Genomic DNA, 55,005 nt, shown 5'->3' with positions numbered 1-55,005 from the left:
TCCCTATTTCAACACGTCGGGCATGACCGCGCCGCGGCATGATCCCCATGCGCGCGGCTCGATCTTCGGCCTCGACGTCAACGCCTCGCCCGCAACGTTGGTCCGCGCGGTGATGGAAGGCGTCGCCTTTTCGATGGTCGATTGCTACGGCGCGCTCGATGCGCCGGTCGACGAAATTCTGATCACAGGCGGCGGGGCGCGCTCCCGTCTCTGGCGGGAAATCTGCGCCGCGGCCATGAACAGGCCGCTGGCGTCGCCCGAGGCGGAGGAGACCGGCGCCCTGGGCGTCGCTCTTCTGGCGGCCTGCGCTTCGGGCGCCTATCCGAGCCTCGAAGACGCCGCCCGCGCCATGGTGCGCATCGCCGAAACCGTGCAGCCCGATCCCTGCCTCGCCGAGCGCTACCGCGCCGCCTATCCGCTGTTCCGCGACCTCGGCGCGGATCTCACCCCTCTCTACAAGCGGCGCGCGGCCTTGCTCGATCGCGCCCGCAAAGCATGAAAGCCTCGTCATGACAGCGTCCTCAAAGACCCACATCCTCTTCGATCTCGACGGGACCCTCGTTGACACCCGCGCGGCGGTGACGGAGTGCTATTCGATCGTGTTCCGCGAGGAACTGGGCTCGCCGTTTCCGCCGCCCGGTTTTCCAGTCGGCGAGCTTTTCGCCATGCGGCCGCCGGAAGTCTTCGCAAGCGTCGCGCCCGACAAGGTCGAAGTCCTGCATGCCGCCTATCGCGCCGCCTATCCCCGCTGCGCCTCGCTGGTGAAGGTCTTTGCCGGCGTTCGAGACCTGATCCTCGGCCTGCGCCAGTCCGGCCGCAAGCCTTCGATCGTTACAAACAAGGGGCTGGAGCGCACGCTGATCGATCTCAAGGTCGCCGATATTCCCGCCGACGCTTTCGAGGTCATCGTCACAGCGGAAGATACGATCGACCGCAAGCCGCATCCGGCGCCCATCCTGTTCGGCCTCGACAAGGCTGGGGCGGACGCGTCCGACGCCATCTATGTGGGCGACGGCCCGCAGGATGTGCTGGCCGCCCGCGCCGCCGGTCTCGACGCCGTCGCCGTCACTTACGGATTTTACGCGAGCGAGACGCTCGCTCAGCTCGAGCCAGACCATCTCGTCGACGACGTCGCGAGCCTCGCCCAGGCGCTCGGCGTCACCACGCCTGCGGAGGTCGCAGGATGACGGATCTTACGCTTCTCACCGACGGTCTAGCCTTTCCGGAAGGCCCGGTGCTGATGCCGGACGGCGCGATCGTATTGACGGAAATCGCCTCCGGCCGCCTCACGCATGTGGCCGCGAACGGCGACAAGAGCACGCTCGCCGAAACCGGCGGCGGGCCGAACGGCCTCGCGCTCGGGCCCGACGGCTTTCTCTATGTCTGCAACAATGGCGGCTTCGAATGGAGCCGCGGTCCCGATGGCCTGAGGCCGGTCGGCAAGGCGGCGGATTATTCCGGTGGTCGCATCGAGCGGGTCGATCCCTCAACCGGCCGCGTCGAACGTCTTTACGACCGCTGCGGCGATGTTGCGCTATCGGCGCCGAACGACATCGTCTTCGATCGACATGGCGGTTTCTATTTCACCGATCACGGCCACCGGAAGGGACGCAGCCTCGAATTCGGCGCGGTCTATTACGCCAAGACCGATGGCAGCTTCATCCGTGAAATCGCTTTCCCGCTGGTCGGCCCGAATGGCGTCGGACTGTCGCCGGATGGCGAGAGGCTCTATGTCGCCGAGACGTCGTCTGGACGGCTATGGTCCTGGCGGATCACCGCGCCCGGCGAAGTGGCAAAGCCGGAGTGGCCATCGCCCACAGGCGGGGATCTGACCGCCGGGCTGCCCGGCTTCCAGCGCTACGACTCGCTGGCGGTCGAGGCGAACGGCAATATCGCCATCGCCACTTTGCGCTTGGGCGGCGTCGTCGTCGTCTCGCCCGAGGGCGCTGAGGTCGAGCGGGTTTCGATGCCCGACCCCTACACCACCAATCTCTGTTTCGGCGGGCCTGATATGCTCACCGCCTTCATCACCCTTTCCAGCAGCGGCCGTCTGGTCGCCAAGCCTTGGGCTCGACCCGGGCTCGCCCTTTAGCATTCAGAGGAGTTTCCTTCATGGCAGTCCTGAACCATCCCCCCGCCGCGCCCGACATCGCGGCGCTGAAAGGCCGCGCGCTGAATTTGAGGCGCAAGATGATGGCCATGGCCAGCGGCAAGGGCGAAGGCTATATCGCCCAGGGCCTCGGCATGGCCGATTGCCTGGCGTCGCTCTACTTCCATGAAATGCGCTACGATCCGGAAAATCCGCAGTGGAAGGAGCGCGATCGCTTCGTTCTCTCCACCGGCCACTATTCGATCGCCATGTATGCGGTGCTGGCCGAAGCCGGCATCCTCTCCGCCGACGAACTGACGACCTACGGCCTCAACGGCTCGCGGCTGCCGATGAGCACCTTCGACGATATTCCGGGTGTGGAGATGGTCGGCGGTTCGCTGGGCCATGGCCTCGGCCAGGCGGTCGGCATGGCGCTGGGGCTCAAGCTCGACGGTTCCTCGGCCCGCGTCTTCTGCGAGTTCTCCGACGGCGAATTGCAGGAAGGTTCGACCTGGGAGGCCGCGATGGGCGGCGCCACCTTCAAATGCGACAACCTCGTCGCGATCATCGATTGCAACGGCATCCAGGCCGATGGCCCCGTGACGGTGCGGATCGAGCCCGTAGCCGACAAGATGACGGCCTTCGGCTGGGAGACGCTGGAGATCGACGGCAACGACATCGAGGCGCTGGTCGACGCGCTCGCCAGATTGAGAACTCCCAACGGCAAGCCGAAATGCATCGTGCAACGCACCACGCCGGGCGCGGGCGTGCCCACCATCATGGCCCGCGACCGGGCGCATTTCGTGCGCATCGACAATTCCGAATGGACCGCGCTGATCGACGAACTGGAGAGAGAACATGGCTGAGACACAGACCGTGAGCGGCCGCACGCGCGGCATGGGCGAAATCGTCGACGTCGCCGGCAAGGTCACCGAACTCGCCCCGTTCGGCAATACGCTGGCGGACCTGGCGCGCGAGCGGCCGGAGATCGTCGGGCTGACCGCCGACATGGGCCGCTATAGCGATATCCTGCCGTTTCGCGACGCTCATCCCATGAGGTTCTTCAATGTCGGCATGGCCGAGCAGAACCTAATCATGATGGCTGCCGGGCTCGCGAAGACCGGCAAGATCGCCTATTGCACCACCTATTCGGTGTTCATCACCCGCCGCGCCTATGATTTCGTGGCGATCGCCTGCGCCCATTCCATGGCCAATGTAAAGATCTTCGCCGGCATGCCGGGGCTGGTCAACGGCTATGGCGCAACGCATCAGGCGACCGAAGACCTCAACATGATGCGCGGGATCGCCGATCTCACCATCATCGACCCCTGCGACGCCACCGAACTCAAGCAGGTGGTGCGCGCCGTCGCCGACATTCCCGGCACGGTCTATGTCCGCAATCTGCGCGGCAAGGTGCCCGTCGAACTCGACGCCGACTATCGCTTCGAACTCGGCAAGGCCAAGGTGCTCAGGCCGGGCCGCGATGTCGGGATCATCTCTACCGGCTATATGTCGGCGCGGGGATTGGACGCCGCCAAAGCCGCGCAGGCGCAGGGCGTCGACGCCGGCGTCTTGCATGTCTCCACCATCAAGCCCTTCGACAAGGCGGGCGTTCTTGACTTTGCGCGCCGCTTCGACCGCCTGATCGTCGCCGAAAACCACAAGACCTCGGGCGGATTGACGTCGCTGGTCGTCGAGGCGCTTTACGAGGCCGGCATGGTCAAGCCGCTCGTCAAGATCGGCCTCGAAGACAGTTTCTTCGAATGCGGATCACAGGAATATCTCGAGGCGAAATACGGCGTCGACACGCCGCGTTTCATCCGCGCCATCGTCGACGGCAAGTGAGGAGGCGGTCATGCAACTCGAAAACCGGATCGCTCTGGTCACCGGCGCCGCGAGCGGCCTCGGCCTCGCCACCGCCGCCGCGTTTGCGCGCGAGGGCGCGACCGTCGTCATCAACGACCTGCGCCTTGAGGCCGCCGAAGCGGCCGCCTCGGCGCTGGGCGAGAAGCATTTCGCCGTGAGCGGCGACGTCTCCAGCGAAGAGGCGGTCAAGGCGATGGTGGAGACGGTGCTCGCCCGCTTCGGACGCATCGATATTCTCGTCAACAATGCAGGCATGCCCGACAGTTTCACGCCCACGGTGGATCAGACGCTCAGTCACTGGCAGCGTCTGATAGACGTGCATCTGACCGGCACCTACCTCGTCTCCAAGACCGTGGCGCCGTCGATGATCGCGCGACGCTCCGGCGTGATCCTCAATCTCAATTCCATCGCCGGGCTGATGGGCCTTCCGGTCCGCACCGCCTATTCCGCCGCCAAGGCCGGCATCGGCATGTTGACCCAGGTGCTGGGTTGCGAATGGGGTCCTCACAATGTTCGCGTCAACGCGGTGGCGCCCGGCTACATGATGACGCCGCTCACCGAAAAGCTCATCGCCGAAGGCAAGATCGACGAGAAGCGCATTCGTCGCCGTACGCCGATGGGCAAGATGGGCACGGCCGAAGACATCGCCGAGGCCATGGTGTTCCTGGCCTCCGACAAGGCCAAGTTCATCACCGCGATCACGCTGCCGGTCGACGGCGGCTATTGTTCCTGGGGGGCTCCATCCGACGCCTTCCCGCTCGATTGAGGAGCGACGCCATGACCGCGAACCTCGACACGCCCCGCCCTGAAGCCCGCATGGATGCGAGCAAGATCGCCTATCGCCAGCCGCAACCCTTCGGAATGATGTCGGACATATTCCTGGGCGACGGCCTCGACCTCGACGCTGACGAGCGCCTCTGGATCCCGCAGGCCGAGGGCGTCTCGTTCCGGCCGCTCGTGCTGTCTGTGAGCCAGGGCTATTACGTCAATTTGCTCCGGGTTCGAAAAGCGGGCGTGCTGTCGCGGCATCGTCACAGCGGCCCGGTTCACGCCTTCACGCTGCGGGGGCGCTGGCGCTATCTCGAACATGACTGGGAGGCGACGCCGATGAGCTACGCCTTCGAGCCGCCGGGCGAAACGCATACGCTGGTCGTGCCGGAGGATGTCGGCGAGATGATCACGCTGTTTCATGTCACCGGCGGTTATGTCTATGTCGACCCCGACGGCGTGGCGCTCGGCTATGAAGACGTGTTCACCAAACTCGCCGCCGCCCGCCGGCATTATGGCCAGAACGGGCTCGGAGTCGATCGGCTGATGGAGTTGGTCAAGTGAGCCTCAGGATCTTCGGCGGACCGCATCGTTATCTTCAGGGTCCGGGCGCGCTGGACGAGCTCGGCCGCCTTGCCAGGCCGTTCGGGACCAATCCGGCGATCATCGCCGACGCCTTCGTGCTCGATCTTCTCAAGGATCGACTCGAGACGCTTCTGGCGGCGGAAGGGCTGACGCCGATCGTCCTGCCGTTTTCCGGCGAGATCACCTATCCCGCCATCGACGCGCTGGAAGCGGCGCTGTCAGGTCAACGTCCTTCACTTGCGATCGGCATCGGCGGCGGAAAATCGCTCGACGCCGCCAAGGGACTGGCGCGCAAGCTCGGCCTTGACGTGATCACCGTGCCGACCATCGCCTCCAACGACAGCCCGACCAGCAGCGCCATCGCCATGTATGACGATCATCACGTGATGATCTCGGTCGATCGTCTCGCCCGTTCTCCGGAAGCCGTGATCGTCGATACGACCCTCATCGCGCGGGCGCCGCGGCACTTCCTGCTGGCCGGAATCGGCGACGCCGTCGCCAAGAAATTCGAGGCTGAAGGCTGCCTGAACGGCTCGGGCGTCACACCCTTCGGCACGAGACCGCTCGTCTCGGCCGCGGTTATCGCCGACGCCTGCTATCAGACGCTGCGCCGCTCTGCGCAGACCGCGATGGTGGATCTCGACGCGGGCAGAATGACCCAAGCCCTCGAAGACACGATCGAGGCGACGATCCTGATGAGCGGCCTCGGCTTCGAAAACGGGGGGCTGTCGCTGGCCCACAGCCTCACCCGCGGCCTGGTGAAAGCCAGGGGCGCCAAGGACGCGATCCACGGCCAGCATGTCGCCTGGGGCGCGCTGGTGCAACTCGCGGCCGAAGGCCGCCGGGGCGAACTCCAATCGCTCGTCGCATTCAACGGTTCGATCGGTCTCGCCACCTCGCTCGGCGATCTCGGCATGAGCGAGCCGACCAAGGCGGAGATCGAGGACCTCGCTCGCTGGACCATGACGGCTCCTCATCTCGGCAATATGCCCAATCCGGTGAGTGTCGAGACGATCATGCTGGCCATCGAACACGTCGAAGAGCTTGCGCACCATATGGACCGGCGGGGCCCGTCGCGTGATCGAGCCGTCGCCGGCTAGACGCGCCGTTGCCCCGACGCAGTTCACTCGTGTTACCGCCCGCTTTCGGGAAGCGGTGTGGAATGTCGCGCGTTTCCAGACGGCTCGCGCAGGCCCGCATTCATTCTGCTGACGTTTAGATATTGTGTTTTCGACGAGTCGAGCATAGTGATTTCCGGGATGGTTCCGCCTGACTTGAAGAAGGGTGGATCAAAAGGGAACACGGTGAGGACTACCCATCAGGGGCCGAGACCGTGGCTGCCCCCGCAACTGTGAGCGGTGAGCGACATCCATTATGCCATTGGCTGCTTGTCGGCTGATAAGGCGGATCGAGCCATGACCCGCGAGCCAGGATACCTGCCATCGCTGGGCCACGACATTCCGTGGCGACTTTATCAAGCTGCGCGGTGGGCGTGGTTGAGGGCGTGTTATGCATATTATGGAAGGATATTTGCCGGCCGCGCATGCGGTTGGCTGGGGCGTGGTGTCCGCGCCATTCGTGATCTATGGGGCGAGGCGCATTGTAAAGCTCGTCCGGGAAAAGCCCGAGATCAAACTGTTGATGGCGGCTTCGGGCGCTTATGTGTTCATCCTGTCGGCTTTGAAAATCCCGTCTGTGACGGGCAGTTGCTCCCATCCGACAGGCACCGGGCTTGCGGCGTCGCTGTTCGGGCCAACGGTGACGACGGTTCTTGGGACGATCGTCCTGTTGTTCCAGGCGCTTCTTCTCGCCCATGGCGGCCTGACCACGCTGGGCGCCAACATATTCTCCATGGCCATTGTCGGTCCCTTCGTCGCCTATGGCATCTTCAAAGGGGTGTCCGGAGCAGGATTCAGCGGCGCGATCGCGATTTTTCTGGCCGCGACGCTCGGCGATCTCGCCACCTATGTGACGACGTCGCTGCAGCTTGCGCTGGCGTTTCCCGATCCGGTCTCCGGCATGGCGGGCGCCGCGGCGAAGTTTCTCGGCATTTTCGCGCTGACCCAGGTGCCGCTCGCCATCAGCGAGGGTCTGCTGACCGTGATCGTGTACAATCTCCTGCAGCGCTACAGCCGCGGCGAGATGAATGCACTCAATATCCTGAACGCGAAGGCCTGATCATGCTGAAACGTAATCTCTGGCTCCTGCTGGCCGTCATCGTCCTGGCAATTCTGCCGCTCGTCATCCATCACGGCGGAGACGCCGAATTCGGCGGCTCCGATGGCGAGGCCGAAGCGGTCATCACGCAAATCCGACCCGATTATCAGCCATGGGCTACGCCGCTTTGGGAACCGCCGAGCGGCGAAATCGAAAGCCTGTTGTTTGCCTTGCAGGCTGCGATCGGCGCCGGGTTGATCGGGTTCTATTTCGGACGCCGCACATCGCCGGCCAAGCGTTCCGATTCGCACTGAGTCATGCGCGCGATCGATCGCTGTGCGCAGACCAATCGCTGGCGGCGTCACGCCGCTGGCGAGAAGCTCTTTCTCTCATTGGGCGTCATGGCTCTTTCGCTCTTGTCGGCGGGATGGTCCACACAGGCCGCCGTGCTCCTGGCGATGCTGGCGCTGACGCATTTCGGCGCCGGTATAGCTTGGCGCGACATAGCCGCCGCGGCGCGGATCCCGCTGCTCTTCATCGCAACCGGCGGCGTGGCGCAGCTTTTTTCCGTGACGGTGGTCGGATACGTCCCTCACATCGCGCTGGTTTCCGACGAGGGAATTGGCCAAGCCTGTTTCGTCGCTCTCAGAAGCAGCGCCTGTGTTTGCTGTTTGCTGTTTCTCGCGCTCACCACGCCGCTTCCGAGCATTCTTCAACTCTTGCAGCGGAAGGGCTTGAACGCGGAAATATCCGATATCGCCATGGTGATGTTCCGGATCATCTGGGTCTTGCTGGATTGTCTGAACGCCGGTCGGCAATCGCTCGATGCTCGACTGGGTTACACAGGAAAACGGCGCATGCTGAAATCGAACGGGCTGTTGCTCGCGTCTCTGCTGCCGCGCGTCTTCGCGCGCGCTCGGCGCATGGAGACGGGCTTGGCCGCCAGGGGCTATACGGGCCGGCTGGATTTTATCTCCGTGGAGAAACCCGCGTCGCGCATCAGACTGCTGGTGATCGGCATGATTCTTCTGGTTTTCTACGCCTTGTCACGGTGGATAGGATGATACTCGAAGCTCGGAAAATCGGGTTCAGGTACGAGGATGGCACGCGCGCGCTGGATGACGTCTCGCTCCGCATCGTGCGGCGGCAGAAGCTCGTCATCCTGGGAGCCAACGGCGCTGGAAAATCGAGTCTCATGTCGCTCCTCAATGGCTCGTTCAAACCCTCCGCAGGCGAGGTCCTGTTGAATGGCGAGCCCGTCGCCTATGACCGCAAAGGCCTGACGCTGCTCAGATCACAGGTCGGGCTGGTCCTGCAGGATCCCGATGATCAATTGTTCGCCGCCACGGTCTTCGAGGACGTCTCCTTCGGGCCCCTTAATCTCGGCCTGTCGGTCGACGAGGCCCGGCTCCGGGTCTCAAATGCTCTGGACGCGATGGAAATTTCGGACCTGTCGCATCGTCCGACGCACATGTTGAGTTTTGGCCAGCGGAAGCGAGTGGCGATCGCGGGGATTCTCGCCATGTCGCCGTCGGTTCTGCTTCTCGACGAACCCACCGCCGGGCTCGATCCGAGGGGGGTGGAAGATCTGACGAGAACGCTCGATATGTTGGCGGCAAAGGGTATCGCCGTCGTTCTCGCCACGCATGACATGGATGTCGCCTACGCCCTTGCCGACCGTGTCGCGGTCTTCGCCGCGGGCAGGGTGCTGATGGAGGGCGCGCCCGACGCCGTGTTCGGCCAGGCCGATTTCTGCGAGCGCAGTGGTTTGCGGCTGCCCAACATATTCCAGGTCGCCAGCGGTTTGAAAGACCTGGGGCTGCTGCCGAGCGATGGCGACTTGCCCCGCTCCGTGGATGAATTGCTCAGGCTCGTGTCTGCTCCGCGCTGATTGCAGAGTCGTCGTTCATTCGGAACGATCGATCTCGACCTGCGGGCGTTACCATTCGCATCGGCCCCGCGATGGCGGCTTAGGCTTTGGGGTTCGCGCATGTCGGGACCGAAACCGCCGGGCGGACTCGCGCATGCGTCCGCCGTCGCATCGATCAGTTCTGGCCGCAAGCAGCCGCGTAGATCCGCAACATGCGCGTGACGGCGGCGCGCGCCAGCGATCGGGCCGTGGGCGCGGTGAGGCCCGTCCGCACCTCCGGCCATGCCGCCGCGAGGTGCTGGCTGATCAGCGTTTCCGGCAAAGCCTTGTCTCCGAGCCTCTTCATCAGCGCGTTGACAGCGGCTTTCGCTTCCGGCAAGGCCCAGTAGTAACGGATGCGGTCGGAATAGCTGAAATGGCGATGCAATGCCTGCTCCTCAGCGGTCCCGGGATAGTATTTCGCCCAATGGCCGGGCTGGCGGAGCATCAGCGCTTCCATGGCCGGCTTGAGCGATAGTGCGCCGCCGTCCAGTTCCGCCGCGATGGCGTCGAGACCATAAAGCGCCTCGCGCAACGCGAAAGTGAGGCCCGGCCCGACCTTGAGGATGCAAAAGCCGTCGACGACCAGCGCTCGAAGATCGGCTCCTGTCTGATAATCGGTGGAGTGGGCTTCGAAAACGAGACCCGGGAGATCCGCCAGGCGCCGCGACAGCGCCTGGGCGGCTTCGGGAACATAGGACACGACGTTCTGATTGCCGAATTCGACGCCGGGCTGGACGACAAGGCCGATGACGCGTTCGAAGGCCTCGTCCAGGCCGGCGCCCGCAAAGGCCCGGCGATGAATGTCGACGGTCGCCTCGGCGGCGTCCGGCGACGTCACGTCGAGATGCTCGACCTCTTCGAGCGCGCCGCCCGGAACGGGCACTTCCGTGCCGATGACATAGACCGGTTTGCCGGTAGAATGTTTTTCGGCGACGGCGGCGAGGCGGGCGGCGCGAGCGGCGGTGTGTTCGTCGTCCAGCGCCGGCGGCTCGCCGGCGCAGCCCATCGAGCAATCGAGATGGATCTTTTCAAAGCCCGCCGCCGCATAAGCCGCCACCATCGCCTCGGCCTTTTCCATCGCCGCCTCGGGGCTCAGATGCTTCCAGGGATTTGGTCCGAGATGATCTCCGCCGAGAATCAGTCTGTCGAGATCAAAGCCGGTTTCGCCGGCGATACATTCGACGAAGCGGCGAAAATCGCCGGGGGTCATGCCGGTGTAGCCGCCATCCTGATTGACCTGGTTGCACGTGGCTTCAATGAGCACGGACTGGCCCGTGTCCCGGCCCAGCCTCAGCGCAGCGCCGATCACCTCGGGATGCGCGGAGCACACCGACGTGATGCCGACAGCCCGTCCCTCGCGGTGAAGACGGGGCAGAGACGTAAGGGCGGTCGTGGACATCGGCAGGCTCCATCGCTCGGTGGCATCAGGCTAGAAATGCGATGAACGATCAATAACGCTCAAAAATGTGATTGACAATGATTCATTTTCAAGAAATCTTGTGACGAGATTGAACGCCCAGCCTCCCATACAGGGGTAGTGAACCGCATGAAGCCAGACCGCGCCCAAGCCATCCGCCAATTCCTGTTTTCCAACGGCTCTTCCTCGATCGCCGCCATTGCGCAGGCTGTCGGCGCGTCCCTGCCGACGCTGCGCCGCGATCTGGCGGAACTCGAAGAAGCGGGTGTAGTGGTGCGCACGCATGGCGGCGCGCGGTTGGCGGATCAGTTCGAGGTCGAAGTGGCGTTCGAACAGCGTGAGGCGCAGGCTCTGCTCGCCAAGCGCGCCATCGGCGACCTCGCCTATGACATGCTGCAGCCGGGAACCTCGATTTTCCTGGATTCCGGCACGACGGTGCTGCAACTGGCCCGCCGCATCCGCGTCAATCCGCTGCCGCTCAATGTCTTCACCAATTGTTTGCCGGCGGCGCAGATGCTCATCGACGTGGTCGGCGTCAAGGTCACGCTTCTCGGCGGCCAGTTGCGCAAGGAAAACTCGTCGGTCGTGGGTCCTCTGGCGGAGGAGATGCTGGAGCGCCTTTGGTTCGGTCAGTTGTTTCTCGGCGCCGGCGCAATCGCCGAGGACGGGGCGATGAGCTCGGTGGACGAAAACGAGGCGCGGCTGAATTCCGTGATGATCGCACGGTCGGAGCAGCGCATTCTCCTATCCGATTCCAGCAAGTTCGGCCAGCGGCTGACTTATCGTGTCGCCCCGATGACCGATCTGCAGACGGTGGTGACCGATACCGGTCTGTCACCCGAGTGGTTCGACCGCCTGGGCGCCTTCGGTCTCGACGTGCGTCAGGCGGACCTGCCGCAGGCGGTTGCGGCATGACCTTGATTTTCGGGCTCGATTCCGGCGGCAGCAAGACGATCGCCGCGGTGGCGACGGCGGATGGCGCGGTTATCGACGTCTGGCGCGGACCTGGCCTCGATCCGATGGCCGGCGAGGGCTGGACAGCCGTGCTGGCGACGGCGGTCGACGCTCTTTGCGGAAATCGCAGTTTCGCCTCGAGCGTGCTCGGTCTCTCCTGTCATGGCGAGATCGACGCGGTTTCTGCCCATCAGCGGGCCGTGGTCGCAGCGCATTTTCCCGGCCCTCATCTCGTGCTCAACGATGTCGAGGTCGCCTGCGACGCCGCCTTTGCCGGGCGTGACGGCGTGCTCTTGCTGGCCGGCACCGGCAGCATGGCCTGGGCGAAGGTTGCCGGCCGGAGTGTGCGCTTCGGCGGCTGGGGCGAGGCTTTCGGCGATGAAGGCTCGGCCTTCTGGATCGGTCGTGAAGCCCTGTCGCTGGCGAGCCGTGTCCTGGACGGGCGGCTCGACGATCCCTCGGGCGAGGGGCGGCGCTTCGCCGATGGCGTTTTGGCCGCCTGCGGCGTGTCCGCGGACGACCTGATCGAATGGGCTTTCAATCGGGGCAATCGTCGAGCGGATTATGCGGCTCTCGCGCAAACGGTGTCGGCGATGGGCGAACAAGGCAACGACGTCGCCGCGGCGTTGCTCGACGCCTCAGCGGACAGGCTGGCCGAACATGTGTTCGCCGCCCGACGCGCTCTGGGAGCGCCCGATCTCGACTGGTCCTATGCCGGCGGCGTCTTTCGGTCCGCCGGGCTTCTCGCCGCGACCGCCAACCGGGCCGGAGAACCCGTCAGGCCCAGACTACCCCCCATTGGCGGCGCGCTCTGGCGTGCTGCCGAACATGCCGGACTGCCCATCACGAACAGCTTTCTGGAGACGCTTGCCGCATCGCTTGAAGACCACTAACCACAACAGGAGATAAATGAACATGAAACGTCGTACGCTGTTGTCTGCCGCCGCTGCACTGGGATTGGGCGCGGCCTTTCTTCCTCTTTCCGCCTTCGCCGCAGAACCTTTGTCGGTCCTGCTGCCGCCATGGGTCACGCTCCCCAAGGAGATGACCGACAAATACACCGCCAAGACCCAAGGCGCGCTCGACGTGCAGACGCTGGGCTGGGACGAGATCCGCACCAAGATCGTCACCTCGATGATGGCCAATACCGCGCCCGCATCGGCCACCGAAATGGATTGGTCCTGGGTCGGTCAGTTCGGCAGCGCCAACTGGTACGACGATCTCTCGGGCATCCTCAGCGAGGATCTGAAGAAGGATCTGCCGACCACCTCGATCTTCACCGTCGACGGCAAGCTGATCGGCGTTCCCTACAACAACGATTTCCGCGTGCTGATCTACAACAAGGCGCATCTCGCCAAGGCCGGCGTCACCGATGCGCCGAAGACGCCGGACGAGCTTCTCGCCGCCGCCAAGGCGGTCAAGGAAAAGGCCGGCGTGCAATATCCGATCGGCCTGCCGCTTTCGGCCACCGAAGGGGCGGCAACCGCCTGGTACCTGCTGACGAAGGCGTTCGGCGGCGATCTGTTCGACAAGGACATGAATCCGCTGTTCACCGACAAGGACAGCGGCGGCTACAAAGCCATGGCCTTCGAGGTGCAGGCGCTCAAGGACGGCCTGATCGATCCGGCCTCGACCTCGCTCAAGGATGTCGAAATCCAGGAACTGTTCAAATCCGGCAAGGTCACCTTCGACGTGGCCGGTTGGGCCGGCAATCTGGCGGTCTATTCCGACGCGTCCAAGTCGCAGGTCGCGGCCGACGCCGCCGCCGCGCTGGTGCCGAATGTCGACGGCAAATCCCGCACCATCGGGCTGCCGGGCGCCTTGGGCGTCCCGGTGTCGGCCAAGGACAAGGAGGCTGCGCACGCCTTCATCAACTGGATGCTCGATCCGGAAACGATGGAGGACAACTACCTCAAGCTCGGCAATCTTCCCACTCGCATCTCGGTGCTGGAAAAGCTCAACAAGGACGGTAAGCTTCAGCAGGGCGATACGCTGATCGCCCAGGCGGCGCTCGTCGAGCCGCTGTTCGCCCAGGGCACGCCCGGCTGGTATCCCGAGTTTTCCGCAGCCGTGGCGACAAATCTGAACGCCGCCGCCAAGGGTCAGCTCTCGGTCGACGACGCGCTGAAGGCGATCGCCGACGCCGCCAAGGAGGCGCAGCAGTAATGACGACAAGCTTCTTCAAGAAGCGCGTCTTCCTGGATAGGGAGGCGCGGCTCGGCCTCGGCCTCTCTCTTCCCATCATCCTGATCATGGGCGGGCTGGTGATCCTGCCCCTGATCGTTACGATCATCGACAGCTTCTATCGGGTCGAACCGATGAAGCCCGGCACGCCCTTTGTCGGCCTGCGCAATTACATCAATCTGATGTTCGATGAAAACGTGCTGGCGAGCTGGAACAACACGTTTCTCTATGTCGTCATGGCCGTCACCATCGAAACCCTGGGTGGGCTGGGCGCCGCGCTCGTGCTACACAAGGCGCGCATCGGCCGCCGCTGGCTGCTGGCCGCCGTGATCCTGCCCTGGTGCCTGCCGCCGGTGGTCAACGCGATCATCTGGCTGTGGATCTATAATCCGAGCTACGGCCTGTTGAATGGCGTTCTGAAAAGCTTGGGCGTCATTTCGGAGAACCAGGTCTGGTTCAATGATCGGCTGACCGGCTTGTTTCTGGTCGCGGTTGTGCATGCCTGGCGCATGCTGCCGCTCACCGCCATCATCCTTCTCGCTGCGCTGCAATCCATTCCGGCCAATCTTTACGAAGCGGCCCGCCTGGACGGAGCTTCGCCCTGGAAGCAGTTCAAGCTCATCACGCTGCCGTTGATCTCGAGCGGTCTTGCGATTGCGCTCAGCCAATCCACGGTGTTCGCCTTCAATCTGTTCGACGAGGCCTGGATCCTCAACGGCAGCTCGATCGGCACGCGCAGCCTGATGGTGCAGGTTTATATGTCCGCTTTCCAGAACATGAAGTTTTCGCTCGGCATGGCGCTGTCGATCCTCGCAATGATCGCCTCGCTGATGGTCTCCGCCGTCTATGTCCTTCGCGTTTATAAAGAAACGAGGTTCGACTGATGCGCCGCCTCGGTTTCTATGTCGCCGTCGCCCTGCTGCTGGTCTGGTCGCTCGGGCCGGTCTATTGGGCGCTCGCCACCTCGCTGACCCCGCCCAATGCGCTGATCAGCGATCACCTGCGGCTCTGGCCGGAGAACGCGACGCTTCAGCATTACGCCAAGCTGTTCGGCGCCACGTCCGTCAGCCAGGGCAATGAGGTGCAGTCGGTCTGGCCGCAGTTCTCGCGCGCCTTCATCAACAGTCTCGTCACCTCGCTGGCGGCGACGCTCGCGACCGTCGCGATCGCCGCATTCGGCGCATGGGCCTTCGTGCGGCTCAAATTTCCGGGGCGGGATTTCGTCTTTGTCATCATCGTCGCAACGCTGGGCGTGCCGGCTTATACCGTGATGATCCCGCTCTATCGCATCATGATCGGCGCGGGCCTCGTCGACACCTATCTCGGCGTGACGCTGATCTATGTCTCCGCCTTTCTGCCCCTGGCGCTCTGGCTGATGCGCAGCGTCTACCAGTCCATGCCGTTGTCGCTCGAAGAGGCCGCCTGGCTCGACGGCGCTTCGAAACTCTATACGCTGGTGCGCATCGTGCTGCCGCTGGCCGGTCCCGGCCTCGTCGCCACCGCCATTCTGACCTTTCTCTCCGCCTGGGGCCAGTTCATGGTGCCCCTGGTCTTCTCGCCGACGCTCAGCACCAAGCCGCTGACCGTCCTCATTCCGGAATTCGTCACCCGCAACTATGTCGATTACGGCCTGATGAACGCCGCCGGCGTCATCGCCATCGTTCCCCCCGTCTTGCTGGTGATTTTCCTCAACCGTTTCCTCGTGCAGGGCCTGATGGCCGGCGCAAGCAAGTAAAGGACGCCCTCATGAACCTCACCGAAAAAGTCATCCGCGAACAGTTTCCATTCTGGGAAATGGCGCTTGCGCAGCCGCTGCCTTCAGTGCCTGGCAAGACCGTGGTGATCACCGGCTGCGGCACTTCCTATTATCTCGCCCAGACGATCGCTGCCGCCTTCAACCACAATGGCCGCAACGCCATCGCCGTGCCGGGCGCCGAATGGGCGCGGCGAATGGGCGACTATCTCGCCGATCGCGGCGATGTCTGCGTGATCGGTCTGTCACGCTCCGGCACGACGACGGAAACCGTCCAGGCCATCGAGGCGTCGCGGAATGCGGGTCTCGCGACCATCGCCATATCCTGCGAACCGGACAGCACGATCCTCAAGGCCGCCGACACGCCGATCTTTCTGCCGACCCATCAGGAAGAAGGCATCGTCATGACCGTGTCCGCGTCCCTGATGCTGCTGGCCGGCCTGCGAATGGCGGGGGCGTCGCTGGGCGCGATCGCGGAAGCCGAGGCGGCGCTTGCGGCGGCGGACGCCTGCGTTCCTCTGATCCGCGGACGCAGCCATTACGTCTATCTCGGCGCCGGCCCGCTCTATGGCATGGCGACGGAGGGCTGCCTGAAATTGCAGGAAATGTCGATCACCTTCAGCCAGGCCTTTCATCCGCTCGAATATCGCCACGGCCCGATCAGCCTGATCGACGAAAACTCCGTCGTCGTCATCCTCTATTCGGTCGATACGCTGGAGGAGGAAGCGCGCGTCGCCGAAGACGTTCGCGCCAAAGGCGCGAAGGTGATAGGCTTGGGCGGTCCGGGCGATCTGGAAATTCCGCTGTCGCAGACCGGTCTCGGTCGGGCGCTGGAAGTGCTGCCCGCGCTGCAGATCATCGGTGAACGCGTGGCCAACCAGAAGAATGTCGACACGGCGGCCCCGCGCCATCTGAGCAAGGTCGTCGTTCTCGGCTGATCCGGCCCCACTCATCTCGCTGTCGGTCGGCTCTGCGGTTCGCCACACTGCCGACCGGTGCGACGGCTTTATTTTCCCGGCGCTTTCGAGCGGCCGGCTGCACTTCTTCGAAGAGGACGTCATGGCGCAACTCTCCATCAACACCGTGGAAAAGGCCTATGCGAAGGTCAAGGTCATGCACGGCGTGAGCTTCGACGTGGCCGATGGCGAATTCGTCGCGCTGGTCGGACCCTCGGGCTGCGGAAAATCGACGCTGCTGCGCATGGTGGCGGGTCTGGAGACCATCACCGGCGGCACGATTTCCATCGGCGGCAAGGTCGTCAATGACGTCGAGCCGAAGGACCGTGATCTGGCCATGGTTTTCCAGAACTATGCGCTCTACCCGCATATGACGGTGCGAGACAATATGGGCTTCTCCATGAAGCTTCGAAACGCCCCCAAGGCGGATATCGATGCGCGCGTGGCGGAAGCAGCGGCCATTCTCGGCCTGTCCGACTATCTCGACCGCTTGCCTAAAGAACTGTCCGGCGGCCAGCGGCAACGGGTCGCCATGGGCCGGGCGATCGTGCGTCAGCCCGCTCTGTTTCTGTTCGACGAGCCGCTGTCGAACCTCGACGCGGCCCTGCGCGTACAGATGCGGGCGGAGATCCGCGCGCTGCATGACCGCCTCGGCTCCACCTCGATCTTCGTGACCCATGATCAGGTCGAGGCCATGACCATGGCCGATCGCATCGTTGTGCTGAGGGCAGGGCGGCTGGAACAGGCGGGCGCGCCGCTGGAACTCTATGATCGGCCCGCTAACTCTTTCGTCGCGGGCTTCATCGGTTCGCCGGCCATGAATCTCCTGGCCGGAACCGCCGCCGAGGGCAAGGTGCGGATCGTCGGCCAGATCGACATCGACGCCCGAACGACGGCATCCGGCCCGGTGCTGTGGGGCATCAGGCCGGAGCATCTCGACCTCGTCGCGCAGGGAACGCCCGGCGCGCTGAGCGTGTCCGTCACCGCCGTTGAAAACACCGGCCACGCGACTTTCGTGATGGGAGACATGGCGGGCGTTCAGATGACTGCGCTGTTCACCGATCGACCTTCGATCCAGCGTGGAGAGACCATTCATCTCATGCCACGCGTCGGAAAGGACCATCTGTTCGACGCGGCCACCGGCAGACGGCTTGACTGAGGAAGGCTCGACGCCCTGCAGACTTACTCTCGGTTCACTTCGACTTGAGGAAGATGTCGAGCCCGACAAGGCGGTCGAGCAATGCGATCGCTGCGCCCGCGCAGGCGATGAACACCACGGAGATGGCGGCCAGATCCGGGGTGATGATCGAGCGGATCGAATTGTAGATCTGCACCGGCAGCGTCACGCTTCGCGCATCGACGAGGAGCAGGCTGACCAAGAACTCGTTGAGCGCCAGGATGAACATCAGCAACGAGCCTGTGATCACGCCCGGAAGCACAGCGGGAAGCGTGATGTAGAAGAAGGTTTGAAGCGGCGGGGCGCCGCAATTGGCCGCCGCCAGATCCAGATCCGGCGACAGATTGCTGGCGCTCGCCGTGACCGCCCAGATCATGAAAGGCAGGTTGATCACAGCGCAGGCAATGCCGACGGGCCAGACTTGGCCCAACACGCCCATTTGTCCGAACGCGAGCATCATGCCGATGCCCGACCCGATCAACGGAATTGTAAAGGGCAACAGCAGATAGACCTGAAGGGAGCGGGCGAAGCGCACCCGATATTTGGCGAGCGCGATCCCCGCCAATGTGCCCACCGGAATGGAAACCGCGGTGCAGATGGCTGCGACGATCAACGAACGAACGAATGCCTGGCGTAGGTCGCCGGCTTGGAGGATCTTGGCGTACCATTGCAGCGAGAAGCCGTCGGGCGGAAAGGTGATGATGTTGCCGGCGGTGAACGAGGCTCCGAGGACGACGATGGTCGGCGCCGAAAGCATGATGAGCGCCGTCGCCACGAAAGCCCAGATCACGATCGATTTGCTGCGGGCGCCGGTCATTTGCGGTCGCCGCCCATGGACAGAGTTCCGGCGCCGAACAGCATGAAGACGACCCCGACCAGGATCGAGCCGACCGCGACGAGCAGTAGCGAAAGCGTCGCGCCCAGCCCCTGGTCGGACGTGCGGAAGAACTGGTCGTAAATCGCGTTGGCGATGAAATCCTGTGTGCCGCCGCCGAGGATCGCCGGAATGGCGAAATCCGTCAGCGACAGGGTCAGGACGACGAGACCGGCTCCGACGAGGCCTGGTTTGGCCAAAGGCAGCAGAACGTGGAGGAAACTTCGTCCCCAACTCGCGCCCAGCGAAGTCGCCGCCGCCTCGAGTTCCGCCGGGATGGCGGTCAAGGCCGGAGCCAGCATCAGCACAGCGAAAGGCAGCATATATTGGACGAGGCCGAAGAGAACGGCCGGATAATTGTAGAGAAGGCGCATCGGCTCGACGCCCACCAGGCCGAGCGCTTCGTTGACCATGCCCTGATTTCCCAAAATGATCAGCCAGCCATAGGCGCGCACCACCTGGCCGATGAAGAACGGCAGAAACAGCGCCACCAGCAGAAATTTGCGCAGCGCCGAAGACGGCGTCCGCACCATCAGATAAGCGTAGGGAAAGGCGAAGATCAGCGTGATCACGGTGACGATCAGCGCCCCCACCAAGCTGCGACCGGCCACCGTGATGAAAAATTTCTCGGTGATCGCGCGCTGATAATTGGCGAGCGTATAGGTTTCGGACATCAGGAACGTATTGGTGTCGAGCGTCCTGAGGCTCGCATCGCCGATCTGGATGAGGCCGAGCACGAGAAGGCCCACCAGCACGACGGCCGGCAGCAACATCAGATAGGGCAGCGCCCTCCGGAAGCTGGTCGGCCACAGGACGGCTGCGAGCCGTTCGAAGACATCCATGACGCGCCACGTCAGAGGATAGGCGACACGGGAAGCGCGCATGAGTCCGGTCCTTTTGCCGTTCACGAGGCGGAGAGAAGGCGTCGCGATGACGAAGATGGATTGCAGGGCGAAGCGGAAGGCCCGCCGCCGACGAGGGCGGCGGGCGCCACAGGGATCAACCCTGCATGATTTCCTTGAACTTGGCGAACCACTGGCTCTCGTTTTCGACCTGGACCTTCGACGAGATGCGGATCAGATGTTTGAACTGCTCCTCGGTCGTCGGATAGGACGGGTCGTTTGCGAGATCGGCCGGAGGCTTCACGCCCGGAATGACGCCGGGCAGACCGAGTCCGTCGAGCCAGATCTGCTGGGCTTCCTGGGTCAGCGCATGGTTGATGTATTGCTTCGCCCAATAGAGCTCGTTCTCCGGAAGTCCCTTGGGGATCCAGAGACCGTCGGTATCGAACTTCGCCCCTTCCTCGGGCACCACCCAGGCGATCTCGATGCCGTTCTTCTTGGCTTCGCGGGCGTTGGTCGAAATCGTGCAGGCGGCGTCGATCTCACCCTTCTGGAACCATGTGGTGAAGTCGGGATCTTCACCCAAGAGCGGCTGCTGTTCCTTGATCTTCGAAATAAAGTCCCAGGCCGGCTGCATGTTGCCCGGGATGTCCTCGAGCTTGCCGCCGCCGGCGACCTGGGCCGGGAAGTGGAAGCCGATGCCGTCGTTGTACAGCGCGATGCGGCCCTTCAGCTTGGGATCGAGCAGATCCTTCCACGACTTCGGCGCGCCGTTCGGGAAGGCGGAGGGGCGATAGGCCAAGACATAGACATAGCCATAGGTGTTGACGATCGGGTAGCCGTCGAGGCCGACAGGCTTGGCGAGGTCCGTCGCGTTCTTCAGGTTCGGCAGATCCGAGAGATCCTCCGTCACGCCCCGCAGCGCCGACTTGGTGGCGTTGGTGGTGGTGTCCCAATTGATGTGGATCGGCGGAACGCGCTTCTGAGCGACGGCCGCCCAGACTTTCGGCTGAATTTCGTTGTCTTCGGTCAGGTCGTGGCGAACCGCAATTCCGGTCGCCTTGGTGAAGCTGTCGGATACGCCGGCCTTGAGCGCATCCACCCAGCTTCCGCCCCAGGCGCGCACGATGATTTCGGCGGGCTTTTCCGGTTCCTGGGCGAAGGCGCGGCCAACGCCGAGGGTCGACAGACCGGCGGACGCGCCGGCCGCCGCCATGGACGCCAGCATGGTGCGGCGACGGAGCGGGGCATTCATAGATTTTTCATGCGACATGTAACACTCTCCTCTGGCTCGACCTTCTGAGGGTCATTTTTGAAAGACATGCATATCCCGTGCATTCCAGCCCAGACAGACCTCCTCCCCGGGACTGAACTGCAGATGCGTTTCGGGATCGTGATCGAAGACGCGCATGAGCGCGTCCCCCAGTTCCCCGACACGGATTTCATAGACGACACGCTCGCCTTCGAAAATGCAGTCGACGACGCGCCCGGCCACCACCGTTTCCAGGCCGGCGAGACCGTCGCCCTTTACGGCGATGCGGACCTGCTCGGCGCGCACTGCCCCGGCGCAGCGGGAGCCTACCGCAAGCTTCGGATCGGCGGCGACGCCGGCGAGGCGTCGGCCATTCGATTCGATCGCCGCCGCCGGCGCCGAGAGATCGACGACCCTGCCGTCGATGAAATTGGTGACCCCGATGAAATTGGCGACGAAGGCGTTGGACGGCGTCCGATAGGCGTCGACGGGCCGCGCATTCTGCTGGATCTCGCCGTCATTCATGACGATGACCTCGTCGGACACCACCAAGGCCTCTCGCTGATCGTGGGTGACATTGATCGTCGTCACCCCGAGTTCCTTTTGGATCCGCCGAAATTCGAGCTGCATCTCTTCGCGCAGCTTGCGATCCAGCGCGGCCAGCGGCTCGTCGAGCAGCAACAGGTCCGGTTCGAACACGAGCGCGCGGGCGATGGCGACACGCTGCTGCTGGCCGCCCGAGAGCTCGCCGATCCGCCGATCGCCATAACCGCCGAGCCGAACGAGGTCGAGATATTTTTCGACCTTCTCGGGGATGACGCGGGCGTCGTGGCGACGCATTTTCAGCGGGAAGGCGATGTTTTCCCCAGCCGTCATATGCGGGAAGAGCGCGAGCTTCTGGAAGACCATGCCGATGGCGCGCCGATGCGCCGGCACCGCGCTTACCGGGCGGGCGCTGATGAAGATCTCGCCGCTGGTCGGGCGGTCAAAGCCGGCGATCATGCGAAGAAGCGTCGTCTTGCCTGAGCCGGACGGACCCAGGATGGTGAGAAAGCGCCCTTTGGGCAGATCGAACGAGGCGTTCTTCACAGCCTGGACCGCGCCGAATTTCATTCCGACATTCTGAACGGAAACAGCGATCTGGTCGGCGGCTGCAGCGCCCATGGCATGTCCCCCTGCGTATCTCTGCTCGGAGTTTTTCTCCGAACGCCATCGGCTGGCGGTCTGTCGGCCCGGACCAATTGGGCGTTCGATGACAGATGTATAAACATATTCATACAAGTGTCGTCAATCGACCATCGGGGAAGTCGGCCCCATTATCCGCCGCGGTGAATGAATACGGCGGCGGCGATGTGAACGCGTGGCGGCCGGTATCAGCGGCTCGTTGCGAAGGCTAAGGCGCGGCATGTGCATCTTGTCCCGGCGCCCTCCTTGCGTCGCCCGCCATTGGAGGTAAACTGATGGCGTTATCGACATGGAAAGCTGGGAGGAGCGACTTCATGAGACGAATGTGGCCTGACGACCTCGACTTCATACTGAACGACGCGGAGGAGGTGACGCTTGAGGAGCCGGGAAGCGGCGAAGCCGGTTCGGCGAAAGAGGGGCATGGGTCGCGCCAGGCGTTGCGCCTGAGGATCACGCAGCAGGATTTCGAGCGGATCTGGCCTTTGGCCGAAGCGCGCTACCGGCTGGGCGGCGCCCGGCTCGGCAAGGCGATTACGCTCATCACCACCAATCCGCACTATCATCGTTGGCACCCCACGGACGGCGGCGTCGAGGAGCATGTGAGCGAGAGCGGCCGGCAGGTGACGACGAACTATGTCATCGTCCATTTTCTCCTCGACGATGTGCGGGAGACGGTCGACGCCTGAGAGCGAAGACCTCGCTTTTTTCGCGAGATAAGACATCTCCGCCGGAACAAGGAGGCGGAGATGTCTGAAAGCCGGCTCCAAGCCTTTTGTCGAGCGGCGACAACGTCCTTTCATCCCGCCGGCAAGGCGGCGCAGCCTTGCGATTGGCTCTCGCAATCCTTCCAGCTTGGCGAAACCATCCGGGAGCGGCTCAGCCGACCACCGCTTCCGCTTCGATCTCGACCTCATAGTCGCCGATCAGATTGCCGGCCTCGATCAGCGTGTTGGCCGGCAGGACCTCGCCGAACACGCGGCCATGGGCGCGCGAAACCGGTTCCCATTGATTGGCGTCCTTCAGGTAGATGCGGGTGCGCACCACGTCTTCCATCTTGCCTCCGAGTGGGGCGAGCGAGGCGGCGATCTTGTCGAGGATATAGGTCGCCTGTGCGCCCGGGTCTCCCGGGGCGACGCAGCGGTTTGCGCCATGGGTGGCGGTGGTGCCGGAGACGAGGATGCGGTCGCCGACGCGGACCGCGCGGCTGTAACCGGCAATCGGCTCCCAGACGCTGCCCGAGGATACTCTGAGACGATCGGGGCGCCCCGGCACGGGCACGGCCTGATAGACCGAGGGGATCGCGTCGAGATGATGGCTGAGATCGCCTGAGGCCGTGAGGAATGGCGGCTTGCGATATTCATCGCCGCAATCGCCGGGAATGGGCGTGGTCTGCGCGAAAGCCGCATCGAGCGCGGCATGGTCGTCAGCGTCGAGCGCGAAGCGGAAAACGTTGAGATTGTCGTCGCGATGCTCGCTCTCTCCCAGGCGCGCGCCGATGATCGTGGCGGCGACCGCCTCATGTTCCAGCACCCACCGGCTTGCGACATTCGACAGCGAGACATTGTGCTTGCGAGCGATGCTTGAGGCGGCGCGGAGGATCGCCTGATAGGGCTCCCAGCCGCCGGCCGCATCGATGAAGCGCTTGTATTTCGACCGGCTCCAATCGGCGATCTCGGTGGGTTCGGGCTTGCCGAGCCACTTTTCCGAGAGGAACCCGCCGCAGAGCGTGCCATAGGCGAGAAGCTTGACGCCGGATCTGGCGCAGACGCGCGAGAGATCGCCTGCCGCGCGGCGATCGATCAGCGAAAAGGAAACCTGATTGCTGACGATCTCGATGCCGTCGGCCAAGGCCAACGCCAGATGCGCGGCATCGACATTGGTGAGGCCGAGCGCGCCGATGAAGCCTTCTTCTTTCATCGCCTGCATTTCATGCAGCGCGTCGAGCCAGGCCGGATGTTCAAACGTCCACCAGTGAAATTGCAGCAGATCGATCTTGGAGACGTTCAACCGCTCCAATCGCTCCTCGACGCCGCGCCGCACGATCTCGTGGGTCATCGGGCCGGGCTCGGGGCACCATTTGGTAAAGGCGCGGGGTCTGTCGGCGCTGTCGAAGCGGGCCAGTAGGCGGCCGGTGATGATCTCGGCAGAGCCGTAATGATCGGCCATGTCGAATGTGTCGAAGCCCGCCTTCGCATAGGCGGCCAGCGCATCGGCGCCGGTTTCGGGATCGATGGTCTCGCCGTTCTTCTCGATGTCGGCGACCTGCCAGAGGCCGCAGACGAGGCGGCTGATCTCCAGCTCGGGAGTGAGGCGGATACGGTCGGGGCGGGCGGTCATGGTGTCAGTCCTTGGGTTTTGCGGCGCGGGCGGATTTGAGGCGGCTCAGCGGGCTGACCTCTCCGAACAGGCCGCGAGGGCGCCAGAGCAGCATCAGGCAGAGCCCGACGCCGATGGCGACGATTTGCAGGGAGGCGGCGCGCGCCTGTTGGTCGGGCGGAACGAAAGTCGAGACGGCGGCGGCCGTCAGCGCCCAGAGGCCCCAGACGAGGATGGCGCCGGCGATGGCGCCCTTGTTGTTGCCGGAGCCGCCGACGATGAGCATGGCCCAGACCTGGAACGTCAGGATCGGCATGTAATTGTCCGGCGCGATGAAACCGATGAAATGCGCCTGGCAGGCGCCGGCGAGGCCCATGATCGCGCCGCCGAGCGTGAAAGCCTGCAGGCGGAATCGGATCGGCCGCTTGCCGAGCGCCTGCGCCGCCGTTTCATCCTCGCGCACGGCGCGCAGCACGCGGCCCCAGGGGCTTTTCGCCAGATGCTCGAGGCCGAGATAGAGGCAGAGAACGACGACGGCCATGACGCCGAAATTGGCGAAGCTGAACAGTGCTGCATTTTCCTGCCATTCGCCGAACGGCCGAGGGATGAAGCCGATGCCGAAGGCGCCGCCGGTCACCGGCTGCAGATTGAGCATGGCGAGTTGCATCGTCACCGCCACGCCGAATGTGGCGATCGCGAGATAATCGGCGCGCAGGCGGATCGTCAGCGCCCCGACGCCCCAGGACAGAAGTCCTGATAAAACCGCCGCGCCGAGCCAGCCCACGACGATCGGCAGGCCGAAGCCGCCCAGCCGATCGGGCGCGTCGGGCGTCGTCAGAATGGCAGACGTGTAGGCTCCAACCGCCACGAAGGCGGCGACGCCGACATTGAACAGCCCGGTCATGCCCCATTGCACATTGAGCCCCAGGCAGATGACCGCATAGGTCAGCGCCACGGTCAGGAAAAAGGCGGCGTAAGCGAGGATATCGAGGCTCATGTCGCTCTCCCGAACAGGCCGCGCGGGCGCGCGAGCAGAACCGCGATGAGGATGACGAAAGCGACCCCCGCGCGCCATTCCGCGCCGACCAGCTGCACCGCCAGCGCTTCCAAGAGGCCGATGATCAGCCCCGCCAGCATCGCGCCCGGCACGCTGCCGATGCCGCCGAGGATCGCGGCGGCGAACAGCGGCAGCAGCAGGTCATGGCCGAGATAGGGGCGGATCTGGATGAGCAGACCGCTCATGACGCCGGCCACGCAGGCGAGCGCCGCGCCGAGGAACCACGCCGTGCGGATCACGCGGCGCACATCAATGCCGGCGATGCTGGCGAGCGCCGGATTTTCACTGACCGCGCGCATGGCGCGGCCGATATCGGTGCGGGTCATCAGGAGATGCACGACGATCACCGCGATGGTCGCGAGCGCCAGCATCAGCAACTGGTCGGGCGTGGCGCGCAGGCCGCCGCCGAGCTTCATTGCGATCTGCAGCGCATTGGTGAAATAGGCGGGGCTGGAGGTGAAGATGAATTCGAGGAGGCTGCGCAAAGCCAGCGATGCGCCGAAGCTCGCCATGACCATGATGATCACGGCGCTGCCCCGGCGGCGGAAGCTGGAAAACAGCAAGGCGTCCACGGCAAGCGCCAACAGTCCGGTCAGCATGATCGCAAGTAGCATGCCCAAGGGCAGTGACCAGCCGAATGAGAAAGGGCCGATAGCCGCAGTCAGGTCCGTCGCGAGATAGCCGAGCGCGCTGGAGACCGCGAGAGCGAGATAGGCGCCCCAGGACAGAAGCTCGCCATGGGCGAAATTGGAAAAGCGCAGGATCGAATAGGTCAGCGTGACGCCGACCGCGCCGAGCCCGATGATCGACCCGGCAATCAACCCATCCATGAGAAACTGAGGGTTCATGGGGAAGCCCTTTCGGTGGAATGGGTCGCGCCCAGATAGATCTTGCCGACCAGCGGATCATCCGCCAGTTCCGCCGGCGTTCCCTGGTGGCGGATCTGCCCCTCCGCCAGAATCACGGCGCGGCTGGCGATGGCGAGCGCCGCCTTCACATTCTGCTCGACCAGGATCACGGTCACGCCGCTGGCGTTGACGCTGCGGAGCATGGAAAAGACCTCGCCGACGATCTTGGGCGACAGGCCGGCGGAGGGCTCGTCGAGAATGATGACGGGCGGATCAAGCGCGAGCGCGCGGGCGACCGCGAGCATCTGACGCTGTCCGCCAGACAGCGCGCCGGCGAGGCGAGAGGGCTTCGAGGCCAGATCGGGAAACCGTGCAAACAGCGCCTCGATCGCCGGCTTGCGCTGGGACCGCGGCAGATGCGCGACCGCGATCTGCAGGTTTTCGACAATGCTCATGGTGGCGAAGACATTTTCGGTCTGCGGCACGAAGCCCAGCCCTTCCGCCACTTTCCGATGCGGGGCGACGCGGGTGATGTCGCGGCCATTCAACGTCATAGCGCCTGAATGGATCGGAACCAGCCCGGCGATGGCCTTGACGAAAGTGGATTTGCCTGCGCCGTTGGGGCCGAGCAGCACGACGAGTTCACCCTTCCGGACCTCGAAATCGACGCCGCGAACAATCGGCAGGTCAGGCTCGTAACCGGCGACCAGGGCCTTGGTGGAGAGGACGATGTCGCTCACAAGCCGCCTCCGAGATACGCGTCGATGACGGCGGGGTTGGCCGCCACATCGGCAGGAGAGCCCTCCGCCAGCAGTTTTCCGAGCGCCATCGCCACTACGCGCGAGCAGAGCCGGGAGACCATGTCCATATTGTGCTCTATCAGCAGGATGGACACGCCCTGACGGTTGAGCGCCGTCACGCGTTCGATGATCACCTCCAGCAAGACGGGATTGACGCCCGCTGCCGGCTCGTCGAGCAGGATCACATTGGGATCGGCCATCAGCACGCGAGCGAGTTCGAGCAGCTTGCGCTGGCCGCCGGAGAGAATCCGCGCCGGCTGAAGTTCGAGATGCGAGAGCGTGACGAAATCCAGAAGGCCGCGGGCTTTGTCGATCAGCGCGGCCTCGCGCGCCCGCACCGCCGCTGGTCGGAGAAAATTGGCGAACAGGCTTTCACCTGCCTGCTGCTGGCCGCCGACCAGCACATTTTCGAGCACGCTCATTTCCGGGAAGGGGCGGGGGATCTGGAAGGTGCGCGCCAAGCCATGCGCGATGCGGGTTTCGGGCGCTGCAGCCGAGACTTCGCGGCCGGAAATCCACAATTCTCCAGATGTCGGCTTCAAACTGCCGGCGATGAGATTGAACATGGTGGTCTTGCCGGCGCCGTTCGGCCCGATCAGGCCGACCATTTCGCCGCGGCCGACTGTCAGCGACATCTCGGAGACCACCGTCAGGCCTTCGAAACGTTTGGTCAGCCGCCGCGCGTCGATGACGGGCGGGGAGGGAGCTATCGAAGTTTGAACGTTGCTGGCGGCCATTCTCAAGATTCAGACTTGATTTGATGTATGATGTTTGATCAAACTTTATGGGCGAAGGAAAATCAACCGGAATTTCTCGTGGAGACGCATGAGGCGGAGATGACGGACCTACAGAGCAATTCCGTGGAAGGGCTGACGCCGGTCGGGCGGGAAACCGTGCAGGATCGCGTCTATGGCCAATTGCGGCAAACCCTCATCAGCGGAGGTTTCGCCGCCGGAGACGCGTTGCGCATCGTCGATCTCGCCGAGCGGCTGCAGACCTCCACCATGCCGGTGCGCGAGGCGTTGGGGCGTCTGGTGTCCGAACAGGCGCTAGAGGCGATGCCGAACCGCACCGTCCGCGTGCCGTTGATCACCCGCCAGCGTCTCGATGATCTGGAACGCGCCCGTGTGCTGATCGAAGGCCGGATGGTGGAGCTCGCCATCGCCAATCTTTCTCAAGAAGATCTTGAGGTTCTCAAGGAGATCAACCGGGAGTGTGATCTGGCCTTCGGGGAACACGGTCTGGACATCGGTCCGGTGACATCGCGCTTCAACCAGCGCTTCCATTTCCACATCTATCAGGCCGCCGGTTCGAATGTGCTGATCCCGATCGTCGAGAGCCTCTGGCTGCAATCCGGCCCGGTCGTGCGCGCCGCCGCTCAGATCCATGATGAACAGGGCGGACTTGCCGCCACCGACCATCACTGGGCGATGATCGAAGCGATCGAGCGCGGCGACGCCGAGGGCGCGACGCGGTCGCTCGCCAACGATATCGGCCGGTCCTTCGACCTCGTCAGAACCCGGCTTCTCGCCGAACAAGCCGCGTGAGGAATGCGATGAGTGTCAATGACTTGTTCGAACTCTATGACCTGCGCGTCGAGGTGGTTATCCCGGAGAACGGCCCCGTCTATTGCGGCGCCAAGCCCGGCGACCATTTCGAGCTTCGCGGCGAGATGCTGCATCTGCCGCCCGGACAGGGCGTCTCGATCTATTCGCTCGCCTCGGTTCTGCCGCTGCTGGCCGCCAAGCAGCGCCCCACACATCCACATGACTGGATGACCACCGACGCCGAAATCGCCTGTCCGGACCCCAATTGCGCGACGCGCCTGCGCATCAAGCGGCTGGGCCTGCGCCAGTTCAGCCACGCCGAAACGACTGCCGTTCCCCTGAAAGACTGATCTCATGCAACGCATCTCCCTAGCCCCCGGCTACGACATCTCCCGCGTCATCCGCGGCGGCTGGCAATTGGCCGGCGGACATGGCGCCGTCGATCCGGACGCGGCCATCGACGATATGGTCGCTTTCGCCGACGCCGGCATCACGACCTTTGATTGCGCTGACATCTATACCGGCGTTGAGGAGATGATCGGCCGCTTCCGCCTGCGCTATCGCGATCTTCGCGGCCAGGACGCGCTCGACCGCATCCGGGTGCATACCAAATTCGTCCCCGATCTCGCGGTGCTGCCCACCATCAGCAAAGCCTATGTGGAAGGCGTCATCGACACCTCGCTGAAGCGGCTCAATCTCGACCGACTCGATCTCGTCCAGTTTCACTGGTGGGCTTACGACATCGACGGCTGGCTCAAGACGGCAGGCTGGCTGAAGGAGTTGCAGCAGGAAGGCAAGATCGACAAGGTCAGCGCCACCAATTTCGACAGTGAACATATCGAGGCTTTGATCGGATCAGGCGTGCCGCTGGCCTCGCTGCAGCTGCAATATTCTTTGCTCGATCGCCGGCCGGAAAAGCGGATGACGGCGCTTGCCGCCGAGAACAACTTTGCGCTGTTCTGCTACGGCACCGTCGCCGGCGGGTTTCTGAGCGATCGTTGGCTGGGAGAGGCCGAGCCCGAACATCCGCTCGAGAACCGCTCGCTGACCAAATATAAGCTGATCATCGACGATATCGGCGGCTGGGACCTGTTCCAGGCGCTGCTCGCCGCGCTGCGACGCATCGCCGACCGGCATGGGACCGACATCGCCACGATCGCCAGCGCCGCCATGCTGCGCCGGCCCGGCGTTGCCGCCGTCATCGTCGGCGCGCGTAATCGCGATCATCTTGCCGCCAATCTGGCGATCTCCGACACCCAGCTGTCGGATCAGGATCTCTCCGAGATCGAGGCCGTCATGGCCGAGGCCAAGGAGCTGGAAGGGGACGTCTACACGCTCGAACGGGATCGGACGGGACGTCATGGGAGCATCATGAAATACAATCTCAACAAAGGGGAATGACATGAAAAAACTGGTTCTCGCATCCACCATGCTGGCGGGCCTCGCGCTGCCGGCCTTCGCCGCCGATTGCGACATCACCGTCGGCGTCGTCATGGAACTGACCGGCCCGGCCGGCGAATATGGCAAGGCCGGCGCAAAATCGATCGAAATGGCCTTCCGCGACTTCAATGACGCCGGCGGCGTCGACGGCTGCAAGCTGGTCATGGACACCCGCGACAGCCAGAGCCAGGGCAACGTCGCCGTCGACCAGGCCACCCAGCTGGTCAACATCAAGAAAGCGCCGGTCATCATCGGCGGCATCATCTCGTCGGTGTCGATCCCGATCCTGACCTCGGTCACCGCGCCGGCCGGCGTGCCTCAGGTCTCGCCCGCCTCGTCCTCGCCGACGCTGACGGCGCTCGGTCGCGACGGCAAGACCAATGGCGTCTTCTTCCGCACCATCACGTCCGATGCGCTGCAGGGCACGGCGGCTGCGAAATACGCCATCGACCAGGGCCTTAAGAAGATCGCCATCATCAACGTCAACAACGACTTCGGCGTCAACATGGTGAAGGAATTCTCCGCCGCCTACACCAAGCTCGGCGGCGTCATCACCTCCACCACACCCTATAACGAAAAGCAGGCGAGCTATTCGGCCGAAGCCAGCGCTGCAATGAACGGCGAGCCGGAAGCCCTCTATCTCGTCAGCACGCCTGTCGATGGCGCGACCATCGCCCGCGCCTGGATCTCCGGCGGCGGCCCGGCCAAGTTCCTGCTCAATGACGGCATGAATTCGGGGGATTTCATCTCCGCCGTCGGCGCGCAATATCTGAACGACGCCTATGGCACGTCCTCGGGCACCAGCCCGACTGCGTCGACCGAGTATTTCAACGCCAATTACGAGGCGTTCTCCGACGGCATTTCGCCGTCGGCGCCGGCCGCCGACCGTTCCTATGACGCCGGCGCGATCGTCGCGCTCGCCATCGCCAAGGCCGGCAAGGCCGACAAGGCGGCGATCAAGGCGGCTATTCCCGAAGTCGTGGCGGCTGGCGGCGAGCCGATCCATGCCGGCAAGGCCGAGTTCGAAAAGGCTTTGAAACTTCTTAAGGAAGGCAAGCCGATCAAGTATGAAGGCGTGATCGGCAATGTCAGCTTCGACAAATATGGCGACATCACCGGCCCGTTCCGTCTCTGGAGGATCAAGGACGGCGAGGTGACGACCCTCGGCCAGATGGAAGCCGACGAGGTGACCAAGCTCAAGGCGTCTCTTGGCGAATAACCGGCGACGCGATGAAAACCTGGGCGGCGCGATTTGCGCCGCCCAGTACGTTCCGAGTTCAGGCTGAGTCAATTCAGACCAGTTGTTCGAGCACTCGATCGAACCGCGAAATCTCTTCTACGGTATTGTAGTGCACCAGCGTCGCTCGAAGCGCGCCGCTGTCCATGGCGAGCCCCAGTCGCGCCATCAGGCGCGGCGCATACATATGGCCGTCGCGGATCATGAAATTCGCGTCGGCCATGGCCTGTGCCACATCGGCCGGGCGACGGTCGGGAAGGTTGAAGCAGAAAGTCGGGACGCGCTCTGAAATCCGGGTTTCGTCCGAGACGCCATAGATCGTCGCGCCATGCGATGTCAGCACCCTCAGCATCGCCCGCGACAGCGTCAGTTCATAGGCGCGAATGGCGGTCATTCCGGCAACGAGATCGTCACGGCGGGAGGTCGTGGACGTCGGGGAGAAGTTTCGGCCCAGCGCGGCGAGATAATCGACGGCCGCGCCCATGCCGACGGCGTTCTCATAGGTGAACGTGCCGACCTCGATCTTGTGCGGCGGGACATCGGGGATGAAGTCTTCCTTGAAGGTCGGCAACGCCTTCAGAAGGTCGAAGCGACCCCAGAGAAAGCCCATATGCGGCGAGAAATTCTTGTAGCCGGAGCAGACGAGATAGTCGCAATCCCAGTCCTGCACGTCGATCAGGCCATGCGGGCCATAGTGAACGCAGTCAAGAAACACCTCCGCGCCGGCGGCATGCGCCATCGCGCCTGCCGCCTTTACATCGACCAGCGAGCCGATGGCGTGCGACGCCACGGTGCAAGCCACCAGCCGCGTGCGATCATTGAGCAAGGGCGCGAGATCTTCGACATGCAGAGCGCCGTCGTCGCGCATGCGCCACCAGACGCATTTGGCGCCATGGCTTTCCAGCGCCAACCATGTGGCGATGTTGGCGTCATGGTCCATATCGGTGACGACGATTTCGTTGCGCGCGCCAATCAACCGGGCGATGCCGAGGCTGACCAGCCGGATGAACGAGGTGGCGTTCATGCCGAAGGAGATCTCGGCGGGATCATAGGCGTTGACGAGATCGGCGACGCGGGCGCGGGCTTCGGTGATCGCCTCATCGACGGCGCGGCTTGCGGCATAGCGACCTCCGCGCTGCACCATGCGATGCAGCATGTGATGGCCGACCGCGTCGAGCACGCCCTGCGGGACCTGCGCGCCTGCGCCATTGTCGAAATAGACGGGATCGCCGGGCAGCGACAGCGCCGGAAAATGCGCGCGTATCTGCGCGAGCGGGAACGCGCCGCCTTGTTCATGGGCAGGGGACATCGGGTGCTCCAAGGGTTCGGAAGGCCGCCGAAGCGGCGTCAATGCATGATCTGGCTGAGGAAGGCGGCGGCGCGCTCGGTCTTGGGGGCGGAGAAGAATTCCTCGGGCCGCCCTTCCTCGCAAATCGCGCCGTGATCCATGAAGATCACCCGGTCGGCGACACGCCTGGCGAAGCCCATTTCGTGGGTGACGACCAGCATGGTCATGCCGTCTTCGGCGAGTGAGATCATCGTATCGAGCACTTCGCCGACCGTTTCAGGGTCCAGCGCCGAGGTCGGCTCGTCAAACAGCATGATCTTCGGCTGCATGCAGAGCGAGCGCGAGATGGCCGCGCGCTGTTGCTGGCCGCCGGAGAGCTGCGCCGGATAGCGATCGGCGAGATGGCCGATGCGGACGCGCTCGAGGTAGCGGCGCGCAATATCCTCGGCGTCCTTGCGGGACGTCTTCTTGATCGTCATCGGCGCCACCGTGCAGTTTTCCAGAATGGTCAGATGCGGAAACAGGTTGAAATGCTGGAAGACCATGCCGACCTCGCGGCGGATCTCGTCCAGCCGCTGGCCTTTGGCGCCGAGCTCGATGCCGTTGACGGTGATCGCGCCGCTGTCATGCTTCTCCAACTGGTTGATGCAGCGGATCGTCGTCGACTTGCCGGAGCCCGACGGGCCGCAAACGACGATGCGCTCGCCTTTGGCGACCGTGAGGTTCACGTCGCGCAGCGCGTGGTAGCGGCCGTAAAACTTGTTGATGCCGCGCATGACGATGGCGGGCTGATCCATCGATTTGAGATCGCTCATGGACGTCTAGGCTTTCTGAAGATCAATGCGTCGACCGGGCGGCGGCGCTGCGCTTTTCGAGATAGCCGACCAGGCGAACCAGCGGCCACAGAATGACGAAATAGATGATGGCTGCGCCGATCAGGGGCGTGGGATTGGCCATCAATGCCTGCGTGTCGTTCGCCTGCTTCAAGAGATCGGGCATTGCCACGACCGAGGCCAGCGCCGTGTCCTTGACGGTCGAGATGCAGTTCGAGGTCAACGGCGGGATCATCACCTTGATCGCTTGCGGCAGGATGATCTTGCGCATGGATTGCCAGAACGGCATGCCCAGGCTGGCGGCCGCTTCGAACTGGCCTTTCGGCACATTCTCGATGCCGGCGCGGCAGACTTCCGCGGTGAAGGCCGACAGCACCATCGACAGCGCCAGCGTGGCGGAGGTGAATGAGGAGAAGGAAATGCCGACGAAGGGCAGGGCGTAATAAATGAGGATCAGCACGACCAGGATCGGCAGCGCGCGGAACACATCGATATAGGCGACCGCAAGATACTGGAACGGCTTGGGCGCGTAGAGCCTGACGAAGCACAGCGCTAGACCGAAGATGCTGCCGAAGAAGATCGCGGAGACGCCGAGAAGCAGCGTGTTGCCGAGGCCGCGCAGCAGGATGGGGAAGGACCGAACGAGGATCTCCCAATTGAAGAAGGTTTCGATCAGACCCATGATGTCTATCCCGCGCTAAGCGCAACCTGGTTCGATGAACAGTGTCGGAGGCTGCGGCGTTTCCGCCGCAGCCTAACGCAGTTACTGCGCTGCCGGAATGGGCATCACGGTGACGGTGGAGGTGCCGGCGTCGGGCTCTGCGCCGAACCACTTCTTGTGGATGGCGGCGAGCGTGCCGTCGGTCTTCATCGCCGAAATCGCGTCGTTGATCTTCGGAAGGAGTTCATGGTCCTTCTTCGCCATCATCGCGAAACGCTCGCCGGTGGGGATGCGGACGAGGATCTTCAGGCCCGGCACCTTCTGAATGGCGTATTGAAAGCCCGCGAGTTCGCCCGCGCCGCCTTCGATGCGGCCGTTCTGCACGTCGAGCAACAGGTCCTGCTGGGCGGCGTAGCTCTTGACTTCGGAGATGCCGAGCTTGTCGGCGTTTTCCTTGGCCCAGGCTTCGCCGGTGGTGGCGGCGACGACGCCGATCACCTTGCCCTTGAGATCTTCGAGCGTTTTGACCGAGGAGCCGTCCTTGCCGACGATCGTGCCGTCGCTGTCATAATAAGGCTGGGTGAAGGACTGGGTCTTCAGGCGGTCATTGTTGATCGAAATCGAGGAGATGGCGAAATCGATGCGGCCGGAGCTGGTTGCGGCGAACAGCGCCTGGAAGCCGAGCGGCTGGAATTCCACCTCCATGCCGGCGCGCTTGGCGGCTTCCGTGGCGACGTCGATTTCGAAGCCTTCGAACGTGCCGGACTCATTCTGGAATTCCCAGGGCGGATTGGCCGCGTAGGAGCCGACGATGATTTTTCCGTCCGCGAAGGCCGATGAAACCATCATCGTGAAGGCGGCGGCGGCCATGAGTGCTTTTTTAAACATTGTTCCTCTCTTTTCTCTTTGTTGACCAGGATAGTGGCAGTTCACGTCGTATTTTCCGAGGCGAGGCGCATCCTCGTCTCAGGCGGACCGGGTCTTTCCCGTCGGCACAATGCGTTCGAGCGCATTGAACAGCTCGTCGACGGCGCTTTCGGACGTTACCACGCCCGGCGAAAGCCGCATGGTGCTGCCGCGCGCGTCGCAATAGATTTCCTCGGCCCGGAGCGCCGAGATAACGGCAGGGGGCTCGATCGTCGAAGGAAGCGTCAACATGACGCTGCCGCCGCGTTCATTGTCGTCGAGCGGCGAAGCGATTTTCCAGCCGAGATCCTTGGCGCGGCCGATGATCTTGTGAGCGGCGCCGAGATTGTTGGCGCGGATGGCGTCGATGCCGCGCTCCATCACCCAGTTGATCCCCGGAAGCGAGGCGACGGAGGCGAGGATGGCGGGCGTGCCGTGGTCGAAGCGGCGCGCGTCGCCGGCGTATTGAAATTTGTCGAGGTCCCAGGAAAACGGATTCTCCTGGCTGAACCAGCCGCGCAATTCCGGCTGGCAGTCGGTTAGCAGGTCGGGGCGAACATAGAGCACGCCAGCCCCGGACGCGCCGCACAACCATTTGAGCGAAGTCGAGACGACGAAATCGATGTCCCCGCCCGACACCGAAAATGGCGCTACACCCACGCCCTGGGTGATGTCGACGCCGACGATCGAGCCCATCGCATGACCATGCGCGGCGAGCCTGTCGACGTCCACCCGGTGAGAGGTGGTCGAGGAGACGAAGGTGAGGAGCGCCAGGCCTACGTCCTCCCGCCAATGGGCGATGAAATCGTCGTCGCGCACCCAGGCTTCGCCCTGGCGGAAAGGCACGGTGTCCAGCGTGAAGCCGAAACGCGGGGCGATGCCGGCGAGGAGAAAATGCAGGCTGGGGAAACAATCGGCCGCCACCAGCACGCGCTTGCCGCGCAGCCGGTCCGCAGGCAGACCGCCTATCAGGCTGTAAAGCGCGGTGGTGACGTTCTCCGCCGTCGTCATCGAACGCTCCGGCGCGTCGATCACGCCGCGCCAGGCGTCGATGAAGCTCTGGCGTTCCGCCAGCGCCGCCGGCCATTGCCCATCGTCTTCCGCCGACCAGACCTGCGAGAAGCGCCCTAGCGCATCGCTCATCTGGGTCGCCTTGCTCGGAAAAGTTCCGATGGAGTGGTAGAGAAAGTACCTGGACATTTCAAGCCTCAACTATTTTGATCAAAAGATCATAATAGCAGGCCTTCGTCAATCTGGTCGCCGCTCGGAAATATGCGTGAGGAGAGATTTTTTGCCATTACGATAAAATTTGTTGAAAAAACAGACGCTTACCATATTGGGGCTACATTTCCGCGGTTTGGCGGGCGCGGATGGGGACGATCTCATGCGTCGATCAGGCTGCGCAGCAGATCTTGCGTGTCCCTGATGTCGGCGACCATCTCCTCCCGCGCCCGTCCGGCGTCGCGCTGGCGCATGGCGGCGATGATTCTGCGGTGATGCACGGTGTAGGATCGAAAATCCTCGGTGGCCATGCGCGGCTCGACATAGGCCGAGAGCATGCGCATATAGGGACCGTAGCGCAACCAAAGCGTGTCGATCAGCTGGACCAGAACTTCAGACCGGGAGGCGCTGTAGACCCGGTAGTGGAATTCACGGTTGAAATCCAGCATCTCGAAGACCTGGCCCTTCTCGGCGCAGCGTTCATGAGCGGACACCACGTCATCTAGCGCGTCGATCTCCTCCGGCGTCACCAGCTGCGCAGCCAGCTCCGTGGCGAGACCTTCGATTGATGCGCGGGCGCGGCAGAGGTCGTCGAGCCGGGCGATGCTGACCGGAGGCACCCGGGCGGAGCCGTTGCGCGCCACTTCCAGCGCGTTCTCGGCCGCCAGCCGTCTGAGAGCCTCGCGGACGGGCATGTGACTGGTGTCGAAGGACTGCGAAAGCGAGGCGATCGTCAGCACCTGGCCCGGATCGAACCGCCCTAGAAGCAGAGCCTCTCGCAACTTGACGTAGACCGCGTCCTGAACCGTAACCCGTGCCAGAACAGGACCGAAATTCTCGTCCAACGCCAATGTGCGCCCCTTTGCCGTCTCGCCGCCGATACCCCGTACGGAAAATCTAGCCGCCGAAAAGATCAAAAACAAGCGACAATATCATTTGATCAAATGCTCAAGATTCGTTAGGTCGGGGTAAGGCGCGGTTCAGGGCGCCGAACGCCAGTCATCGGGATCAGACATGCCACGCTTCGCGAAACGGATTACGCAGACTTCCCCCAAGAGCTTCGGAATGTTTCAGAAGGCGGCGGCTCTGGCGTCGTCGGGACGCGATCTCATTCATCTCGAACTCGGACGCCCCTTTCATGACACGCCGGCGCATATCAAGGACGCGACGGTCAGGGCGCTTCGCGACGGGCTTGTCCACTATTCTGACTTGCGCGGCGAGCCGGCCCTGCGCACGGCCTTGCAGGCGAAGCTCAGGGACTACAACAAGATCACGGTGTCGCCAGACGAGATTCTGATGACCAACGGCCTGACCCAAGCCTCTTTCGTCGCCTTCATGGCGTTGCTCGACGAGGGCGACGAGGCGATCCTGCTGGAGCCCTATTATCCCCAGCACATCAACAAGATCGAGATGACCGGCGCAAAAGTGGTCCTCGCGCCGCTCGACAAGCATGACGATTTTGCGATCAAGCGGGAGTTGATCGCGCCCCTCATCACGCCGCGCACGCGCATGATCGTGCTGGTCAATCCCTCCAATCCGACGGGGCGGGTCTATTCACGGGCCGAGCTCGAAATTCTCGCGGACCTCGCCACAGCGCATGATCTTGTGGTGGTCTCCGACGAAGTCTATGAACAGATTCTCTTCGACGGCGCCGAACACGTTTCCATCGCTTCGCTGCCGGGCATGAAGGAGCGCACCATCTCGATGTTCGCCTTCACCAAGGCCTATGCGATGGATGGCTGGCGCCTCGGATATATCGCCGCCGACGCGAGCATGATGCCGGCGTTGCTCAAGCTGACGGCCAACGAGATCACCCACGTCAACACCTTCATCCAGTACGGGGCGCTGGCGGCGGTCACCGGCGATCCCGAGATCCTGGACGCCATGGTCGCGGACGACAGGCGCAAACGCGACCTGGTGGTGAGCCGACTCAACCAGATGCCCGGCGTCACCTGCCGGAGCCCCGAAGGCACGATCTACGCCTTCCCCAATATCAGCGGCACGGGCCTGAAGTCCCAAGACGCGGCAGATCGCATTCTCGAAAAAACCGGCGTGGTCGTCGAAGCCGGCGGTTTCTACGGCGCGGCCGGGGATGAACACCTGCGCGTCTGTTTCGGCTCGGAGAGCTATGAGCGGCTGGAGCAGGCGATGGATCGGTTGAGCGGGTTCTTCAACGGGCTGTGACGAGTTTGCCGGGCGTGCGGGTGAAGTGAAGAGCGTCGCATGAGACGCCTTGCGCCACCATGCGCCATACACCGGTGGTCGATGTTGCGCGCGAAGGCGGCCGATCAGATGTTTTCCTTCAGCAAGACCTCGATACGGATCTTTTCCTGTGAGGCGATCGGCTCGCGTTGTTCGAGCCGCGCCCGCATGATGCGGATCGCGCTACGCACGGCGTGGCCCGGGTCCTGGGCGATGATCGCATCGATGCGCTCGTCCTTCAGCGCCTCTTCGCTGAACGGAGTCCGCTCATGCGCGACGATGGTCAGGCGCTGCGGGTCCGCGAATTCCTCCACCGCCGAGAGCGGCGCGCGCGCCTCCGAGCTCAATACATAGACGGCCCGGATATCCTGGTGATGCTCGAGCAGGCGGCGGATCACCTGGCGGGCGCGCTTCTCATCGCCATAGGTTTCGAGCGAGGGCAGGGCGCTCAGATGCGGGAAGCGCGTGTTGATGATGCTGTCGAAGCCCAGGCGCCGTTCGATGCTGTCCTGCGCCATCATGGTTTCGGCGACCACCATGATCTTGCCCGGCTTGTCGCCCAGAAAACGGCCGATGATCTTGCCGGCGGTCGCGCCGGCGGCGTGGTTGTTGACGCCCACGAAATCCGCGTCGTCTAGTTTTTCCTGGCCTGACAGGAATTGCACGACTTTCACGCCGCGCTCGATCAACCGCGCCATGGCGTCTCGCGCCTGCGGCGATTCCGGCGCCATGATGGCCACGCCGTCGACTTGGTCTGGATCGAGCCCCGTCAGATATTTCGCGAGAGCATAGGGATCGCCGGCCGGCGCCTGGACCACGTCGACATCGGTCAGATCGGCGCGGAGCGCGTCGCGCGCTTCCTCGACCTGGGCCAGAAGGGCGCCGAGATACTGGTCCCCGGCGATCGGCAGCACGAAACGGAAGCGATAAATCCTGTTGCGCGCCAGATTGACGGCTGCCGGATTGCGGATGAAGCCGATCCGCTCGATGGCCTCGTTGACCTTTCGCGCCGCTTTCTCGCTGACATTGGGCCGGTCGTTGAGCACGCGATCCACCGTGGCGAGGCTGACGCCTGCTGCTTCGGCGAGGTCCTTGGCGGTGGGTCTCATCATGGCGAATGGCGTTCACTGGGTTTGATCGGGAAAGACTTTTCCAACAATTTCAAGAGAAAAGCAAGAAATTGACGTGCGCACCTCAAAATTAACTTGCGCTGAGGTGCGCACCTCAATTATAGACTTGCGCCAGGAGATGGTGATGGACGGCAGGAAGCGCAAAAGCGCCCCGGGCTTTGGAGGAAGCCGCCGCGTCGCGCATGTCTTGAGGTCGTCGCCCGGAGGGGGCGGCATTTCTCCCGATGGAGGTCGGGAGCCAGTGAGGGAGGAGAAGGTCATGACATCGGCATTCCTGAAAACCACCGTCGCCGCCGGCGCGCTCATCGCCGCCAGCCTGACGGGCGCCACCGCCGCCAAGGCGGACGAATTGACGCTCTGCTGGGCGGCTTGGGACCCGGCCAATGCGCTGGTTGAGCTCAGCAAGGATTTCGAGGCGAAATCCGGTCACAAGATGAAATTCGAATTCGTGCCATGGCCGAACTTCGCCGACCGCATGCTCAACGAGCTCAACTCCGGTGGTAAGCTCTGCGACCTGATGATCGGCGACAGCCAGTGGATCGGCGGCGCGGCCGAGAATGGCCAATATGTGAAGCTCAACGATTTCTTCGACAAGGAAGGAATCAAGATGGAGAACTTCATTCCCGCCACCGTGGTCGGCTATGCCGAATGGCCGAAGAACACGCCGAATTACTGGGCGCTGCCGGCTTTCGGCGACGTGGTCGGCTGGACCTATCGCAAGGACTGGTTCTCTCGTCCCGAGCTTCGCGAAGAGTTCAAGACCAAATATGGCCGCGAGCTCGAAGTCCCCAAGACTTTCGCCGAGCTGAAGGACATCGCCGAATTCTTCCAGAAGCGCGAGATCGACGGCAAGACCGTCTATGGCGCGGCTGTTTATACCGAGCGCGGCTCCGAGGGCATCACCATGGGCGCCATGGACGTGCTCTACAGCTTCGGCTTCGAGTATCAGAATCCGCAAAAGCCCTATGAAATGGAAGGCTTCGTCAATTCGCCGCAGGCGATCGCCGGCCTCGAATATTACAAGGCGCTTTACGATTGCTGCACGCCGCCGGGCTCCTCCGACGCCTATATGTCGGAAAATATCGACGCCTATAAATCCGGTCAGGTCGCGCTGCAGATGAACTTCGCCTTCATCTGGCCGGGCATCCATGCCGATCCGAATGTCGGCGGCGACAAGTCGGGCTATTTCCCCAATCCGGCCGGACCTGACGGCAAGCAGTTCGCACAGCTGGGCGGGCAGGGCATCTCTGTTGTCGCGGCGTCGAGCAAGCAGCAGGCGGCGCTCGAATATATCAAGTGGTTCGCCCAGCCCGAGATCCAGCAGAAATGGTGGTCGCTCGGCGGCTATTCGGCGCTGCGTTCGGTGGTCGAGGATCCGTCATTCGCCACCAGTCAGCCTTATGCGCAGACCTTCCTCGATTCCATGGCGATCGTGAAGGATTTCTGGGCCGAGCCTTCCTACGCCTCGCTGTTGCAGGCGTCGCAGAAGCGCTTCCACGACTATGTGATCGCCGGCCAGGGCACCGCCAAGGAAGCGCTCGACGGTCTGGTCAAGGACTGGACCGAAGTCTTCGAAGACGAAGGCAAGCTCTGATCTCTCCGGATCGCCTCGCGCGATCCGCCAGCGGAGCCGGCCATGCCGGCTCCGCGCCTAGAAGCCATTCGATATCAGTGTTTAAAAGCAGGTGCAGCCATGTCCGAGAGCGCCATCGATCGCCTCGCGCGCGTCACGCCGCCCGGGGTTTCCAGACGGGTCCGGGGCATGTCCGACCGCGCCATCGCCTGGATCTTCGTGACGCCGACGATTATTCTCCTGCTCGCGGTCAACATATTCCCGCTCATCTGGACGGTCAGGCTGAGCTTCACCAATTTCCGCGTCAATCGCCCCAATGAAGCGCCGCAATTCGTGGGCTTGAAGAATTACCAGCGCATCTTGACGGACGGCGATATCTGGCTGACGATGCAGGCCACCGCGCATTTCCTGTTCTGGACAATCGCGCTGCAGGTGCTGATCGGCTTTTCGCTCGCCTATCTGATCAACAAGAAGTTTCGCGGCAACGATCTCTGGACCACGATCATCGTGCTGCCGATGATGCTGAGCCCGGCGGTGGTCGGCAATTTCTGGACCTTTCTCTATCAGCCGCAGATCGGCCTGTTCAATTACGTCGTCGGCTTCTTCACCGGGCTGGATCCCTCGAGCTTCACCATGATCGGCGATGTCTCGCTCGCCCCCTGGTCGATCGTCATCGTCGACACCTGGATGTGGACGCCGTTCGTGATGCTGATCTGCCTGGCCGGGCTGCGCTCCATTCCCGACAGCATCTACGAGGCGGCGGAATGCGACCGGGCCAGCAAATGGCGGCAGTTCTGGACGATCACCATTCCGCTGGTGCTGCCCTTCCTGATGCTGGCGATCCTGTTTCGCGGCATCGAGAATTTCAAGATGTTCGACCTCGTCGTGCAATTGACCGGCGGCGGCCCCGGCTCGATCACCGAACTCACCTCGATCAATCTCAAACGTGAAGCCTTCGAGAAATGGCGCACCGGCTACGCCTCGGCCTATGCGGTGATCCTGTTCGTGACGGTGTTCGGCCTCGCCTCGATCTATGTGAAGGCGCTCAACAAGGTGAAAGAACGATGAGCAGCTATTCCGTCACCGAACCCTCGCTTCGGCAGAAATGGGTGGCCGGCGCGCTGGTGATCTTTTACGCGGTCGTCACCATCATGCCGCTTGTCTGGATCATCGCCACCGGATTCAAGACGCCGTCCGACGCCATCGCCTATCCGCCGAAAGTGTTGTTCACGCCGACGCTCGAAGGCTACGTCAATCTCTTCACCACCCGAACCCGGGTCTCGGAAGAGGATCTCAAGGCGCTTGGCGAGCCGAAGACCTGGTATGAGGCGCTGGTGCGCAAGGACGGGTTGGTGATCGCGGGTCCCTCGCGTTACGGCGAGCGCTTTTACAATTCCGTGGTCATCGGTTTCGGCTCGACGCTGCTCTGCATCGTGCTCGGCACGGCCGCCGCCTACGCCTTTTCGCGCTTCAAGGTGCCGCTCAAGGACGATCTGCTATTCTTCATCCTGTCGACGCGGATGATGCCGCCGATCGCGGTGGCGATCCCGATCTTCCTGATGTTCCGGTCTCTCGGATTGAGCGACACCCATGCCGGGCTGATCCTGCTCTACACCGCCGTCAACCTCTCGCTGTCGGTCTGGCTGCTCAAGGGCTTCATCGACGAGATCCCGATCGAATATGAGGAAGCGGCGCTGATTGACGGCTATACCCGCTTCCAGGCCTTTTACAAGGTCGTGCTGCCGCAGGCGGTCACCGGCATCGCTTCGACCGCGATCTTCTGCCTGATCTTCGCCTGGAACGAATACGCCTTTGCGGTGCTGTTGACGTCCGGCACGGCGCAGACCGCGCCGCCCTTCATCCCCACCATCATCGGCGTCAGCGGCCAGGATTGGCCGGCGGTCGCGGCGGGAGCGACGCTCTTCCTCGTGCCGGTCGTGGTCTTCACGATCCTGCTTCGCAAGCATCTGCTGCGCGGCATCACATTCGGAGCGGTGAGAAAATGAGCCGGTTTCTAAGGGGACTGCGCCGTTTCAGGCGCAATGAATGGGAGTTTCTGGCATCGGGTCTCATCGCGCTCGGCGTGCTGATGATGATGCAGCCCTTCGCCATGGCGCTCTACAGCTATTCCTTCGTGGTGACGCTCACGGGAACGGTCATGTTCGTCGTCGTCAGTCATTTTCCGGAGTAGAGCATGGCGCAGATCAGAATCGAAAAGCTGCGCAAGGAGTTTGGAAGCTTCACCGCGGTGCAGGCGTCGAGTTTCACCATCGAGGACGGCGAGTTCTTCATGCTGCTCGGTCCCTCGGGCTGCGGCAAGACCACCACTTTACGCATGATGGCGGGTCTCGAACTGCCGACCGCCGGCGAAATCTTCATTGATGGCGACGAAGTCGGCATGAAGCGCGCCAGCCAGCGCGATATCGCCTTCGTCTTCCAGATGTTCGCGCTTTATCCGCATATGAATGTCCGCCGCAACATCGCCTATCCGCTGTTGAGCCAGGGCGTGGCCAAGGCCGAGGTCAAGACGCGGGTCGAGGACGTCGCGCGTATTCTGCGGATCGAATCCATCCTCGACAAGCCGGTCGGCGGCCTGTCGGGCGGCGACCGCCAACGCGTCGCGCTCGGCCGCGCCATCGTCCGCCGGCCCAAGGCCTTCTTCATGGATGAGCCGCTCGGCGCGCTCGACGCCGAGTTTCGCGAGCACATGGCCGAAGAGCTGCGCGCGTTGCATGACCGGATCGGCGCCACCACTGTCTACGTCACCCATGACCAACTCGAAGCCATGCAGATGGGCGACAAGATCGCGGTGATGAACCACGGCGTCGTCGAGCAATTGGGGCCGCCCCAGCAGATCTATGACTGGCCGGCGACCCGCTTCGTGGCGGATTTCATCGGCTCGCCGCCGATGAATTTTCTGGAGTTCCAAGGCATGATCGGCATCGGCGGCGATCACGTGGTGCTCGACGGCCAAAGGATCGCGGTGCCGACATCGAGACAGGGCGCCGAGGGCGCGCTGACGCTCGGGGTCCGCCCGGAACATGTCCGCCTTTCCGACGCCTCTCCCTATCGCGCCCGGATCGAGGCTGCGGAGTATCTGGGAACCACGCAGATCGTCCGCCTCGCCACAGCCAATGGCCCGATCAAGGCTCGGATCTCGTCCGCCGATGTGGTCAGGCCCGGCGAGACGGTCGGCCTCGATTTCGACAGCCGCACGCTGACACTGTTTGCCGGCGAGCGCGGCCGCGCTTTGGTGTCCGAAGCGAATGAAGGAGTGCTGGTTCATGGCTGAGGTGGTGTTGCATGCGATCACCAAGAGCTTCGCCGGCCACAAGGCCCTCGACGACGTCTCCATGACCGTGGCCGACGGCTCCTTCGTCGTCCTGCTCGGCCCCACCGGCGCCGGAAAAACCACCACGCTGCGCGTCATCTCCGGATTGGAGGAACCCGACGGTGGTGATGTGCGGATCGGCGGCCGCCCGATGAGAGGTCTTTCGCCGGCCGAGCGCAATGTGGCGATGGTCTTCCAGCAATATTCGCTCTATCCGCATCTGACCGTGCGAGATAATCTAGCCTTTCCACTGCGCTCGCCGCTTCTGAAGACGCCGCCGGCGGAGATCGAACGCAAGGTGGCGGCGGTGGCGGAGACACTGCGCATCTCGCATAAGCTCGACAACAAGGCGACAGCCCTTTCGGGCGGCGAAATGCAGCGGGTGTCGATCGGCCGGGCGCTGGTGCGCAATCCCGAAATCTATCTCATGGACGAGCCGCTGAGTTCGCTGGACGCGAAACTCCGCGCCGATCTCCGCGTCGAGCTGAAGAGCATCCAGGCCAATTCCGGCGCGACGCTGCTCTATGTCACGCATGATCAGGTGGAGGCCATGACCATGGCGACGCATGTCGGCGTTCTCGATCACGGACGACTGGTGCAGTTCGGCCCGCCGCGCGAGGTCTATGAGCAACCCGTAAGCCTTTACGCCGCAGCGCGGTTGGGGCAGCCGCGCATCAACATCGTTCCCGCCAGTCTCTTTCCCGCGCCCCCGGCCCGCGCCGCCCATATCGGCCTTCGACCCGAACATATCCGGCTCGGGCAAGGGGAGGAGAGTCTGGTCAACCGTGTGGAGCGGCTGGGCGACCAGACGCGGCTCCATCTCTCGTTCCGCGGGCAGAGCATCGTCACCGTCGTCGAACCGCACACCGCCTTGCGGAGCGGCGACATCGTCAAGATCGAACCCGTCGCGCCGCTCTATTTCGACGCCGACGGCGCGCGACTGATCTAAGGGAGGACCTCATGGCGCAGTTCATCAACAAAAAGGAAGAGGTTGTCATCGAGGCCGTGGACGGCCTCTTGGCCACATCCTCAGTGCCGCTCGCCCGGCTCGACGGCTATCCGCATATCAGGGTCGTGGTTCGGGCGGATTGGGACAAGTCCAAGGTGGCGCTGGTGTCGGGCGGCGGCTCGGGCCATGAGCCCGCCCATGCAGGTTTCGTCGGCGAGGGGATGTTGACGGCGGCCGTTTGCGGCGATGTCTTCGCTTCGCCGAGCGTCGATGCGGTGCTGGCCGGCATCCTCGCCGTGACTGGTCCGGCGGGTTGCCTGCTGATCGTCAAGAACTACACCGGCGACCGGCTGAATTTCGGCCTCGCCGCCGAACGCGCCCGCGCCTTCGGCCTCAATGTCGAAATCGTCATCGTCGACGACGACATCGCGCTGCCGGATCTGCCGCAGGCGCGCGGCGTCGCGGGCACGCTGTTCGTCCACAAGATCGCCGGCGCGCTCGCCGAAGACGGCGCGGATCTCGAAACAGTGGCTGCGGCGGCTCGGCGGGTGATTTCGGGCGTCAAGAGCATCGGTATGTCGCTGGACACCTGCACGGTGCCGGGTTCGCCCAAGGAGGATCGTATTCCCGCCGGCATGGCCGAGCTGGGTCTCGGCATTCATGGCGAAGCCGGCGTCGAACAGGTGGACTTCTCCGGCGCTCGATCGGCGATGTCCGCCGTCGCCGGCAAGCTCGCGGCTGCGATCGGCGAGGGGCGGCATGTGGCGCTGATCAACAATCTCGGCGGCGCCTCGGTCCTGGAAATGTCTGTTCTCGCCCATGAACTCGTCCGCTCGTCGATCGGCTCTCACATCGGCCATGTCGTCGGCCCGGCGGCCATGATGACCTCGCTCGACATGCGCGGCTTCTCGATTTCGCTCTATGCGGCCGACGACGCCGAGATCGCGGCTCTGACGCGTCCCGTTGGCCCTTCCGGCTGGCCGGGACTGTCGCCGGTCCGGCCGGTGACTGTGATCGCTCTGCCGGACGGGCTGGCGCCGGTGATGCCGCTGGCTTCCGATCACGCGCCGACGCGCGCCTTCCTCACCGAATGCTGCAATGTGCTGATCGCCTGCGAGCAGGATCTGAACGCGCTCGACGCCCGCTCCGGCGATGGCGACACCGGCTCCACGCTTGCCGGCGCGGCCAAGGCGTTGGTCAGCGCGATGGACAGGCTTCCGCTGTCGGACCACACCCAATTGCTGCGCGCCATCGGGCTCGAACTCAGCCAGACCATGGGCGGTTCGTCCGGCGTGTTGCTGGCGATCTTCTTCGCCGCCGCCGGCGACGGCGCGTCCAGCGGCCTGCCGTTGCGCGAGGCGCTGAAGGCGGGTCTGCTGCGCATGCAGGAAATCGGCGGCGCCCGTGTCGGCGACCGCACCATGATCGACGCGCTAGCGCCGGCGCTCGACGCCTTGGAGCAGGGTTTCGCTCCCGCCGCCGAGGCCGCTCGTGCAGGAGCCAATCACACGGCGACCCTCGTCAAGGCGAAAGCGGGCCGAGCGGCCTATATTAACGCCAGGCAGTTGCTCGGCTATGCCGATCCCGGCGCGGAGGCCGTGGCTCGTCTGTTCGAATATCTTGCGCGGGTGGCGCCATGAAAGGACGATGGCCTATCGAAGCGGTTCCTTTGCCTGGTGGTATCCGCCGGGACTAGTGAACGACGTTTTTTCAACGACCGCATCTCGGCGTTTTTACGGACAGGACGAGCAATTTTCGTCCAAGGATTAGCGAGAGTTTCGATGGCGCCACTTTTGTGTGCTTGACAGGTCGTCATACCATGTGAAGAACGCTTAGTCGTTCATCAATTTTGCTCGAGCCCTTTCAGATGCCCACTGATACGCATGATCTGATCGCGGCGATCTATGCCGCTACTTTGTCTCCAAGCGATTTTTTCCGCATTCTCGACAATCTGGATTCATTGTTGTTTCTCGGCGAGGACAGCGAGTTCGACCGGGCGGCCGGATTGAGCGATGCGGCGCTGTCGCATATCGAAATGGCGCGTTCGATTCAGGAACGTATCGGCGGCGCGCGGACGCAGCATCAAAAACTGAGCGCCATCGTCGAGGCTGTGCCCAACCCTTCCTACATCATCTCCAGGACCGAAGCCGTGGTCGCAGCCAATGCGATGGCGACGTCCAAATATGGTCAGGCGCCCGCGTTGCTCAAGGATCTCGTTGCCGTCGGCGATGTCCAGAAGCATCTTCGCGACTATCTGCGTCATGACAACGCCGGCGCTGCGCATGCGATCGCCGGGCAATCCGACCCTTCGCGCAAGGGGCAGACCAGCGTGCTCATCAGCCGGATCGATTCCGAAGTGACGGGTGGCGTCGGACAAATGTATTTGCTGTCGATCATCGATTTCGGTTTCGACGAAGCCGTGACCGAACTGTTCCGCGCGGCCTATGGCTTGACCCATGCCGAATGTCAGGTGGCGGTGCTCGTGGCGAGCGGCCTGCGGCTGTCGGACATTGCCGCCGAGCGTGAGGTGGCGCTCGATACGGTCCGCAGCCAGATCAAGACGATCAAGAACAAGACTTCGACCCGCGACCTGCCCGCGCTCGTCAGACTGCTCTGCGGCTTTTCCGCCAGCGTTGCGGGCCAGACTGGTCGTCAGGCCGGGGATTTCAAGATCACCGGCGGCGCGCCGATGAAAATCCGCCGGCAGTTTTCGTTGCGCAGCGGTCGCCAAATAGACTTCGTCGAACAGGGCGCTGCGGATGGCAAGCCTGTGCTGATGTTTCACAATCTGCCTTATGGCGTGGAATTGCCGGAGGCGGCGATCAAGCAGGCGCATGCGGAGGGGTTGCGGATCATCGCGCCATTCCGCCCGGGAATGGGCGCGACCGATTACGTCCAGCACGCCGATCTGAACGAACTTCTCGACAAAGCGGCTGATGATTGCGATGAATTGCTGCGCCATCGCGGCGTCTCGTCGGTGGTCGCGGTCAGCCATGCGGCCGGTTCGCCATTCGCCTTGCGTTTCGCCTCCCGCCATCCCGAGCGGGTCAATCGGCTGATCGGCGTCGCGCAGGCGCCGGGATGGCGGCCAGAATGGATCAATGATCTGCCGCAGCGCCAACGGTTTGTCGTTCGGTTGGCCAAACATTTCCCGCAGGTGCTGCCGGTGGTGATCTGGTCGATGCTCGCCTGCTTGGACAGCCCCTACGCCAGTGAATTCGTCCGGCATGGCTGTCGGGATGGCCGCGCCGACAGCCGCGCCGTCGAGGATCAGGAAATCGTCGATCTGATCACCAAGGGGTCGGTCGACGCGCTCAAGCGCGGTGTCGCCGGATTGTGCCAGGAATGTCAGGTCCTGCAGTGTAATGGGGTCGAGGAGGCTCGCCGCTCGCCGCACAAATTCCATTTGTTGCACGGAGACGACGACAGAATCATTCCCGTCGCGCACAGCCTCGCTTTCGTCGACGATGTGCCGGGCACCACGATCGATATCGTCAAGGGCGCCGGCCAACTGCTGTTCTACAGCCACTGGCGCCATGTCTTCGACGCCATTACAGCGTCGTCGCGACAACCGCACATGGATCTCGCAAGCCAGTATGCGTGACGGATAAACCTCCAAAGGAGGCGGATATAGGCGTGGCTGACGATTCAATCCGGCGGCGCAGGTTTGTTTCCTACATATTCGCTTGTATCTTGCTCCCTGCCAGAGCGGGTCGGGGGCGACCGCGCCGTTGACCGATATACTTTGCGCGATAGAATTTCGGCGATAGCGAGGAAAGTTTCATGTTGGATTTATTCCGTCTCGATGGCGCGCTCGCCGTGGTGACAGGCTCGAGCCAGGGCATCGGCCTTGCTTTGGCGAAAGGTCTGGCGGCGTATGGCGCCCGCGTGGTGATCAATGGACGCGGAGCGGGAAAGGTGGCTCAGGCTGTGGAGTCGCTTCGGCGAGACGGTTATGAGGCGCATGGCCGGGTTTTCGATGCGGCCAGCCCGGTGGTGGCGTCTGCAATCGATGCGATCGAGGCCGAGCTCGGTCCGATCGACATCCTCGTCAACAATGCCGGCATGCAGTTTCGCGCGCCACTCGCGGACTTTCCGTCCGACAAATGGGAAGAGCTTCTCAAAACCAATATTTCCAGCGTCTTCTACACCAGCCAAGCGACGGCCCGACACATGATCGCGCGCGGCCGGGGAAAGATCATCAATATCGGTTCGGTGCAGAGCGAACTCGGCCGTCCCTCGATTGCGCCCTACACCGCCACCAAAGGCGCGGTGAAAAATCTGACGCGCGGCATGTGCGCCGATTGGGCGAGGCATGGCCTGCAGATCAACGGCATCGGCCCTGGCTATTTCAAGACGCCTCTCAATCAGGCGCTGGTCGATGACCCCGACTTTACGGGTTGGCTCGAAAAAAGAACCCCCGCCGGTCGCTGGGGCGACGTTGAAGAATTGATCGGGGCGGCGGTATTTCTCGCAAGTCCGGCGTCTTCTTTCGTCAATGGCCACATGCTGTATGTCGATGGCGGCATCACCACCTGCCTTTGACCAGCCGCCTCGGCGCGTTTTGATCGCCTTCGCCATGCCGACTGGACGGCGTGCGGTTTTGCAGGTCTTCGGCGGCGCGCCCCCGCTGAATAAAACGGCCCTCTCTCCGGTCAGGAGAGAGGGCCGCTTCGTGACGAACTAACTGTTCTCGGCGATTACGCCAGATCGAAGCGATCGGCGTTCATCACCTTGGTCCAGGCCGCGGCGAAGTCGTGGACGAACTTCTCCTTGGAGTCGTCCTGGGCGTAGACTTCGGCATAGGCGCGCAGCATGGCGTTCGAGCCGAACACCAGATCGACGCGCGTCGCCGTCCACTTCACCGCGCCGGTCTTGCGGTCGCGAATCTCGTAGAGATTGTCGCCGGTCGGAACCCAGCTATAGGCCATGTCCGTCAGGTTGACGAAGAAGTCGGTCGTCAGCGCGCCTTCGCGGTCGGTGAAGACGCCGTGCTTGGCGCCGCCATAGTTTGCGCCGATGGCGCGCATGCCGCCGATCAACGCCACCATCTCAGGCGCGGTGAGGCCCAGCAACTGGGCGCGGTCGAGCAGCATTTCCTCGGGGCTGACGACATAGTCCTGCTTTTGCCAGTTGCGGAAGCCGTCGGCCAGCGGTTCGAGATAGCTGAACGAGTCGACATCCACCTGATCCTGGCTCGCGTCGCCGCGGCCGGGAGCAAAGGACAGTTCGATCGCAACGCCCGCGGCCTTGGCGGTCTGTTCGACGCCGACATTTCCGGCGAGCACGATGACGTCGGCGATGCTGGCGCCGGTTTCAGCCGCGATCGGTTCGAGAGCCGAAAGAACCTTGGCGAGGCGCGCCGGCTCGTTGCCAGCCCAATCCTTCTGCGGAGCCAGGCGAATGCGCGCGCCGTTGGCGCCGCCGCGCATGTCCGAGCCGCGATAGGTGCGGGCGCTGTCCCAGGCGGTGGCGACGAGCTCGGCGACCGAAAGACCGGATGCGGCGATCTTCGCCTTGACGGCGGCGACGTCGTAGTCGCTGCGGCCGGCCGGGGTCGGGTCCTGCCAGATCAGATCCTCGGCCGGAACATCCGGGCCGATATAGCGGGACTTCGGGCCCATGTCGCGATGGGTCAGCTTGAACCAGGCGCGGGCGAAGGCGTCGGAGAAGGCGTCGAAGTCGTTCATGAAGCGCAGCGAGATCTCCCGATAGATCGGGTCGACCTTCAGCGCCATGTCGGCGTCGGTCATCATCGGATTGTGGCGGATCGACGGATCCTCGACATCGACGGGCTTGTCTTCCTCCGCGATGTTGATCGGCTCCCACTGCATCGCGCCGGCCGGGCTTTTGCGCAGCTCCCAGTCATGCTTGAACAGCATGTCGAAAAAGCCGTTGTCCCACTGGGTGGGATGCGTGGTCCAGGCGCCTTCGAGACCGCTGACAACGGTGTCGCGGCCGATGCCGCGGCCCTTCAGATTCATCCAGCCCAGGCCTTGGAATTCAGGATCGGCCATTTCCGGATCGGGGCTCAGGTTGGTCGCGGAGCCGTTGCCATGCGTCTTGCCGACCGTGTGGCCGCCGGCGGTCAGCGCCACGGTTTCCTCGTCGTCCATGCCCATGCGGGCGAAGGTTTCGCGCATCATCGCCGCCGTCGCCAGCGGATCGGACTTGCCGTTCACGCCTTCCGGGTTGACGTAGATGAGGCCCATCTGCACGGCGGCGAGCGGATTGGCGAGCGTTTCCGGTTTGGTCACGTCGGCATAGCGGTTGTCGCTGGGCGCGAGCCATTCCTTCTCGTCGCCCCAATAGGTGTCCTTTTCGGGGTGCCAGATATCTTCGCGGCCGAAGGCGAAGCCGAAGGTCTTGAGGCCGGCGACCTCATAGGCGATCGTGCCGGCGAGCATGATGAGGTCCGCCCAGCTGATCTTGTTGCCGTATTTCTTCTTGATCGGCCACAGCAGGCGGCGGCCCTTGTCGGTGTTGACGTTGTCCGGCCAGGAATTGAGCGGGGCGAAGCGCTGGTTGCCGTTGCCGCCGCCGCCGCGGCCGTCCGTCACGCGGTAGGAGCCGGCGGAATGCCAGGCGGTGCGGGCGAACATGCCGACATAGCTGCCCCAGTCGGCGGGCCACCAATCCTGACTGTCGGTCACGAGCGCGCGGACATCGGCTTTCAACGCTTCGATATCAAGCGTCTTCAGCTCTTCGCGGTAATTGAAATTCTTGCCCAACGGGTTCGTCTTGACGTCGTGCTGATGCAGAATGTCGAGATTGAGCGCATTCGGCCACCAGTCGGTGTTGGCCGCCTTGTGCGATGTGTGGCCGCCATGGGCCACCGGACATTTGCCGACGATTTTCGGATGTTCGTTCATATGTGATTTTCCTTCCCTTCTTGCTGCCTGGCAGAGCCGCAGCCGCCCGTTCTGTTGGCGGGTCCCTCAACCCGTGAGCTCCTTCTAGATCATCCCAAGCATAAAATATAATTGCATTTTCTAAAGGTTCCGATAGGAAAATCTAATGGCCAACCTCTCCATGAAACATCTCAAATATTTCGACGCACTCGCCCGCCACGGCCATTTCGGACGGGCGGCGGCCGATTGCGCCGTGACACAGCCGGCTTTGTCGGTGCAAATCAAGGAGTTGGAGGATCTTCTCGGCGCGCCGCTGGTGGAGCGCGGAGCGCGTCAGATAAGGCTGACCGCGCTCGGAGAGACTGTGGCGGCGAGAGCGCGGGACGTGCTCACCTCCGTCGAGGAGATCGTCAATCTGACGCGGGGCGCGAATGGCGATTTCATGCGCGAATTGCGCCTTGGCGTCATCCCCACGATCGCCCCCTATCTGCTGCCGGCGCTGATCAAGGCGCTCGCCGCCCGCTATCCGGATCTCGATGTCCGGCCGCGCGAAACCGTGACCCAGCGGCTGATCGCCGATCTCGGCGATGGCAAGCTGGACGCCGCCATCGTCGCCCTGCCGGTGTCGGAGCCGTCGCTCACCGAAACGCCACTGTTCGAAGAGGAATTCGTGCTGGTTCGGCCGCGCGAGGACGCCGCCAAGCCCGTTCCCAACCCGCAGGCGCTGCGCGAAATGCGATTGCTTCTTCTGGAGGAGGGACATTGCTTCCGCGAGCAGGCGCTGTCTTTTTGCGATATAGCGCCGCCTGCGCCGCGCGACCTCATGGAGGGAAGTTCGTTGTCCACGCTCGTGCAGATGGTCGGCGCGGGCATCGGCATCACGCTGATTCCGCAGATGGCCGTCGCCATCGACATCCGCTCGGCCTCGGTTTCCGTCGCCCGCTTGGGCGATCCCAGTCCATCGCGCATGGTGGGCATGGTCTGGCGCAGGAGCAATCCGCTTGCCGCGCAACTGCAACAGATTTCCGACATCGTGCGTGAGGAGGGGCTGCGGCTTCTTTCGGAATTCAGGGGCGGCCGCTGACCCGCTGCCTTTGATCGCCAGCGATTGAGACAGCATGGCTGACTAAAAAATCGCCATTCATCCGCCTTGACACATTTTTGGGCCGCCATTAACAATTTTCACCAATTGGTAAAAAATGGGGAACCAAAAATGTCTAGCCAATTCAAACTGTCGCGTCGCTCCGTGCTCGCCTCGGGCCTCGCGCTCGGCGCATCCTCCTTCATTCCCTCCGTGCACGCCGCCGAACCGATCAAGGTCGCCGGCATCCACGGCTCTCCGGTCGAAAATGCCTGGAATTCGGTGCTGCACAAGGCGCTGCAGGACGCCGCCAAGGAAGGCGCGATCGATTATGTGTTTTCCGAAGGCGTATCCGGCACGGATTATCCGCGCGCCATGCGCGAATATGCCGAACAGGGCGCAAAGCTGATCATCGGCGAAACCTTTCCGGTCGAAAAGCAGGCTCGTGAAGTGGCGGCCGACTATCCCGAGACCGCCTTCGTGATGGGATCGAGCGGCAAGGAAGCCGGCGAGAATTTCGGCGTGTTCGGCACCTGGAATTTCGACGGCGCCTATCTCGCCGGAATGCTGGCCGGCAAGATGACCAAGTCGAATGTGGTCGGTTCGGTCGGCGCCATGCCGATCCCGGAAGTCAACATGCTGATCAACGCCTTTGCGGCGGGCGTGAAGGCCGTCAATCCGGACGCCAAGCATCTCGTCACCTTCATCGGCACCTTCTTTGATCCACCCAAGGCGCGCGAAGCGGGTCTGGCGCAGATCGACGCCGGCGCCGACATCCTGTTCGGCGAACGCATCGGCACGGCCGACGCCGCCAAAGAGCGCGGCATCAAGTCGGTCGGTTCGCTGATCGATTACACGCCGCGTTATCCCGACACCGTTTTCGCCAATGCGCTGTGGAATTTCCGCCCGATCCTCAACGCCGCGCTCGCCGATGTCGCCGCCGGCAAGCCGACCGGCCGCGACTACACCGCTTACGGCCTGATGAAGGAAGGCGGCAGCGACATCGTTTACGTCAAGGGCGTGGCTCCCGCCGACGCCGAAGCGGCGATGGAAAAGGTTCGCGCGGAAATCAAGTCCGGCACCTTCGAAGTCCCACGGATCATGGACGAGCCCAAGTAAGCCTCGATCATGCAGGAAGACGCCACCAGCCTCGCGGAGGCGATCGCAAATGGTCGCCTCGCCTCTGTCGAGGCGATGCGGGCTTCCCTCTCGGCAGCCGATAAGGCTGTCGATCTGGGTTCTATCGCCTATCGCGACGACGGCAAAGGCCTTGCCGCCGCCCAGGCGATCGATGCTTTGCCATTGTCCGCGCCTGAGCGCGCGGCCATGCCCTTCGCCGGCGTGCCCACGCTCGGCAAGGATCTCGGCGGTCCATTCGCCGGCTTTCCCATGGCGGCCGGGTCGCGGCTCATGGCGCGGCGGGGCGGTTTTGTCGATTCCGATCTCGCGGAACGGTACCGGAGCGCGGGCTTCTGCCTGTTCGGCCTGACCACCAGCCCCGAATTCGGCCTGTCGCTCGCCAGCGAGCCGGACATCGGTCCCATTGCCCGCAATCCGCTGTCGCCGGAACTCTCGGCCGGAGGCTCCTCCGGCGGAGCCGCAGCTGCGGTCGCGTCGGGCATTGTCAGCATCGCGCACGCCACCGACGCGGGCGGATCGATTCGCGTGCCCTCCGCCTGCTGTGGTCTCGTCGGCTTGAAGCCGAGCCGGGGGCTGATGCCGGCCGGGCCGCATTTCGGCAATCACCTCGCGGGGCTGGCCAC

56 protein-coding genes, 1 pseudogene and 1 riboswitch (2 of these 58 cut by a window edge) are annotated in these 55,005 nt (G+C 63.4%); of the genes and pseudogenes, 38 read left to right on the top strand and 19 right to left on the bottom strand.

The annotated features are described in order from the left end of the window. From OCK01_RS19435 to OCK01_RS19380, 12 genes are all read left to right on the top strand, one after another. Positions 1–499, top strand: the final stretch of a protein-coding gene (locus OCK01_RS19435; protein WP_263825359.1) for a xylulokinase. The gene continues 1,034 nt to the left of window position 1, outside the view; the window shows 499 of its 1,533 coding nt (coding positions 1,035–1,533); the start codon falls outside the window, past its left edge; its stop codon occupies positions 497–499. 10 nt (positions 500–509) lie between these two features. Continuing rightward, positions 510–1,187: an HAD family hydrolase gene (locus OCK01_RS19430; protein WP_263825358.1), complete on the top strand. Its 678-nt coding sequence runs from the start codon at positions 510–512 to the stop codon at positions 1,185–1,187. Beyond that, on the top strand, positions 1,184–2,092 hold the full coding sequence (locus OCK01_RS19425) for an SMP-30/gluconolactonase/LRE family protein (RefSeq protein WP_263825357.1): 909 nt from the start codon (positions 1,184–1,186) through the stop codon (positions 2,090–2,092). Before OCK01_RS19430 ends, OCK01_RS19425 begins: the two co-directional genes overlap by 4 nt. Before the next feature lie 20 nt (positions 2,093–2,112). After that, positions 2,113–2,955, top strand: coding sequence for a transketolase (locus tag OCK01_RS19420; RefSeq protein WP_263825356.1), 843 nt, complete (start codon positions 2,113–2,115; stop codon positions 2,953–2,955). Next, positions 2,948–3,934 carry a transketolase family protein gene (locus OCK01_RS19415; protein WP_263825355.1) on the top strand — a complete coding sequence of 329 codons (987 nt, stop codon included), beginning with the start codon at positions 2,948–2,950 and terminating at the stop codon, positions 3,932–3,934. The genes OCK01_RS19420 and OCK01_RS19415 overlap by 8 nt, the downstream gene beginning before the upstream one ends. A gap of 10 nt (positions 3,935–3,944) precedes the next feature. Next, entirely contained in the window at positions 3,945–4,721 is a 777-nt protein-coding gene (locus tag OCK01_RS19410; RefSeq protein WP_263825354.1) for an SDR family NAD(P)-dependent oxidoreductase, read from the top strand. 11 nt (positions 4,722–4,732) lie between these two features. Continuing rightward, complete coding sequence (locus OCK01_RS19405; RefSeq protein ID WP_412179038.1) at positions 4,733–5,287, top strand: 2,4'-dihydroxyacetophenone dioxygenase family protein; 555 nt, start codon at positions 4,733–4,735, stop codon at positions 5,285–5,287. Then, complete coding sequence (locus OCK01_RS19400) at positions 5,284–6,408, top strand: glycerol dehydrogenase (protein WP_263825353.1); 1,125 nt, start codon at positions 5,284–5,286, stop codon at positions 6,406–6,408. Before OCK01_RS19405 ends, OCK01_RS19400 begins: the two co-directional genes overlap by 4 nt. A gap of 143 nt (positions 6,409–6,551) precedes the next feature. Further along, a riboswitch (cobalamin riboswitch) is annotated at positions 6,552–6,767 on the top strand. 50 nt (positions 6,768–6,817) lie between these two features. Further along, positions 6,818–7,486: an energy-coupling factor ABC transporter permease gene (locus tag OCK01_RS19395; protein ID WP_182829596.1), complete on the top strand. Its 669-nt coding sequence runs from the start codon at positions 6,818–6,820 to the stop codon at positions 7,484–7,486. 2 nt (positions 7,487–7,488) lie between these two features. Then, on the top strand, positions 7,489–7,779 hold the full coding sequence (locus tag OCK01_RS19390; RefSeq protein WP_182829597.1) for an energy-coupling factor ABC transporter substrate-binding protein: 291 nt from the start codon (positions 7,489–7,491) through the stop codon (positions 7,777–7,779). Positions 7,780–7,782: 3 nt separating this feature from the next. Next, positions 7,783–8,529, top strand: a complete 747-nt coding sequence (gene cbiQ / locus OCK01_RS19385; RefSeq protein WP_263825352.1) for a cobalt ECF transporter T component CbiQ — start codon at positions 7,783–7,785, stop codon at positions 8,527–8,529. Then, entirely contained in the window at positions 8,526–9,356 is an 831-nt protein-coding gene (locus OCK01_RS19380) for an energy-coupling factor ABC transporter ATP-binding protein (RefSeq protein ID WP_263825351.1), read from the top strand. Before cbiQ ends, OCK01_RS19380 begins: the two co-directional genes overlap by 4 nt. Positions 9,357–9,510: 154 nt before the next feature. On the opposite strand, the gene OCK01_RS19375 is transcribed toward OCK01_RS19380, so the two are convergent. Then, entirely contained in the window at positions 9,511–10,776 is a 1,266-nt protein-coding gene (locus OCK01_RS19375; RefSeq protein WP_263825350.1) for a D-tagatose-bisphosphate aldolase, class II, non-catalytic subunit, read from the bottom strand. Between the two features lie 147 nt (positions 10,777–10,923). Here OCK01_RS19375 and OCK01_RS19370 point away from each other — a divergent pair, with 147 nt between their 5' ends. The 7 genes from OCK01_RS19370 to OCK01_RS19340 all read left to right on the top strand — a co-directional run bounded on the left by OCK01_RS19370 (position 10,924) and on the right by OCK01_RS19340 (position 17,800). After that, on the top strand, positions 10,924–11,709 hold the full coding sequence (locus OCK01_RS19370) for a DeoR/GlpR family DNA-binding transcription regulator (RefSeq protein ID WP_263825349.1): 786 nt from the start codon (positions 10,924–10,926) through the stop codon (positions 11,707–11,709). Continuing rightward, positions 11,706–12,641, top strand: coding sequence for an N-acetylglucosamine kinase (locus OCK01_RS19365; protein WP_263825348.1), 936 nt, complete (start codon positions 11,706–11,708; stop codon positions 12,639–12,641). Before OCK01_RS19370 ends, OCK01_RS19365 begins: the two co-directional genes overlap by 4 nt. 22 nt (positions 12,642–12,663) lie before the next feature. After that, a complete protein-coding gene (locus tag OCK01_RS19360; protein WP_263825347.1) occupies positions 12,664–13,914 on the top strand; it encodes an extracellular solute-binding protein in 1,251 nt (416 codons plus the stop codon). Continuing rightward, positions 13,914–14,816, top strand: a complete 903-nt coding sequence (locus OCK01_RS19355; protein ID WP_263825346.1) for a carbohydrate ABC transporter permease — start codon at positions 13,914–13,916, stop codon at positions 14,814–14,816. The genes OCK01_RS19360 and OCK01_RS19355 overlap by 1 nt, the downstream gene beginning before the upstream one ends. Next, the gene (locus OCK01_RS19350; RefSeq protein WP_263825345.1) at positions 14,816–15,667 is read left to right on the top strand and encodes a carbohydrate ABC transporter permease; all 852 of its coding nucleotides are present in this window, start codon (positions 14,816–14,818) and stop codon (positions 15,665–15,667) included. Before OCK01_RS19355 ends, OCK01_RS19350 begins: the two co-directional genes overlap by 1 nt. Before the next feature lie 11 nt (positions 15,668–15,678). After that, the gene (locus OCK01_RS19345; RefSeq protein WP_263825344.1) at positions 15,679–16,623 is read left to right on the top strand and encodes an SIS domain-containing protein; all 945 of its coding nucleotides are present in this window, start codon (positions 15,679–15,681) and stop codon (positions 16,621–16,623) included. A 121-nt stretch (positions 16,624–16,744) separates the two neighbouring features. After that, positions 16,745–17,800 (top strand): ABC transporter ATP-binding protein, encoded by a 1,056-nt coding sequence (locus tag OCK01_RS19340; RefSeq protein ID WP_263825343.1) that lies wholly within the window; start codon positions 16,745–16,747, stop codon positions 17,798–17,800. A 34-nt stretch (positions 17,801–17,834) separates the two neighbouring features. On the opposite strand, the gene OCK01_RS19335 is transcribed toward OCK01_RS19340, so the two are convergent. The 4 genes from OCK01_RS19335 to OCK01_RS19320 all read right to left on the bottom strand — a co-directional run bounded on the left by OCK01_RS19335 (position 17,835) and on the right by OCK01_RS19320 (position 21,950). Then, positions 17,835–18,635 carry an ABC transporter permease gene (locus OCK01_RS19335; protein WP_263825342.1) on the bottom strand — a complete coding sequence of 267 codons (801 nt, stop codon included), beginning with the start codon at positions 18,633–18,635 and terminating at the stop codon, positions 17,835–17,837. After that, positions 18,632–19,576: an ABC transporter permease gene (locus OCK01_RS19330; RefSeq protein ID WP_263825341.1), complete on the bottom strand. Its 945-nt coding sequence runs from the start codon at positions 19,574–19,576 to the stop codon at positions 18,632–18,634. The genes OCK01_RS19335 and OCK01_RS19330 overlap by 4 nt, the downstream gene beginning before the upstream one ends. A gap of 115 nt (positions 19,577–19,691) precedes the next feature. Beyond that, positions 19,692–20,807, bottom strand: coding sequence for an ABC transporter substrate-binding protein (locus OCK01_RS19325; protein ID WP_263825340.1), 1,116 nt, complete (start codon positions 20,805–20,807; stop codon positions 19,692–19,694). A 33-nt stretch (positions 20,808–20,840) separates the two neighbouring features. Beyond that, the gene (locus OCK01_RS19320; protein WP_182829611.1) at positions 20,841–21,950 is read right to left on the bottom strand and encodes an ABC transporter ATP-binding protein; all 1,110 of its coding nucleotides are present in this window, start codon (positions 21,948–21,950) and stop codon (positions 20,841–20,843) included. A 344-nt stretch (positions 21,951–22,294) separates the two neighbouring features. Here OCK01_RS19320 and OCK01_RS19315 point away from each other — a divergent pair, with 344 nt between their 5' ends. Then, positions 22,295–22,657 (top strand): hypothetical protein, encoded by a 363-nt coding sequence (locus tag OCK01_RS19315; RefSeq protein WP_182829922.1) that lies wholly within the window; start codon positions 22,295–22,297, stop codon positions 22,655–22,657. Between the two features lie 190 nt (positions 22,658–22,847). Here OCK01_RS19315 and OCK01_RS19310 read toward each other — a convergent pair whose 3' ends face one another. From OCK01_RS19310 to OCK01_RS19290, 5 genes are read right to left on the bottom strand one after another with little or no spacing between them, the layout of a single operon-like run. After that, the gene (locus OCK01_RS19310; protein WP_263825339.1) at positions 22,848–24,308 is read right to left on the bottom strand and encodes an aldo/keto reductase; all 1,461 of its coding nucleotides are present in this window, start codon (positions 24,306–24,308) and stop codon (positions 22,848–22,850) included. Positions 24,309–24,312: 4 nt separating this feature from the next. Further along, entirely contained in the window at positions 24,313–25,284 is a 972-nt protein-coding gene (locus OCK01_RS19305; RefSeq protein WP_263825338.1) for a branched-chain amino acid ABC transporter permease, read from the bottom strand. Beyond that, complete coding sequence (locus OCK01_RS19300; protein ID WP_263825337.1) at positions 25,281–26,192, bottom strand: branched-chain amino acid ABC transporter permease; 912 nt, start codon at positions 26,190–26,192, stop codon at positions 25,281–25,283. The genes OCK01_RS19305 and OCK01_RS19300 overlap by 4 nt, the downstream gene beginning before the upstream one ends. Continuing rightward, the gene (locus OCK01_RS19295) at positions 26,189–26,932 is read right to left on the bottom strand and encodes an ABC transporter ATP-binding protein (RefSeq protein ID WP_263825336.1); all 744 of its coding nucleotides are present in this window, start codon (positions 26,930–26,932) and stop codon (positions 26,189–26,191) included. The genes OCK01_RS19300 and OCK01_RS19295 overlap by 4 nt, the downstream gene beginning before the upstream one ends. Beyond that, on the bottom strand, positions 26,929–27,729 hold the full coding sequence (locus tag OCK01_RS19290; RefSeq protein WP_263825335.1) for an ABC transporter ATP-binding protein: 801 nt from the start codon (positions 27,727–27,729) through the stop codon (positions 26,929–26,931). The genes OCK01_RS19295 and OCK01_RS19290 overlap by 4 nt, the downstream gene beginning before the upstream one ends. 99 nt (positions 27,730–27,828) lie before the next feature. Here OCK01_RS19290 and OCK01_RS19285 point away from each other — a divergent pair, with 99 nt between their 5' ends. The 4 genes from OCK01_RS19285 to OCK01_RS19270 are packed head-to-tail and all read left to right on the top strand — an operon-like array spanning position 27,829 to position 31,198. After that, positions 27,829–28,539 (top strand): GntR family transcriptional regulator, encoded by a 711-nt coding sequence (locus tag OCK01_RS19285; RefSeq protein WP_263825334.1) that lies wholly within the window; start codon positions 27,829–27,831, stop codon positions 28,537–28,539. Positions 28,540–28,547: 8 nt separating this feature from the next. Then, positions 28,548–28,889 (top strand): TIGR04076 family protein, encoded by a 342-nt coding sequence (locus tag OCK01_RS19280; protein ID WP_263825333.1) that lies wholly within the window; start codon positions 28,548–28,550, stop codon positions 28,887–28,889. A 4-nt stretch (positions 28,890–28,893) separates the two neighbouring features. Continuing rightward, positions 28,894–29,940: an aldo/keto reductase gene (locus OCK01_RS19275; RefSeq protein WP_263825332.1), complete on the top strand. Its 1,047-nt coding sequence runs from the start codon at positions 28,894–28,896 to the stop codon at positions 29,938–29,940. Between the two features lies 1 nt (position 29,941). Continuing rightward, on the top strand, positions 29,942–31,198 hold the full coding sequence (locus tag OCK01_RS19270; RefSeq protein ID WP_263825331.1) for an ABC transporter substrate-binding protein: 1,257 nt from the start codon (positions 29,942–29,944) through the stop codon (positions 31,196–31,198). A 73-nt stretch (positions 31,199–31,271) separates the two neighbouring features. On the opposite strand, the gene OCK01_RS19265 is transcribed toward OCK01_RS19270, so the two are convergent. The 6 genes from OCK01_RS19265 to OCK01_RS19240 all read right to left on the bottom strand — a co-directional run bounded on the left by OCK01_RS19265 (position 31,272) and on the right by OCK01_RS19240 (position 36,976). After that, entirely contained in the window at positions 31,272–32,525 is a 1,254-nt protein-coding gene (locus OCK01_RS19265; RefSeq protein ID WP_263825330.1) for a cysteine desulfurase-like protein, read from the bottom strand. Between the two features lie 38 nt (positions 32,526–32,563). Then, on the bottom strand, positions 32,564–33,319 hold the full coding sequence (locus OCK01_RS19260) for an amino acid ABC transporter ATP-binding protein (protein ID WP_318530245.1): 756 nt from the start codon (positions 33,317–33,319) through the stop codon (positions 32,564–32,566). Positions 33,320–33,341: 22 nt separating this feature from the next. After that, on the bottom strand, positions 33,342–34,019 hold the full coding sequence (locus OCK01_RS19255) for an amino acid ABC transporter permease (protein ID WP_263825329.1): 678 nt from the start codon (positions 34,017–34,019) through the stop codon (positions 33,342–33,344). Between the two features lie 81 nt (positions 34,020–34,100). Continuing rightward, positions 34,101–34,886 carry an ABC transporter substrate-binding protein gene (locus OCK01_RS19250; RefSeq protein WP_263825328.1) on the bottom strand — a complete coding sequence of 262 codons (786 nt, stop codon included), beginning with the start codon at positions 34,884–34,886 and terminating at the stop codon, positions 34,101–34,103. 78 nt (positions 34,887–34,964) lie between these two features. Beyond that, positions 34,965–36,104 carry an aminotransferase class V-fold PLP-dependent enzyme gene (locus tag OCK01_RS19245; RefSeq protein ID WP_263825327.1) on the bottom strand — a complete coding sequence of 380 codons (1,140 nt, stop codon included), beginning with the start codon at positions 36,102–36,104 and terminating at the stop codon, positions 34,965–34,967. Positions 36,105–36,286: 182 nt separating this feature from the next. Continuing rightward, a complete protein-coding gene (locus OCK01_RS19240) occupies positions 36,287–36,976 on the bottom strand; it encodes a GntR family transcriptional regulator (protein WP_182829924.1) in 690 nt (229 codons plus the stop codon). Positions 36,977–37,190: 214 nt separating this feature from the next. On the opposite strand from OCK01_RS19240, the gene OCK01_RS19235 reads away from it, so the two are divergent. After that, positions 37,191–38,309 carry a pyridoxal phosphate-dependent aminotransferase gene (locus tag OCK01_RS19235; RefSeq protein WP_263825326.1) on the top strand — a complete coding sequence of 373 codons (1,119 nt, stop codon included), beginning with the start codon at positions 37,191–37,193 and terminating at the stop codon, positions 38,307–38,309. Positions 38,310–38,413: 104 nt separating this feature from the next. Here the strand turns inward: OCK01_RS19235 and OCK01_RS19230 are convergent, their stop codons facing one another. Together OCK01_RS19230 and OCK01_RS19225 are read right to left on the bottom strand one after the other, a co-directional pair. Continuing rightward, positions 38,414–39,436 (bottom strand): LacI family DNA-binding transcriptional regulator, encoded by a 1,023-nt coding sequence (locus tag OCK01_RS19230; RefSeq protein ID WP_263825440.1) that lies wholly within the window; start codon positions 39,434–39,436, stop codon positions 38,414–38,416. 15 nt (positions 39,437–39,451) lie between these two features. Then, positions 39,452–39,718, bottom strand: a complete 267-nt coding sequence (locus OCK01_RS19225) for a hypothetical protein (RefSeq protein ID WP_263825325.1) — start codon at positions 39,716–39,718, stop codon at positions 39,452–39,454. Between OCK01_RS19225 and OCK01_RS19220 the strand changes: the two genes are divergently transcribed. From OCK01_RS19220 to OCK01_RS19180, 10 genes and pseudogenes are all read left to right on the top strand, one after another. Continuing rightward, complete coding sequence (locus OCK01_RS19220) at positions 39,717–41,051, top strand: ABC transporter substrate-binding protein (RefSeq protein WP_263825324.1); 1,335 nt, start codon at positions 39,717–39,719, stop codon at positions 41,049–41,051. The genes OCK01_RS19225 and OCK01_RS19220 overlap by 2 nt on opposite strands. Positions 41,052–41,150: 99 nt before the next feature. Next, entirely contained in the window at positions 41,151–42,098 is a 948-nt protein-coding gene (locus tag OCK01_RS19215) for a carbohydrate ABC transporter permease (protein ID WP_263825323.1), read from the top strand. After that, the gene (locus OCK01_RS19210; protein ID WP_182829626.1) at positions 42,095–43,036 is read left to right on the top strand and encodes a carbohydrate ABC transporter permease; all 942 of its coding nucleotides are present in this window, start codon (positions 42,095–42,097) and stop codon (positions 43,034–43,036) included. The genes OCK01_RS19215 and OCK01_RS19210 overlap by 4 nt, the downstream gene beginning before the upstream one ends. Next, on the top strand, positions 43,033–43,221 hold the full coding sequence (locus OCK01_RS19205) for a hypothetical protein (protein WP_182829627.1): 189 nt from the start codon (positions 43,033–43,035) through the stop codon (positions 43,219–43,221). The genes OCK01_RS19210 and OCK01_RS19205 overlap by 4 nt, the downstream gene beginning before the upstream one ends. Before the next feature lie 3 nt (positions 43,222–43,224). Beyond that, on the top strand, positions 43,225–44,322 hold the full coding sequence (locus tag OCK01_RS19200; RefSeq protein WP_263825322.1) for an ABC transporter ATP-binding protein: 1,098 nt from the start codon (positions 43,225–43,227) through the stop codon (positions 44,320–44,322). Continuing rightward, positions 44,297–44,791: pseudogene (locus OCK01_RS26585) on the top strand (ABC transporter ATP-binding protein); the annotation flags it as partial. The gene OCK01_RS19200 and the pseudogene OCK01_RS26585, both read left to right, overlap by 26 nt. Further along, on the top strand, positions 44,789–45,310 hold the full coding sequence (locus OCK01_RS26580; protein WP_412179041.1) for a TOBE domain-containing protein: 522 nt from the start codon (positions 44,789–44,791) through the stop codon (positions 45,308–45,310). The pseudogene OCK01_RS26585 and the gene OCK01_RS26580, both read left to right, overlap by 3 nt. Positions 45,311–45,321: 11 nt before the next feature. Then, positions 45,322–46,950 (top strand): dihydroxyacetone kinase subunit DhaK, encoded by a 1,629-nt coding sequence (locus tag OCK01_RS19190; protein WP_263825320.1) that lies wholly within the window; start codon positions 45,322–45,324, stop codon positions 46,948–46,950. Positions 46,951–47,177: 227 nt separating this feature from the next. After that, on the top strand, positions 47,178–48,914 hold the full coding sequence (locus OCK01_RS19185) for an alpha/beta hydrolase (RefSeq protein ID WP_263825319.1): 1,737 nt from the start codon (positions 47,178–47,180) through the stop codon (positions 48,912–48,914). Positions 48,915–49,093: 179 nt separating this feature from the next. Beyond that, a complete protein-coding gene (locus OCK01_RS19180; RefSeq protein ID WP_263825318.1) occupies positions 49,094–49,855 on the top strand; it encodes an SDR family oxidoreductase in 762 nt (253 codons plus the stop codon). Between the two features lie 155 nt (positions 49,856–50,010). Here the strand turns inward: OCK01_RS19180 and katG are convergent, their stop codons facing one another. Beyond that, a complete protein-coding gene (gene katG, locus OCK01_RS19175; protein ID WP_263825317.1) occupies positions 50,011–52,182 on the bottom strand; it encodes a catalase/peroxidase HPI in 2,172 nt (723 codons plus the stop codon). Positions 52,183–52,327: 145 nt separating this feature from the next. On the opposite strand from katG, the gene OCK01_RS19170 reads away from it, so the two are divergent. From OCK01_RS19170 to OCK01_RS19160, 3 genes are all read left to right on the top strand, one after another. Beyond that, positions 52,328–53,245 (top strand): hydrogen peroxide-inducible genes activator, encoded by a 918-nt coding sequence (locus OCK01_RS19170; RefSeq protein WP_263825316.1) that lies wholly within the window; start codon positions 52,328–52,330, stop codon positions 53,243–53,245. A gap of 129 nt (positions 53,246–53,374) precedes the next feature. Then, complete coding sequence (locus tag OCK01_RS19165; RefSeq protein ID WP_263825315.1) at positions 53,375–54,361, top strand: BMP family protein; 987 nt, start codon at positions 53,375–53,377, stop codon at positions 54,359–54,361. A gap of 9 nt (positions 54,362–54,370) precedes the next feature. Next, positions 54,371–55,005, top strand: the start of a protein-coding gene (locus OCK01_RS19160) for an amidase (RefSeq protein ID WP_263825314.1). Its footprint extends 775 nt past the window's final position; only the first 635 of its 1,410 coding nucleotides appear in the window; the start codon lies at positions 54,371–54,373; its stop codon lies off the right edge, out of view.

Source organism: Rhizobium sp. TRM95796, assembly GCF_025779995.1.
In the GTDB taxonomy this organism is placed as follows: domain Bacteria; phylum Pseudomonadota; class Alphaproteobacteria; order Rhizobiales; family Rhizobiaceae; genus Rhizobium_E.
The sequence above is the reverse complement of the archived record's forward strand: the minus strand, read 5'-3'. Positions and strand labels throughout refer to the sequence as shown.

What these genes read in the sequence shown, in the direction of transcription:
- OCK01_RS19285 (WP_263825334.1), top strand. Translation starts at nt 27,829, where the DNA reads ATGACGGACCTACAGAGCAATTCCGTGGAAGGGCTGACGCCGGTCGGG.
- OCK01_RS19395 (WP_182829596.1), top strand. Translation starts at nt 6,818, where the DNA reads ATGCATATTATGGAAGGATATTTGCCGGCCGCGCATGCGGTTGGCTGG.
- OCK01_RS19360 (WP_263825347.1), top strand. Translation starts at nt 12,664, where the DNA reads ATGAAACGTCGTACGCTGTTGTCTGCCGCCGCTGCACTGGGATTGGGC.
- OCK01_RS19230 (WP_263825440.1), bottom strand. Translation starts at nt 39,436, where the DNA reads ATGAGACCCACCGCCAAGGACCTCGCCGAAGCAGCAGGCGTCAGCCTC.
- OCK01_RS19310 (WP_263825339.1), bottom strand. Translation starts at nt 24,308, where the DNA reads ATGACCGCCCGCCCCGACCGTATCCGCCTCACTCCCGAGCTGGAGATC.
- OCK01_RS19345 (WP_263825344.1), top strand. Translation starts at nt 15,679, where the DNA reads ATGAACCTCACCGAAAAAGTCATCCGCGAACAGTTTCCATTCTGGGAA.
- OCK01_RS19365 (WP_263825348.1), top strand. Translation starts at nt 11,706, where the DNA reads ATGACCTTGATTTTCGGGCTCGATTCCGGCGGCAGCAAGACGATCGCC.
- OCK01_RS19425 (WP_263825357.1), top strand. Translation starts at nt 1,184, where the DNA reads ATGACGGATCTTACGCTTCTCACCGACGGTCTAGCCTTTCCGGAAGGC.
- OCK01_RS19405 (WP_412179038.1), top strand. Translation starts at nt 4,733, where the DNA reads ATGACCGCGAACCTCGACACGCCCCGCCCTGAAGCCCGCATGGATGCG.
- OCK01_RS19225 (WP_263825325.1), bottom strand. Translation starts at nt 39,718, where the DNA reads ATGACCTTCTCCTCCCTCACTGGCTCCCGACCTCCATCGGGAGAAATG.
- OCK01_RS19200 (WP_263825322.1), top strand. Translation starts at nt 43,225, where the DNA reads ATGGCGCAGATCAGAATCGAAAAGCTGCGCAAGGAGTTTGGAAGCTTC.
- OCK01_RS19215 (WP_263825323.1), top strand. Translation starts at nt 41,151, where the DNA reads ATGTCCGAGAGCGCCATCGATCGCCTCGCGCGCGTCACGCCGCCCGGG.
- OCK01_RS19305 (WP_263825338.1), bottom strand. Translation starts at nt 25,284, where the DNA reads ATGAGCCTCGATATCCTCGCTTACGCCGCCTTTTTCCTGACCGTGGCG.
- OCK01_RS19250 (WP_263825328.1), bottom strand. Translation starts at nt 34,886, where the DNA reads ATGTTTAAAAAAGCACTCATGGCCGCCGCCGCCTTCACGATGATGGTT.
- OCK01_RS19370 (WP_263825349.1), top strand. Translation starts at nt 10,924, where the DNA reads ATGAAGCCAGACCGCGCCCAAGCCATCCGCCAATTCCTGTTTTCCAAC.
- OCK01_RS19255 (WP_263825329.1), bottom strand. Translation starts at nt 34,019, where the DNA reads ATGGGTCTGATCGAAACCTTCTTCAATTGGGAGATCCTCGTTCGGTCC.
- OCK01_RS19430 (WP_263825358.1), top strand. Translation starts at nt 510, where the DNA reads ATGACAGCGTCCTCAAAGACCCACATCCTCTTCGATCTCGACGGGACC.
- OCK01_RS19350 (WP_263825345.1), top strand. Translation starts at nt 14,816, where the DNA reads ATGCGCCGCCTCGGTTTCTATGTCGCCGTCGCCCTGCTGCTGGTCTGG.
- katG (WP_263825317.1), bottom strand. Translation starts at nt 52,182, where the DNA reads ATGAACGAACATCCGAAAATCGTCGGCAAATGTCCGGTGGCCCATGGC.
- OCK01_RS19325 (WP_263825340.1), bottom strand. Translation starts at nt 20,807, where the DNA reads ATGTCGCATGAAAAATCTATGAATGCCCCGCTCCGTCGCCGCACCATG.
- OCK01_RS19165 (WP_263825315.1), top strand. Translation starts at nt 53,375, where the DNA reads ATGTCTAGCCAATTCAAACTGTCGCGTCGCTCCGTGCTCGCCTCGGGC.
- OCK01_RS19170 (WP_263825316.1), top strand. Translation starts at nt 52,328, where the DNA reads ATGGCCAACCTCTCCATGAAACATCTCAAATATTTCGACGCACTCGCC.
- OCK01_RS19270 (WP_263825331.1), top strand. Translation starts at nt 29,942, where the DNA reads ATGAAAAAACTGGTTCTCGCATCCACCATGCTGGCGGGCCTCGCGCTG.
- OCK01_RS19340 (WP_263825343.1), top strand. Translation starts at nt 16,745, where the DNA reads ATGGCGCAACTCTCCATCAACACCGTGGAAAAGGCCTATGCGAAGGTC.
- OCK01_RS19265 (WP_263825330.1), bottom strand. Translation starts at nt 32,525, where the DNA reads ATGTCCCCTGCCCATGAACAAGGCGGCGCGTTCCCGCTCGCGCAGATA.
- OCK01_RS19390 (WP_182829597.1), top strand. Translation starts at nt 7,489, where the DNA reads ATGCTGAAACGTAATCTCTGGCTCCTGCTGGCCGTCATCGTCCTGGCA.
- OCK01_RS19235 (WP_263825326.1), top strand. Translation starts at nt 37,191, where the DNA reads ATGTTTCAGAAGGCGGCGGCTCTGGCGTCGTCGGGACGCGATCTCATT.
- OCK01_RS19410 (WP_263825354.1), top strand. Translation starts at nt 3,945, where the DNA reads ATGCAACTCGAAAACCGGATCGCTCTGGTCACCGGCGCCGCGAGCGGC.
- OCK01_RS19260 (WP_318530245.1), bottom strand. Translation starts at nt 33,319, where the DNA reads ATGAGCGATCTCAAATCGATGGATCAGCCCGCCATCGTCATGCGCGGC.
- OCK01_RS19190 (WP_263825320.1), top strand. Translation starts at nt 45,322, where the DNA reads ATGGCGCAGTTCATCAACAAAAAGGAAGAGGTTGTCATCGAGGCCGTG.
- OCK01_RS19375 (WP_263825350.1), bottom strand. Translation starts at nt 10,776, where the DNA reads ATGTCCACGACCGCCCTTACGTCTCTGCCCCGTCTTCACCGCGAGGGA.
- OCK01_RS19300 (WP_263825337.1), bottom strand. Translation starts at nt 26,192, where the DNA reads ATGAACCCTCAGTTTCTCATGGATGGGTTGATTGCCGGGTCGATCATC.
- OCK01_RS19205 (WP_182829627.1), top strand. Translation starts at nt 43,033, where the DNA reads ATGAGCCGGTTTCTAAGGGGACTGCGCCGTTTCAGGCGCAATGAATGG.
- cbiQ (WP_263825352.1), top strand. Translation starts at nt 7,783, where the DNA reads ATGCGCGCGATCGATCGCTGTGCGCAGACCAATCGCTGGCGGCGTCAC.
- OCK01_RS26580 (WP_412179041.1), top strand. Translation starts at nt 44,789, where the DNA reads ATGGACGAGCCGCTGAGTTCGCTGGACGCGAAACTCCGCGCCGATCTC.
- OCK01_RS19245 (WP_263825327.1), bottom strand. Translation starts at nt 36,104, where the DNA reads ATGTCCAGGTACTTTCTCTACCACTCCATCGGAACTTTTCCGAGCAAG.
- OCK01_RS19185 (WP_263825319.1), top strand. Translation starts at nt 47,178, where the DNA reads ATGCCCACTGATACGCATGATCTGATCGCGGCGATCTATGCCGCTACT.
- OCK01_RS19280 (WP_263825333.1), top strand. Translation starts at nt 28,548, where the DNA reads ATGAGTGTCAATGACTTGTTCGAACTCTATGACCTGCGCGTCGAGGTG.
- OCK01_RS19220 (WP_263825324.1), top strand. Translation starts at nt 39,717, where the DNA reads ATGACATCGGCATTCCTGAAAACCACCGTCGCCGCCGGCGCGCTCATC.
- OCK01_RS19420 (WP_263825356.1), top strand. Translation starts at nt 2,113, where the DNA reads ATGGCAGTCCTGAACCATCCCCCCGCCGCGCCCGACATCGCGGCGCTG.
- OCK01_RS19290 (WP_263825335.1), bottom strand. Translation starts at nt 27,729, where the DNA reads ATGGCCGCCAGCAACGTTCAAACTTCGATAGCTCCCTCCCCGCCCGTC.
- OCK01_RS19315 (WP_182829922.1), top strand. Translation starts at nt 22,295, where the DNA reads ATGTGGCCTGACGACCTCGACTTCATACTGAACGACGCGGAGGAGGTG.
- OCK01_RS19330 (WP_263825341.1), bottom strand. Translation starts at nt 19,576, where the DNA reads ATGCGCGCTTCCCGTGTCGCCTATCCTCTGACGTGGCGCGTCATGGAT.
- OCK01_RS19320 (WP_182829611.1), bottom strand. Translation starts at nt 21,950, where the DNA reads ATGGGCGCTGCAGCCGCCGACCAGATCGCTGTTTCCGTTCAGAATGTC.
- OCK01_RS19415 (WP_263825355.1), top strand. Translation starts at nt 2,948, where the DNA reads ATGGCTGAGACACAGACCGTGAGCGGCCGCACGCGCGGCATGGGCGAA.
- OCK01_RS19335 (WP_263825342.1), bottom strand. Translation starts at nt 18,635, where the DNA reads ATGACCGGCGCCCGCAGCAAATCGATCGTGATCTGGGCTTTCGTGGCG.
- OCK01_RS19380 (WP_263825351.1), top strand. Translation starts at nt 8,526, where the DNA reads ATGATACTCGAAGCTCGGAAAATCGGGTTCAGGTACGAGGATGGCACG.
- OCK01_RS19210 (WP_182829626.1), top strand. Translation starts at nt 42,095, where the DNA reads ATGAGCAGCTATTCCGTCACCGAACCCTCGCTTCGGCAGAAATGGGTG.
- OCK01_RS19180 (WP_263825318.1), top strand. Translation starts at nt 49,094, where the DNA reads ATGTTGGATTTATTCCGTCTCGATGGCGCGCTCGCCGTGGTGACAGGC.
- OCK01_RS19355 (WP_263825346.1), top strand. Translation starts at nt 13,914, where the DNA reads ATGACGACAAGCTTCTTCAAGAAGCGCGTCTTCCTGGATAGGGAGGCG.
- OCK01_RS19275 (WP_263825332.1), top strand. Translation starts at nt 28,894, where the DNA reads ATGCAACGCATCTCCCTAGCCCCCGGCTACGACATCTCCCGCGTCATC.